This is a genomic window from Streptomyces sp. NPDC048751, assembly GCF_043198595.1.
GTDB lineage: Bacteria > Actinomycetota > Actinomycetes > Streptomycetales > Streptomycetaceae > Streptomyces.
This window is the reverse complement of sequence record NZ_JBICUX010000026.1, coordinates 1-55,927: the sequence shown is the minus strand read 5'-3', so window position 1 is coordinate 55,927 and position 55,927 is coordinate 1. Positions and strand designations below refer to the sequence as shown.

Genomic DNA, 55,927 nt, shown 5'->3' with positions numbered 1-55,927 from the left:
CACCATTCCACTCGGCGCCGTCAGTGTCAGAGATGAGGCATGCCGTGAGCGACGTCCCCTTCCAGTCCGCCATGCAGCAGTCACGCGCACTGGCCGCGGGTGAGATCTCAAGCCGGGAACTCGTCGAGATCTATCTCGAGCGGATCGCCGTCCACAACACCGCACTGAACGCGGTGGTGACCCTGGACCCTGAGCGTGCCCGCCGCGAGGCGGGGGAAGCCGACGCCGCGCGGGCGGCGGGGCAGGACCTCGGGCCGCTGCACGGCGTGCCGATCACGGTCAAGGACAGCTACGAGACCGCAGGCATGCGCACCGTCTGCGGGCGCATGGATCTGAAGGACTACGTGCCCGACCAGGACGCCGAAGCGGTCAAGCGGCTGCGCGCGGCCGGCGCAGTGATCATGGGCAAGAGCAACATGCCTCCGGGCAACCAGGACGTCCAGGCCGACAACCCGGTGTTCGGCCCCTCATCAAACCCGTGGGACCGAACCCGCACCTCGGGCGGATCCGCCGGAGGCGGCGCCGTCGCCACCGCCGCAGGCCTCACCACGTTCGACTTCGGCTCGGAAATCGGTGGATCGACCAGGATCCCGGCCCACTTCAACGGCCTGTACGGCCACAAGTCGACCTGGCGGTCGATCCCCCTCATCGGACATGTTCCCTACGGCCCGGGCGCTGGACGATGGACGGAAGCCGACATGGCCTGCGGTGGCGCCCAGGTCCGAGACGCCCGTGATCTCGTCCCGATCCTGCGGGCGACGGTCGGGCCGGCCGACTACGACGGTGGTTTCAGCTACACGCTCGCACCGCCGCGCGCGAGAAGGCTCGCCGACTTCCGGGTCGCCGTCTGGAGCGAGGATCCCTCGTGTCCGGTCGACAGCGACATCATGGAGGCCATGGACGACGCGGTCACCGTGCTACGCAGGGCCGGTGCAAAGATCACCGTCCAACCCGCGAGCCTCCCCGTCGACATCGCGACGAATCACCACAAGGCCTTTTCGCCCCTGCTCTTCGGCGCGGGCGACCGCACCGGCCTCGCCCCTGCCCCCAGTGCCGCGACCCTGGCCCGGTTCGTCCAGCACCCGCGGGGCGACGCCCGACCCGCCCTGCGCGGAACCTTCCAGTCCCACTTCCACTGGCTGCAGGCCCACATGGTGCGCAACGAGATCCGGCAGCGCTGGTTCGAGTTCTTCCAGGACTTCGACATCGTGCTCATGCCGGTCACGCCGACGGCTGCCCCCGCTCATCACAACAAACTGATCGACTGGTTCGGGCGGCCCTTCGAGGTCGACGGTGTACGACGCCCTTACTGGGACCAGGTCAAGTGGAGCGCCGTCGCCAACGTCTCCGGAGGGCCGGCAACGACCATCCCCGTGCGCAAGAGCAGAAGCGGACTGCCCATCGGGCTGCAGGCCATGGGCCCGAGCGGAGGCGATCTCACCATCATCGAATTCGCCGCGCTGCTCGGCCGGGAAGTAGACGGGTTCGTGCCGCCTTGGGCCCTCGTCCAGATCTGACCGCCCAACCCGGGGAACCAGGAAAACGACGCACACCACCCGACCCGCACGTGTCACGGCTGCCGCCGGATTCCGCCTGCCACTTCTCCAGAGCACACCGCGACCTCGTCAGCGACGACCGCATCGCACACGACGTCTTCGGCGCCGCAGCCAACCGGATCGCGACCCAGCCAAGGTCGTGGCCAGGTCGTAGATCTCGTACAGGGCGATCCTGCCGGGCCCTCCTGTTCGGGGAAGCCCGGATACCCGCCTGCTTGTGGTCACGCTGGGGGCGACACTGACGGCCCGCGTTCCTGTAGACGCCTGAACCAAGGACATCTCGGCGTTGAGCTTCTCGAAGGCCTCCGAGAACCCCGCCCCGGATCGCCCCGCACCAAAGGATCAGGGCCCTCGGAAGCTCGAGGGCGCGAAGCCGTCCGAGCACCCACGGGCCCTGTTGCCGCGTGACGAGCACATCCCGCTACATGTTGATCATGTGGCCGGCGAGGCCGTGGACGGCTTCCTTGACCGCTTCACCGAGGGTGGGGTGGGCATGGACGTTGCGGGCGACCTCGTGGACCGTGAGGTCCCACTGCTGGGCCAGGGTCAGCTCGGGCAGGAGTTCGGTGACGTCGGGTCCGATGAGGTGACCGCCGAGGAGCTCGCCGTACTTGGCGTCGCTGATCAGCTTCACGAACCCGCTCGCGTCGCCCAGGCCATGGGCCTTGGCGTTCGCGGTGAACGGGAACTTGGCGACCTGGACGTCGAAGCCCTTCTCCCGTGCCTGCGCCTCGGTGTAGCCGAAGCTGGCGATCTGCGGCTGGCAGAAGGTGGATCGCGGGATCATCACGTAGTCCAGCTCCATGGTCTCCGCGTCCGCGATCGTCTCGGCGGCGACCACTCCCATCGCCTCGGCGGCGTGCGCGAGCATCAGCTTCGCGGTGACGTCGCCGATGGCGTAGATGTGCGGAACCGAGGTGCGGCAACGGCCGTCGACATCGATCGCGCCGCGCTCGGTGAGGCGCACGCCGGTGTTCTCCAGGCCGTAGCCGGTGACGTTCGGCGCGAAGCCGATCGCCTGCAACACCTTGTCCGCCTCCAGGACCTGCTGCGCGCCGTCCTTGCCGGTGACCGTGACCCGGACCTGCGCGTCCGAGTCGTCGATCGACTCGACACGCGTCGAGGTCAGCACCTGGATCCCCAACTTCCGGTAGTGCTTGGCGAGTTCAGCGGAGACCTCGACGTCCTCCAGCGGGGCGATCCGGTCCAGGAACTCCACGATCGTGACCTGCACACCGTAGTTGTGCAGGACATACGCGAACTCGACGCCGATCGCGCCGGCACCGGCGATCACGATCGACTGTGGCAGGTCCTCGGCGAGGATCTGCTCCTCGAACGTCACCACGCGCGCCGTGCGGCGGGTGCCGGGCAGCAGCTTGGGGCTCGCCCCGGCGGCGATGATGCAGTGATCGAAGCCGATGGTGCGGGTGTTGCCGTCGAAGTCGGCCACCTGGAGCGTGTGCGGGTCGAGGAAGGTGCCGCGACCGCTGATCTCTGTGATCTTGTTCTTCTTCATCAGGTAGTGGACGCCCTTGACCCGGCCGTCCGCGACCTTCCGGCTGCGGCGGAATGCCTCCCCGTAGTCGAAGGAGACCTCACCCTCGACCTTGATGCCGAAGGTCTTCGCCTCGCGCGTGAAGAGGTGCGCGAGCTCGGCGTTGCGCAGCAGGGCCTTGGTGGGGATACAGCCCACGTTCAGGCAGACGCCGCCCCAGTACTTCTCCTCGACGACCGCGACGCTCTTGCCCAGTTGGGCGGCCCGGATGGCGGCTACGTATCCGCCGGGGCCCGCGCCGAGTACGACGACGTCGAAGCGCTCACCCTGCTCGTCCATGGACGGCTTCCTTTCCGCTGGGACGGCCCGCCCCCGCGAAGGGCGGACGCACTCCCGATCGAACGATCTGTTCATCAACACGCCGGCGGCGGCATCCGCCACCTCCCGCAGCGGGGAAACGGTGGAGGCGACCGTATGGTCCGCCATCTCGGCAGCGGCTTCCCGACGTCAGCTTCAGCGTCGCGGCGCGGTGATCTATGCCCGCTCAGTCCTCATCGACGGCGGGCCGACGCCCCGTCGGCTTCGTGTACTCCGGCCTCGGCGGCACCGAGCCTGAGAGTGTCGAGGCCGAAGGCGGCGACCGGGCCGTGCGCACCGGGCTTGAGGACGGCATCCGGTTGAGCCGCGCGGGCGGCGCCCCATGCCAGGAGGGATCCCGTCATCTCGTACGGGTCGGGTCCGGTGAGCGCCGTGGTGGCCAGGGGGCGGCCGTGGCCGTCACGAGCGACTGCGATCACCAGGGAACGGCCGTCGGGATCCGGCTCGCGCTGCGAGCCCGGGAGCCGCTCGGAGCACCGTTCCAGGGCGGCCCGCACCTTCGCCGAGCGCAGCAGGGGTGCCTGGAGTGTGGCGGCTATCTGCACCGGGCGCGTCCACCGTCCGAGCCACCCGAGGCCCACCTCGACGCTCTCCAACTGGGGGAAGGCCTCCGGCAGTCCGAGATGCTCCGTGCCCGGGACGGTCATGGCCGCACGTTTCACACCGCCGTAATGGAAGGTACGCACCCGCTTGCCGACGCGCTCGTCGACCACACGGGCGGTGGCCCAGGGACGCGGGCTGCGGTAGGCGAACCCGTCCTCGGCCGCCGCAGCGACCAGCGTCTGACGTGTGCCTCCCGTGGTCAGGGTGTACGCGTCCCGCAGGGTGCTCCGGTAGAGCAGCTCGTCGCCCTGCCCGCCACGGGTGATGAAGTAGCCGGCCTCCACGTGGCGTGCCCGCTCGCCCGCCCGCGTCAGGGCGAGCGCGCCGGCGAGGTTGCCCGGCACGTAGTCGTAGCCGAACGCGGGCACAAGGGTCGCTCCCCGGACGGACGCGACGGCGTCCAGCTCAAGGAGGACGCGGCGGGCGAAGGTCCCCTCCCCCGTCGAGTCGAAGTAGTGGGCCCCCGCCCGCGCGGCAGCCGTGACCGCGGCCATGCCGAGCCGCATGAACGGGCCGATCGTGGAGACGACGACATCGCTGGGCTCCAGGAGGCGCGTGAGGTCGGCCGTCGAGGTGACGTCGACCTCGGCCACCGGCAGGTCCGCCTCGAAGCGGTCGGCCAGGGCCAGCATCCTGGTCCGGCTCCGCCCGACCAAGGTCGGCTTCTCCCCTCGTGCGAGCAGTTCCTGGAGCACGCGCTGCCCGGTGTACCCCGTCGCACCCAGCAACACGATCCTGCGCTTTTCCACGGCTCCGCCTGCCTTCCGGAAGGGCACTGTCACGACTACTGACCCTTAGTCATCCGGCGGGTACGCGTCTGCGGCGCGGACGAATGCGCCCTGCGCTTCGTTGACCGCTCCCCCGCCCGCAACCGCCGCTGGTGCTCCATGTCCCGCTGCGGCAACCGCACAAAGGTCCGCCTCCACCAGGCCCGGGCCAGACGGAGTGAGCACACCCCGGCAGACTGAGCCCCAAGAGCTCCTGGCACCACCGCGGTCAGGTCACTCGGCGGACCTCAGACGAAAGGCGGGGCCGGGGACGCTCTCGATGTCTTCCGGCTGTACGGCGTGGCCCCGGTCGCAGCGGATCTGGGCGTCGACGTGCGCGCCGCATCCACGGTGTCTGGACAGCATGGCCGGGCCCTCCGGGTCGGCGCGGTAGCGGTCGCCCCACTGCAGGAGCCCCATCACGGCCGGGACCAGATCCACACCCTTGGGGGTGATCACGTACTTCGGCCGGCTCCGCGAGCCCGGCTCCTTGTAGGTCTCGGTGGCCAGGATCCCTTCCTCCACGAGCATCTTGAGCCGCGCCGCGAGGAGGTTGCGGGGACAGCCGAGGACGCGTTCGAACTCGCTGAAACGGGACGAGCCGTAATAGACCTCGCGCAGGATCAGGATCGTCCACTTCTCGCCCACTACCTCAAGGGTCCGGGCGATCGAGCAGTTCGACGCGTCCCGGTCGAGCCGGGGGTCCACGCCGGCGTCCTGCAGAGCTTCGGTCGTCGCATCCATGGACTGATTCTAACCTCATCTGAGTTTACTTTTCCATACTCAGCAAGTAGCGTCATGGTCGGCACATCAACCCGGCCGCACACGAGAAACGGGCGCGCAGGGGGACCTGCCGGAAGAATCGCATCAACCACCCGGACACCCACACAGGAAGGCCGCCGGCATGAAGGCGTTCGTCGTCGAGAAGTACGGCAAGGACGGCGTCCGCGCCGCAGAGGTACCCGAGCCCACAGTCGGAGACCGCGACGTCCTGGTCAAAGTGAGCGCCGCCGGCATCAACCCGCTGGACAGGATGGTCCGCAACGGGGAGTTCAAGCAGCTCCTGAAGTACAAGCGCCCGTTCGTGCTCGGCCACGACGTGGCCGGCGTGGTGACCCGGGTCGGCTCCGCCGTACGCGGCATCGAAGTCGGCGACGAGGTCTACGCCCGTCCGCGCGACCTGCGGGTAGGCGGCTTCGCGGAGTTCATCGCGATCGACGTGGACGATGTCGCGTCCAAGCCGGCCTCTCTCTCCCTGGAGGAGGCGGCCGCGGTGCCGCTGGTGGCCCTGACCGCCTGGCAGATCCTCGTCGAGCGCGCGCACGTGAAGCCGGGGCAGAAAGTGCTCGTCCACGCCGGAGCCGGCGGCCTCGGGTCGACGGTCATCCAGCTCGCCAAGCACCTCGGCGCCACGGTGGCGACGACCGCGAACACCAGGTCCGAGGAGTTGGTCAGGAGCCTCGGCGCCGACGTCGTCGTCGACTACACCAAGGAAGACTTCTCCAAGGTGCTCTCGGGCTACGACCTGGTGCTGGACTCCGTGGGCGGGGCGAACCTCGAGAAGTCGCTGACCGTACTGAAGCCCGGCGGCCTGGCCATCAGTGTCGTCGGCCCGCCCGACGCCGCCTTCGCCAAGCAGCTCGGCGCCCCCGCCTTCCTGGGCCTGGTCATGAGCACCCTCAGCCGCAAGATCCGCAAGCAGGCCAGGGCGCTGGGCGTGCGCTACGAGTTCCTCTTCATGCAGGCCAACGGCTCCCAGCTGCGCAAACTCGGCGCCCTCTACGACAGCGGGAAACTCCGCCCGGTCATCGACAGCACCTTCCCCTTCGACCAGACGCTCGAGGCGATGGCATATGTCGAGCAGGGCCGCACCAAGGCCGGCAAGGTCGTGGTCTCCATGGTTTCCGGCAACCGCTGAGACGCGGCCGGCAACAGCCCCTCCGTTCCGGCACGGTCATCAGAGGACGACCCCGTTGGCGGTCCACATCGCAACTATGTCGCGGAGAGCTGCAGTTGCAGGGGTTCGGGTCATTCGGCACGCCGTATGCCCGCGGCGCAGCGCGGCGCGCGGCTTGAGATGCCCGCGCGAAGTGTGCCCTGCCGCCCCAAATCCCGGTAGATCGTTCCTCGCCACTACTCGGTCCAGAACGCGCGCAACCGCGACAACGGTGGCACGCTGTCGCCGTGGTCGATGAGATCCGGCTCTGTACGGACGCGGTGAGACCGCTCCCATCAGCGGCAAACCGGCTGTCATGGACAGTATGGCTGCCGCATGGCTCCCGGCCCGGTCGAACATCTGCCGCGGCAGTCTGCGAGGCCATACGTTCCCGTTTCGTTGACGCGCGGCCCTTCTGCCCCTCCCCTCGCGCAAGGCGATGTCCTGCTCACGGCGGACGTGTTCAGGACGGCAGCGTCCGTCCGCCGAGCGACGTACGTTGCCAGGTGGGAGTGCGGTCCTTGTCGACCAGGGCGGCCCGGACGCCCTCCAGGAAGTCCGGCGTGCGGATGGTCGTGCGCGTGAGGGCGAGTTCGGCCTCCAGGCACTCGCGCAACGTGCGCTGTCTGCCTCGGGCCAGCAGGGCGTGGGTGATCTCCAGGCTCTGCGGCGAGGCGGACTCCAGGGCGCCCAACGCGGCTGCCGCCCAAGGGGTGTCGAGGTGACGCAGGCGTTTGTCGATCTCGCCGAGGGTCGACGCGCCGAAAGCCCAGTCCACGTCCCCGCGAACCTCCGCCAGCCTGCTCTCCGCCACCGGGGAACGGCCGGCGAGACGGTTCAGGACGGCGTCCACCGGCTCATCGGGGCTGTCGGCCAGGGCGTCCCCCGCCGTGTCCAGCAGGTCCGCGGGAACGAAATGCGTGGCCAGCCCCGTGTACAGGGCGTCGGCCGCGTCGATCCTCTGCCCGGTCAGTCCCAGGTACATGCCGATCGCGCCGGGCAGCCTCGGCAGGAAGTAGCTGGCCCCGATGTCCGGGAAGAACCCGATCCCGGTCTCGGGCATCGCCAGCACCGCGCGTTCGGTGACGACACGGAAGCCACCGTGGACCGACAGCCCCAGACCGCCGCCCATGCACAGGCCGTCGATGAGCGACACGACCGGCACGGAATACTCGGCGATCCGGGCGTTGAGCCGGTACTCGGAGGCGAAGAACCGCTCACTGGCCTCGGCATCGCCGGCGAGGCTGTGCTCGCGGATCGTGCGGATGTCCCCACCGGCGCAGAACGCCTTCGTGCTGGTACTGGCGAGCACCACGGCGGACAGCGGTGCGTGCTCCCATGAGGCGAGCGCACGGTCGATGGCGGAGACCATGTCTGTGGTCAGGGCGTTGAGCGCCCTGGGCCGGTTCAGCAGGATGCGGCCGACGCCCCGGTGGATGTCGGCGAGAATCTCGGCCGCAGCGGTATCAGGCATGGCTGGTCATCTCGTCCCCGCGGACCTGGCTGTCGTGGCCATCACGTTCCTTGACTCGCTGTCGGCGCCGCGGGCTTGAGGGGTAGGCACCAGGCACCTCAAGATCCTTGCACAAGGCGCGGAGCGGCTCGACGAGCTTACCGGCGGCCACGGCGGGGCTGCGGCACCGCCTTCACCCCCCGGCCCTGGGACGCGTTCGCCGCCGGTACCCCAGGCTCCAGGTCGAACTCATCACCGCGACACGGCAGCTCGCCCTGCGCCCGTCCGATTTCGATCCTGCTCTCGTCATCGGCGTTCCCTCCAGCAGCCGCCTTGTGACCGAGCACCTCACCGACTGCACGACCTCGCACTGGATCAGAGCGGACCACGTCTCACCCCCGGCCTCCAGGGCCCGGGGCGATGGTCTCCCCGGTCGAGATGGGGCCCATCTCCGATGCCCTGAAGGGCTTCCTCGCATCCATGAGGCTGATATCATCTGAGTTTACTTTTCTATACTCAGCCAGTAGCGTCATGACCGGCACATCGACCCGACTGCCGCAGGGGAACCCGGCACGGCACCCGTCCGAGAAGGAGCACCACCATGGGAGTAAGCCCACAGGCACACGAGTTCGCGGAGTTCCTCGCGAGCGTGAGCGCGAAGTCGGCGACACCCGGCCTCGATCTGGCCGTCATCCGCGACATCGTCGACTCGAACCACAAGGCGTCGAGCGAGCCGGAAGGCGTCACCTACGCCGAAGTGGACGCGGGCGGCGTCCCCGCCCTGTGGGCCATCCCCGAGGGCGCCGATCCCGACCGGGCGCTGCTCCACTTCCACTTCGGCGGATCCGTCACCGCCTCCATGCACTCCGACCGCAAGGCCGCCGGCCACATCGCGAAGGCGGCCGGCGCCCGCTCGCTGGTCGTGGACTTCCGCCTGGCGCCCGAACACCCCTACCCCGCTCAGCTCGACGACGCCGAGACCGCCTACCGGTGGCTGCTCTCGCAGGGCTACCAGCCCCAGAACATCGGCAGCACCGGCCACTCGATCGGCGGCACCCTGGCGGTGATGCTGCCGCTGCGCCTGCTCGCCAACGGCGAGACCACGCCCGGCGCGATCGTCAGCGTCTCCCCCTGGACCGACCTCACGCTCCAGAACCCGGCAGTGGACGCCAACGAGACGAACGACAAGATGCTCAGCCGGAGCACGCTGGAGCTCTTCCGGGGCGCCTGGCTGCAGGACCCCGCCGTGGACTTCACATCCCCCGAGATCAGCCTCGTGAATGCCGACCTGACCGGCCTGCCGCCCACGCTCGTCCACTACGGCGAGTACGAGACCCTCGCCGACGACGGTGCGCAGCTCGGCCGCCGCCTCGCGGACTTCAAGGTGACTTCCGAGGTCCACGCGATACCCGAGGGGCAGCACTCGTTCGTCCTGGGCGCGGGGCGCGTACCCGAGGTGGACCAGGCCATCGGGCAGATGGGCCAGTGGCTCCGCAAGCACCTCGGCGCGTGAGCGAAAGCCGCGCCTGACGTCAGGTCTGCCCGCCAGGCCGCCGCACCACCGCGATGCCGGTGACCGGCCCACCGGTCAGCGGCATCCTGCTCGACCACGCCGGGCGCCATGCGGTACGTGTGTCCGACACCGTTCCGCACGCAACCACACCACCGTCCCGATGCCACAAAGGAGTGCGCGATGGGAACGTACGAGGATGTCTTCCGCGCCAGTACCGAGGACCCGGAGAGCTTCTGGCTGAAGGCGGCGGAAGGCATCGACTGGGATGTCGCTCCGCACCGCGCCCTGGACTCCTCGGGCGCGCCCTTCTACCGCTGGTTTCCCGACGGACGGCTCAACGTCTGTTTCAACGCGCTCGACCGGCACGTCGAGGCCGGCCGGGGTGAACAGCCCGCGCTCGTCTACGACTCCCCCGTGACCGACATCCGGCGCACCTACACCTACGCGCAGTTGAGAGACGAGGTGGCGGCCTTCGCCGGAGCTCTGGCGGGGCTCGGCGTGGGGCACGGCGACCGGGTGGTGATCTACATGCCGATGGTCCCCGAGGCTGTCGTCGCGATGCTGGCCTGTGCACGGATCGGCGCAGTGCACTCGGTCGTCTTCGGCGGGTTCGCCCCGCGCGAACTCGCCCTGCGCATCGACGACGCGGCCCCCAAGGTCGTGGTCTCCGCCTCCTGCGGCATCGAGGGCAAGCGGGTCATCGCGTACAAGCCCCTGCTCGACCAGGCGATCGAACTCGCGGCCCACAAGCCAAAGAAGAGCGTGATCCTGCAACGCCCGCAGGAGCGGGCCGAGTTGGGGCCCGACGATCTCGACTGGGCCGACGCGGTCGCGGCCGCAACGCCGGCCGGCTGCCTTCCCGTCGCCGCCACCGATCCCCTCTACATCCTCTACACGTCCGGAACGACCGGAAAACCCAAGGGAGTCGTGCGTGACTGCGGCGGCTACGCGGTCGCGCTCCAGTGGTCGATGGGCGCCGTCTACGATGTGGGCCCCGGCGAGACCATGTTCACCGGCTCCGACGTCGGCTGGGTCGTCGGGCACTCCTACATCGTCTACGGGCCCCTGCTGGCCGGAGCCACCACGGTCCTTTACGAGGGCAAGCCGGTCGGCACCCCGGACGCGGGCCAGTTCTGGCGCGTGGCCGCCGACCACCGGGTCAAGACCATGTTCACGGCGCCCACCGCATTCCGGGCCATCCGCAAGGAGGACCCGAAGGGAACGCTCACTGCGGATCACGACCTGAGCGGCCTGCGCCACCTGTTCCTCGCCGGCGAGCGCCTAGACCCCGAGACCTACCACTGGGCGAGCGCGCTCCTGGGCATTCCGGTGATCGACCACTGGTGGCAGACCGAGACCGGCTGGCCCATCGTCGCCAACCCGGTCGGCATCGAAGCCGCTCCCCTCAAGCCCGGGTCCCCCACCCGCCCGCTGCCGGGCTGGGACGTCCGCGTCCTCGATGCCTCGGGCGAGCCGGTACCGGCGGGCGTCGACGGCGCGATCGTGGTGAAGCTCCCCCTGCCGCCCGGCGCGCTCCCCACCCTCTGGAACGACGACGACCGCTTCGTCGCCTCCTACCTCTCCGCCCACGACGGCTACTACCTCACCGGCGACAGCGGCCACATCGACGACGACGGCTACGTCTTCGTCATGGGCCGCACCGACGACGTCATCAACGTCGCCGGACACCGGCTGTCCACCGGCAGCATGGAAGAGGCCCTGGCCGCCCACCCCGACGTCGCCGAATGCGCCGTCATCGGCGTCGCCGACGAACTCAAGGGACAGATCCCGCGCGGCTTCGTCGTCCTCAAGACAGGCAGCGACCGAGAACCGGGCGAGGTCGAGGCCGAACTCGTCCAGCTCGTACGCGAGCGCATCGGCGCCGTCGCCTCCCTCAAGGACGTCACGGTCGTGGCCGCCCTGCCAAAGACCCGCTCGGGAAAGATCCTGCGCAAGACCATGCGCGGCATCGCCGACGGCCACGACGAACCCATCCCCTCCACCGTCGACGACCCCGGCGTCATCGAAACCCTGCGCCCTGTCCTCCGCCGCGCCGATCGCACCCCGTGAACGGCTGCCCCAGGACGTGAGCCACGGGGAGCACGTTCCACACCGACGGACGTCGGTGCCGATCACCTCGCACGCGCTGGACAGTTTGACGACTCTGGCTGACAACCGTGCCGATCGCCCGCACCGTGCCCGTGTCCACGGTGATCCGCCGCAGGAACTTCACCGTCACGTCCAGCGAGGTGTACGCCACGCGATGGCGGGTCTCGGCGTGTGGGACCGCACGGCCAACGAGACCGGGTGGACCGCGTTGCTCGGCGAGCGGCGGGGCGGCCCGGGACGTCTCCCCGTACGCCGCCCCGGCCCGCGCGGAGGATCTGTCCGGGCTGCCCCCGGCCTTCCTCGACGTCGGCTCGGCCGAGACGTTCCGCGACGAGGTCGTCACCTACGCCACCCGCCTGTGGCAGGCCGGCGGAGTCGCCGAGCTCCACGTATGGCCCGGCGGCTTCCACGGCTTTGACGGCCTCGTCCCCCAGGCAACCCTCTCCCAGGCCTGCCAGACGGCCCCGATGGAGTGGCTGCGCCGACTGCTCGCGGAGTAACGGGGCAGGCTGGAGCCCGAGGGGCACGCGGCCGACGGACTCGACGGTGCGGAGTGCCGACCCGGCTCGGCCGACTGCCGCTGTTGGTTGCTGGAATGACCGGTCGCGCTCGCCCGTGTTCGTTGCCGGTCGAGTCACCCCTACCCGCGCCTGTCATGGCAGGGATGACGTCTTGGCGTTGTGGCAGCGTGAACAAGTGGTCCGAGGGTCAGGATCCGGTGCCGTAGCGGCTGAGCATGAGGGCGACGGCTTCGTCCACGATCGCGGCGTCGGTGGGATTGGGCGGGACGAAGTCGGTCCGTACGAGTTGGGGCCACAGGAACTGGCTGCAGATCATGCCGAGGAACTGTTCGGCGACTTCGGCCGCCGACTGTGGCTGTCCGTCGGCCGAACGGAAGTCGAGTGTGCCGGCCTGCGCCTCGGCGTCCAGGTAGTCGCGGAGCCGGTCGAAGAAGGGTCCGCGATCGATGGCGAAGCCGGTGCCGACGATGTCGGCGAGTTCCGGCATCTGGGGCAGCTCGGTGATGATGAGGCGGCACAGCGCCGCCGTGCCCGGCCGCGCGACCAGGCAGGCGTAGTCACGTCCGATGTGGTCCAGACCGTACCGGGGATCACCGGGCGGGGGCGGTTCGGCATACTCCACATCCAGCTGCCACTGCTCGGCGGTGACGGCCGCGAACAGCGCAGCCTTGGAGGGGTACCGCTTGAAGAGGGTGCCGGTGGAGACGCGGGCCTCCTTGGCGATCTGAGCCAGGGAGGTCTTGTCGTATCCCCGGGCGAGGAAGAGGTCGCGGGCGGCGCGGATAATACGCGCACGGTTCTCCGCTTTGATCTGCGCGTGATACCCGGCCTGGCACGCATCGCCACCGCTTTCCGCTCGGTCACGGTCCGCCACCGACATACCCACGCCCCTCGCCCGTCTCCCGGCCGCGTCCCCGCTGTCAGAGGACGGTCTGGCCGCCGTCCAGGATAAGGTCCTGGCCCACCGCGAAGGCGGAGGCATCGGAGGCCAGGTACACGACGGCCTCCGCGACCTCCCCGGGCATACCCATGCGACCCAGCGGGATGCCGGCGCTGATCCCCTCCAGCACCGCCGCCTGCTGCGCGGGGTCCTCGATCCCGAGCTTGGAGTACAGCGGGGTGTCCACCGGGCCGGGGCTGACCGCGTTGAACCGGATGCCGTGCGACCTGAGCAGGTCCGCGTTCCACGACCGCATCAGGGAGCCAAGAGCCGCCTTCGTCGCGGCGTAGGCGTTCGAGTTCCCGTAGCCGCCGTGCGCGCTGCTGGAGGCGTTGAGGACGACCGAGGACGGGTTGGCCAGCACGGGCACCAGGGCTTGTGTGAGGAAGAAGACGCTCTTGACGTTGATGTCGAAGAGCCGGTCGTAGCTGTCCTCCGTGTGGTCCTCGAACGGCCGCCAGTCCGAGACCCCGGCGTTCAGGAACGCCACGTCCAGCTCCCCGAAGTGCTCACGCACCTGCTTGGCCAGGCCGCGCTGCGCGTCGAGATCGCGGGCATCGGCCTGAACGACCGGCACCTTGCCCCCGAGGATCTGCCGCGCCCTGTCGATGCTGGCCGGGGTGACGCCCGTGACCAGCACGTCGGCCCCCTCCGCGATAAAACGCTGCGCGGTCTCCAGACCGATCCCGCTCGTGCCGCCGGTGATGAGGGCGCGCTTGCCCGCAAGACGATTCATGTTCCCTGTTCCTCGCCGAGAAGTAAGGTAAGTCGATGGACTCACCATCGGAAGGTAGCCCCCGCACCACCCTTGAGGCAAGTCGATCCACTTACCATCGGTGGCCGGGGGTGGTTCTGCTGAGCCGGGAAGGTGGCGAGCGAGCGGGCCACTTCCGGCGACCGACGCTCCTGAGATCCACGCCGCGGGACGCTGTTTGAGCGCCCCGCCGGTATGCCCAGAGCCCTATGAGCGCCGCAGGATTTGTGCGGGGCCGCCCGGGTTGGGAAGACCACCATCTCCCGACTCCTCACCGACGGCCGCGACATGGCATTCGAGTTGCGCACGCCTTGCGCACCGGCGGCACGGATCGTCGCTGCGCGAGCGGGGTGGGGCCCGCCCCGCCTCGAAACCGAGCGGGATCAGGCAGCGTCGACGAATATGTCGAGCGCGAGATCACCCTCGAATCCGGCAGGGCTGTAGACGGACAGGTCGGTGACGCCTTCGTCGAGCAGGACCTCGTCGTCGATGAACAGGTTGGCGGTGCACTTGCGCGCGTCGCGCGCGAGGACGGCGTACGCGGCGTCAGCCATGATCTGCGGACTACGGGCCTGCCCGGCGCCGCCGACCACGTTGCGTACGGCGGCGGTGTCGATCAGGGTTCGCGGCCACAGCGAGTTGGCGGCGATGCCGTCGGCGGCGAGTTCCTCGGCGAGCCCGATGGTGCACAGACTCATCCCGTACTTCGAGAGCGTGTAACCGAGATGCCTGCCCACCCAGTGCGGCGCGAGGTTCAACGGCGGCGAGAGCGTGAGGATGTGCGGGTTGTCCGCCGCGCGCAGGTGCGGGATCGCGGCCCTGCTCAGCAGGAACGTGCCACGCGTGTTGATGTCCTGCATCAGGTCGTACCGCTTCATCTCCAGCTGCTCCGACGAAGACAGGTCGATCGCGCCGGCGTTGTTCACCACGATGTCGATGCCACCGAAGGCACTGACCGCAGCGTTGACGGCGGTGCGAACGTCGTCCTCGTTGCGGACGTCACCGACGACGGCCAGCCCCTTGCCCCCCGTGCGCTCGACCTCCTCGACCGCGGTGTGGACCGTGCCTTCGAGCTTCGGGTGCGGTACGGCGGTCTTGGCGAGCATCACCACGTTCGCGCCGTCGCGGGCCGCGCGCAGGGCGATGGCGAGTCCGATGCCGCGGCTGCCTCCCGACATCAGGACGGTCTTGCCGGCCAGCGTTCGTGTCATGGTCGAGCCTCCACAATCGATTGGTTAACTAATCATACGTGGCGCGAATGATACGGTCCGCGTATGACTTCCACTCCCGCACGCCAGAGCGACCGGCTCTACCACGAGCTCCTCGCCCCCGAAGAGACCCAGTCCGTACGCGCCGCCGTGCGCCGGATCGCGGAGCAAGAAGTGGCTCCGCGCGCCGCGGCGATCGCGAACGGCGACGAGCGCACCGACGGCTTCCCCCGGCAGGTGTTCGACGCGCTCGCATCGGCAGGGGTCTTCCGGATCCCCCTCCCCGGCGAGGTCGGCGGCGACGGTCTGACCCACCCGGCGACCGCCACCGCCGCGGCGATCGAAGAACTCGCCTACTACTCCAGCAGCGTCGCGGCCGTCTTCGACGTGCACTGCATCCTGGCGGGCAACGCCCTGCGGCAGGGCACCGAGGAGCAGCAGCAGCGCTGGCTGCCCAAGGTCGCAAAGGGCTCGGTGGTCGGCGCGTTCGCCACCACCGAGCCGGACGCCTCCAGCGACCTGTCTCCGCAGGCCGTTCGGACCGAGGCCGTACGCACCGAGACCGGGTGGGTGCTGAACGGCCACAAGCGGTGGATCTCCAACTCGCCCGTGGCCGCCTTCGTGGTGGTTCTCGCCCGCACCGGCGAGCGGCTGAGCATGTTCATCGTCAACACAACGCTTCCGGGCGTTCACGTCGGCCTCGCCGACCGCAAGATGGGCAACCGCGGCCAGCTCACCGCAGACATCCGCTTCACGGACGTACACCTGTCCGACGACGACCTCCTCGGCGGCGCCGAGGGACACGGACTGCGCCACGCACTGTCCACACTGACCTACGGCCGGATCGGCATCGCGGCCGCCGGGGTCGGCATGGCACAGGCCGCCTTCGACCACACCGTGGCCCACCTGTCGACGCGACACGCCTTCGGCAGGCCGGTGGCCGCCAACCAGCACTGGCAGTTCCTGCTCGCCGAGCGGGCCACCGAGATCGACAACGCCCGCACCCTCGTCACCAAGGCCGCCCTGCGCCTGGACGCCGGCAACCCGTCCCCGGAACCCGAGGCCGCGATGGCGAAGTACTACGCCACCAAGCTGTCGGTGGACATGGCGCGCGACGCCGTCCAGGCTTTCGGAGGCCTCGGCTTCGCCCGCGAACTGGGCGCCGACGGAAGCCCTGGCCCCGTCGAGGCGGTCTACCGGGACAGCAAGATAGGCGAGATATACGAGGGCACCAACGAGATCCAGAAGTGGGTCATCGCCCGGCAGATCTTCGGCCGGACCATCGTCGGCTGACGGCCGCGGCACAGCCGATGCCCTGCCCGGCGAGCCCCGCTTCCCGCGCACCGGGCTCGCTGCCCCGGTCCGGCCGCCCCAGGCCTTCTCGTACGATGGATCCAGACGATACGCAGGGCTAACCATAGGCGGGATAAACGATGTCCGAGGCTCCGCTGGTACCGGGGACAGTGGCCGAACACACCATCTGCCTGCTGGTCAAACTCGGACAGGTGGCCTTCAGGATCGCCGAAGACGGCATCAGCGGAACCGGCCTGCGCGTGCGCCACTACAGCGTCCTGCAGGCCCTGGCAGACAACGGCGCCATGCCGCAACTGGCGCTCGGCTCGTTCCTGCGCATCGACCCGGCGACGATGGTGACGAGTCTGGACGACCTGGAGCGGGCCGGATACGCCGAGCGGACACGCGATCCGCAGGACCGACGTCGGTACGCCGTCGACATCACCGACGCCGGGCGCAAGGTCCTGGCCGACCTCAACCGCACACTCGTCGGTCTCGACAGCGAAATCCTCGCCGACCTGGGCACCACTGAACGGCACTCGCTTCACGCCCTGTTGAGCAGCCTCGCCGAGAGTCCCGCTCTCACCGCCATGTTTGATGCCGTCCGCGAGCAGAGCGGCGCGAAGAGGGCTTAACCGCAGGAGGAGATTTCCACAGTCCGGGGCGACACGCCTCGGCCGCGATGGCCGGGCCGCAGGGGCAGTCAGCCGCCCCCGCCGCCGATTCGAGGCCGCTCGCCTTCGCGGTCGGCGGCGGCTGCGAGGTGGTCTGCCCGCTTACAGGTCGTCACGACGATGACGAGTTCACAGTCACGATGGTCGGCCTCATCTCCGGGATGCCTGGCCGGCGTCAGCAAGGGCATCGACCGACAACTCGGCGAAGGGAACGCCCACAGACCGGTGCCATATCCGCCGGGCCCGCGCCGAGCACGACGACGCCGTGCACTCACCGTGTACGTCCATGGACGGTTCCTATCAACCGCGTGATCGGCCACCTCGGCGGTGGCCTGGTACATCCCCGTCAGCGCCCCGTTGCCACGGCGTACGCCCAGGACGGTCATCGCCGATCGCGGACCCCGTCGACTTCGCGTACTCCGGCCTCGGCGGCACCGAGCCTGAGGGGCTCAAGGCGCGGGTCTGGCGGACGGCGTCGGCGTATGGCGCCCCGCCTCGGGCCGCGATGGCCTGTCGTCAGCGTGCCGCCTCGTCCTCGATGTCGCGGACCAGGTCGATGGCCCGGCCCAGGGTGGCGAGTCGGGCGTCGAGGGTCTGACCGGCGGGATAGAAACGGACGGTGTCGACACCGGCGTCGCGCCACACGCGCAGCCGCTCGCGCACCATGTCCTCGGTGCCGATCAGCGTGGTCGCCAGCACCATCTCGTCGGTGATCAGGCCGGCCGCGCCGTCCCGGTCCCCGGCCTGCCAGCGGGTCCGTACCTCGGCCGCGGCCTCGGCCCAACCCTGGCGGCTGTAGGCGTTGTTGTAGAAGTTCGTGGTCGCAGATCCCATGCCGCCGAGGCTGAAGGCGAGTTCCTTCTTGCGTCCGGCCACCATCGCGCGCAGCGCGTCCTCGTCGTCCGCGAAGGCGACCTCGGCGCCCTGGCAGATGTCGAGGTCGGCGCGTGTACGGCCGGCGTTGGCCAGGCCGCGGTCCAGGTGGTCGAAGTACGCCTCCTTGGCGCCTTCGGGTACGAAACTGGTGCCCAGCCAGCCGTCGGCGATCTCACCGGTCAGGTGCAGCATCTTCGGCGAGAGGGTGGCCAGGTAGACGGGGATGTCGTGCTCGGCACGCGTGGACAGGCGCATGGGCTTGCCCTCCCCGCCCGGCAGCGGGATCTGGAATTCACGCCCGGAGTGGGAGACTTTCTCCCCCGAGACGGCCTGTCGCACGATCTCGACGGTCTCGCGCATCCGGGACAGCGGCCGGTCGAACGGCACGCCGTGCAGCCCTTCGATCACCTGCGGTCCGGAGGGGCCCAGCCCGAGGAGGAAGCGCCCCTGGGAGATCTGCGACAGCGTGATCGCGGCTCGGGCGATGGCCATCGGCGTGCGGGTGCCGAGCTGGATGATTCCCGAGCCGAGAAGCATGCGCTCGGTCTTCGCGGCGAGATAGCCCAACGGCGAGGGCGCCTCGGAGCCCCACGCCTCCGCCACCCAGCAGATGTCGAGACCGAGCCTCTCCGCCTCGGTGACATAGTCGACGATCTCCCGCCAGTCGCCCCCGGAGGCTTCGATCGTGGTGGAGGTACGCATCAGACATCCGCCTCGTCCGCGGTCTGGGCGCTCTCGGCCAGCTTCTTGAACCCTTCGAGGGTGACGGTCATGTTGGCCTCGAACTCCCGCATGCGCACGAAGACGATCTTCTGCTCCTTCTCCGGCATGCGTTCGATGGCGAAGGAGAGACCCGAGGGGGCCGGCCCCATCTGCATCCATTCCCGCAGCAGCGTGCCCCCGTCCTGCGGCTCCAGGGTGAACCGCCAGATCGCCGTCGGGTGCTGCGGATCCTCGACCGCCCAGGCGAGCCTCCTCGGCGGCTCGTACTCGACGATGTGGGACGTGGTGGCCCACTCCCCGAACGCTTCATGCTTGCTCCGGCCGACGAACCGGGCTCCCAGAGCAGGGCCGCTCCCGCCGTCCAGCCATTCCACCGACTGCAGCTCGGAACTCATGCGCGGCATCAGCTCGATGTCGGACACCAGCGTCCACACCTGAGCCGGCGCTGCGGCGATCCAGGTGTGCACCTCGACCGTCGGCTTGTCCGCATAGCGTGCGCCCGTCCACTCCATGACCTCGCAGCCTCCCTGCCCGCCAAGAACTCCCGCATGAGCTCCTGACCGGTAAAGTTGCGTAGATAGACTCACTTGTCAAGGGTGACGCGGCTTCCAGAGCGCTGCCCGATCAGCCCGCGAATCGCTCCTGCACATCCGGCCGTTCGGCCAAGTGCGGTGGGTAGCCGGGGCCCATCCGGGGGTGGGTGTTGTCCGCCGTCATGGGCTCGCCGCAGGCGGCGCACACCACCTCGGCATGAGTGTCCTGCCCGCACTCCTCGTGGCGCATCGTCACCGGCGGGCCCGCTTCACCGGACAGCCAGCGATCCCCCCACCGGTTCATCACCAGCAGCACGCCGAAGAAGTCGCGCCCCTTCTCGGTGAGCACGTAGTCATAGCGGAACGGCTCCGTCTGATACGGCCGCTTCTCCAGCAGCCCCTCCTCCACCAACCGGTGCAGCCGGTCCGCCAGCGTGTTGCGGGCGATCCCCAGCGACTCCTGGAACGCGTCGAACCGCCGGATCCCGTAGAACGCCTCACGCAGCACCAGCGGCGTCCACCAGTCTCCGAGCAGGTCCATGGTCCGCGCGATCGAGCAGGGCCACTGTGCAAAGGATGTCCGCCTCATGACGGCCAGCATAGGTTCGTCCAGTCATGAGACCTAGCAGGTGGACCGAGCAGTGGCGGGTGTGCCGTCTCTTGTGCTCCATCAATAACGAAGTTATGTTGCCGCCATGAAACGTGACTTGCTGGGCAGAAAACTGGTTGTCACCGGTGCGGCACGCGGCATCGGGGAGAAGGTGGCCCGCCTGGCCGCCGCCCGAGGGGCCCGGGTGACCGTGATCGGCCTCGAAGCGGATCGGTTGCGGGCTCTTGCCGACGAGCTGGGTCCCGCCGCTTCGTGGCGCGAGGCCGATGTGCGTGACGGGGCTGCTCTGCGGTCGGCGATCGACGAGGCCGCCGAGGCCATGGGCGGCATCGACCTCGTGGTCGCCAACGCCGGCGTCGTGGCGTACGGGACGGTGCGGCAGACGGACGAGGCGTCGTTCGAGCGGGTCCTGGACATCAACCTGAACGGCGTGTTCCGCACCCTCAAGTACGCGACGCCGCACCTGGAGCGCAGCCGGGGCCACGTGCTGGTCGTGGCGTCCGCGCTGTCGTTCATGCCGCTGGCCGCGATGGCCTCCTACGGCGCGAGCAAGGCCGGGGCCGAGCTGCTCGCCCTGACCTACCGGCAGGAGGTGGCCCACCTCGGAGTCACGGTCGGCGTGGTGCACCCCTCCTGGATCGACACGGACCTCGTGCGAGGCGCCGAGGCGGACCTCCCCTCGTTCCAGGACCTGCGCGCGCGACTCCCCTATCCGGGCAATGTCACCACGAGCTCCGACCGGGCGGCCGCCGCGATCGTCGACGGACTCGTACGCCGGCGCGCCCGCGTGTACGTCCCGCGTGCGGTCGTCGTGGCCAACTGGGCCAAGGCGGCGCTGAATTCACCGCTGGCCTGGCCCTGGGCGAGGCGCTTCGCGGCCCGGGCGGTGCCGTCCCTCGAACGGGAGGTCGCGGCGCTGGGGAGGCAGGACCAACTCACGCCTGGCACAGATGCCCCTCCCGCGGAGACCAGGGCGTCCTAGCCGGCCGCGCACCGGGGCAGCACCCGACGACCAGGCCTCTCAGCGGCCTTGGGCGATCGAGTCGTACAGGCGCGCGCCGGTCTCGTGGGAGGCCTCGGCGCGTTCCCGCTCGTCTCCCAGGCCGACAGCGAAGTTCACGCCCATCGGCAGGAGGACCTGCGTCACGGCGTCGTCGAACTCGACGAAGTGTTCAGCCAGTTCGAGGGTGATGTAACCGTGCACGTAGCTCCACAGCTGGGCGGCGATGGCTTCGGGTTCCCGCCGCTCGACCCTGCCGGAGCGCAGGAGCCGTTCGCATGCCGCGGTGACATGGGCGTGGGCTTCCCGAAAGGCCGGGGAGTGCCCGCTCAGGCGGCGGTCCGTATCCGGCAGAGGCCGGTAGGTCGCCCGAGTGGACAGTCCGAACATCAGGTCGTAGAGGTGAGGGTTCTCGCGGGCCTGCCGACGGCAGGTCAGGGCCATGGCGAAGAGATCCGCGATCGGGTCCTCCGTCACCGGTACCCGGCCGAACGCTGCGCCGAGTTCCTTGAACCCGTGGTCGGCGACAGCGCTCATCAGCTCGGGGATCCCGCCGAAGTGGCTGTAGACCACCATCGTCGACAGTCCGCTCGCGGAGGCCACCGTGCGCGCCTTCACAGCCGACGGACCCTGCTCGGCCAGCAGGCCGATGGCCGCCTGCACAAGTCGTTCCGGTGCGTCTTCGAGCCTCGCCCGCCCTGCCATGTTCCGTACGCCTCCACCGTTGACACACCAGAAATAACTTGGTTATGTAATTCTTCACGGCAATAGTACACATCGCACGTGACGTGCCACCTTCGATACACGCGTCCGCCTTCGGACACGTCATCACGCGCTGGTCCAGTCTCCTGCCGCCCGTGCGGGCACAGCGTGTCGGGGCGAACCCGACCTCATCGCTGCGACACGCATCCGCGGCCGCCCCGACGCACTTTCCCACCCCCGCCATGAACTCAGCACGGGAGCAGAACTCATGCCATACAAAGACAAGGGCCGTCTGACGATCGAAGATCGCGGGGCCGTCCTGATCGTCCGGGTCGACGGCGGCCCGCTCCAGGAGTTCGGCCTCGACATCGCCCAGCAGCTGGACAAGCTGGTGGCCCGGGCCGACCGTGATCCGAACGTCCGTGCCGTCGTCTTCACCGGGGCGCATCCCGAACGGTTCGTCAGCCATGCCGCGGTGCGGTGGCTGCAGGAGGAGGGCGCCGCGAGCCCTACGGTCGGCCGGCGCGGTGCCGCGGCCATCGTACGCCTGGCGAAGCACGTGGACCGCTCCCGCGTCCTCGGGCCCGTGATGCGCAGGACCCCGATGCGGGGAGCCCTCCAGCTGGAACGTCTGCACACGACCTTCCTGCGGATGAACGCCAGCGGCGTGCTCTACGTCGCCGCCCTCAACGGTTCGGCTCTCGGCCTCGGCGCGGAGTTCGCCTGGGCGTGCGATCTGCGGGTCATGGCCGACGGGGACTTCTTCATCGGCCAGCCGGAGATCCTCCTCGGCATCATCCCGGGCGGTGGCGGCACCCAAAGGCTGACCCGTCTGATCGGCACCCACCGGTCCCTGGCCGCGATCCTCGAAGGCAAGCCGTTCACGCCCGCGGAAGCTCTCGCCAACGGGGCGGTGGACAAGGTCGTCGCGCAGGACAAGGTGCTCGCGCAAGCGGTCGACCTCGCCGAGCACTTCGGGAAGCGGTCCAAGGCGTCGGTCGCGGCCGCCAAGAGGTCGGTGTACTTCGGCGGCTCGATGTCACTGGAGGACGGCCTGCACGTCGAACGCGCCGAGTTCTTCACCCAGGTCATGTCGAAGGAAGGCCAGAGGCTGATGCTCGACTACCAGGCCACGACCGCCGCCACCGGCGAACTCCCGCTCTACACACCGGGCACCTACGCCCGGGCCCCCGCGTCGGGCAGCGTGCCGGGCCGTCGCTCGACGAGCGGGCGGTGAACCGACGATGACCACTCAGCAGTCCTTCATCCGCCACGACATCACGTTCCCTTCCGGCGACAGCACCTGCGCCGGTTGGCTCTACCTCCCCACGGGCGTCACGTCTGCGCCCGTCGTCATCCTCGGGCACGGCCTCGGCGCCGTCCGCGAGATGCGCCTGGACGCCTTCGCCGAGCGCTTCGCACAGGCCGGCATCGCCGCGGTGGCCTTCACCTACCGGCACTTCGGCGACAGCGGCGGCCACCCTCGCCAACTCCTGTCGATCAAGCGTCAGCTCACCGACTGGGACGCCGCCATCACCTACGTCAAGGCCCGCACGGACGTCGACCGCACCCGCATCGCCGTCTGGGGCAGCTCGTTCGGCGGCGGCCATGCCATCACCGTCGCCTCACGCCACCCCGAACTGCGCGCGGCAGTGTCCCAGTGCCCCTTCACCGACGGTCTCGCCTCCGCGCTCGCGCTCGGCCCTGCCGCCTCGCTCAAGGTCCTCCCCGTGGTAGCCCGCGATCTGGCAGCCAGAGGCCGCGGGAAGCCGCCCGTGATGGTTCCCATCGCCGCCACCCCCGGCACACCGGCCCTCATGAACGCCCCCGACGCCCTGCCCGGATACCAGGCGCTCCAGCCCGCGGGAACGACATTCCACAACGAGGTGGCGGCGAGGGTCATCCCGACCATCCTCGCCTACCGGCCCGGGCGCGCGGCCAAGAAGATCACCATCCCGATCCTCTTCTGCGTCAGCGACACCGACTCCGTCACGCCTCCCGCCCAGACCCTCCGCTACGCGCGCACCGCACCCAAGGGAGAGATCAAGAGGTACGACGCCGGCCACTTCGACTTCTACACCGGCGAGACCTTCGACGTACTGGTGCGCGACCAGATCGAGTTCCTCACCCGCCAGCTGACCCCGGCAGCCGCCACGTCAGCTCCGTGACCGGATCGCATCACACCCAGACAGGTACGCCCTCGCCATGAATTTCGCATCTCTGCCCGACCGCCGCGCGGCCCTCGACCCCGATGGGGCCGCGGTCTCGGACGGACGTCAGGCCCTCACCAACGTCCAGTTGCTGCGTCGCGTCCAGGCGGCGGCACGTCGCCTGAAGGACCTCGGGGTCGGCCCCGGCGACGTCGTGGCCCTCAGGCTGACCAACCGCGTCGAGTTCGTGCTCCTGCTGTTCGCCGCCTGGCGGCTCGGCGCCACCATCACGCCGGTCAATCCGAGCATGACCGACGTCGAAGTCGCCCGGCAGCTCACAGACTCCGGCGCACGCCTCCTGGTGAGCGAGGACGGTGAGACCGCCGTGGCGCACGGGACTGCCGTCCTCGCCGCCGGCGAACTGCGCGACGACGCAGCGGCGGAGCCGGATGAGGCCCCCCTTCCTGCGCATCCACCATCAATCCTGTTGCGGGCCCCCGACGCGCCGGAACCGTGGGACTGCCCTTCCCCGGCCAGGAGATCCGGATCGTCGACGCCGACGGCAGCGAGGTGCCGCCGGGCGTGGAGGGAGAGGTCGTCGTGCGGGGACCCAACGTCATGCGGGGCTATCTCGGCCGCCCGGAAGAAGCAGCCAAAGTCCTCGTCGACGGCTGGCTGCACACCGGCGACGTGGGCCGGCTCGACGCCGACGGATACCTGACCCTGGTCGGACGTTCGAAAGACATGATCATCCGTGGCGGGGAGAACATCTACCCCAAGGAGATCGAGGACGTCCTCGTCGGTGACCCATCGGTGCTCGAGGCCGCCGTGATCGGCGTCCCCGACGAGAAATGGGGAGAAGTCGTCGTCGCCTACGTCCACCCCCGACCGGGTTCGACCGTCGATCCCTCGGCTCTGCAGTCCCTCTGCGCACGCAGCCTCACGGGCTTCAAGCGCCCGACCGCGTTCTTCGTGGTGGAAGCCATCGCGAAGAACGCGGTCGGCAAGATCGACAAGGTCTCGCTGCGCGCTGCCCACACTGAGGTCTCTGCGCGGACCTGACCTCCATGGATGGCGCTGTGGGCTGTCTGCGGTGGCGGCCCTCAGCTCCGTGGCAGGGGCCGAGTGGCAGTTCCGGGCTCCCCCGGAACTGCGCGAGCTTCGCCACACGCCCCGCCTGCCTGGGACATCCGCGGAGTTGCTCGCAACGGCGGCGCAGGCCCTTGGCTGACTGGGCGGCGACGGTGAGGGCCGTCGCCGCCCAGCCTGACCGGTGCGCTCGCTCCCAGGCCGCAGACCGTGAGGAACCTCAGCGACGATGCGGTTCAAGCAGGACGGCATGGACGGCTCGGGCATCTCCACGCTGATGTCGGACGCCGGGCTCACCAACGGAGCCTTCTACGCGCACTTCGCCTCCACGGACGACCTCGTCGCCCACGTCATGGCCGACCAAGTGCGCACGCAGGTCGCGAGCTACGGCACGCTGCGGCCCGGCCGCGCTGGACTCGAGGACCTCGTCCGCGAGCACCTGTCGCCTGCACACCGGGACCACCCGGGCACCGGACGGCCCTCCGCCGCGCTGTTCGACGAGATCGACCGCTGCGCGGGCCAGACCAAGCAGGCCTACACCGGCGCGCGGGACATTTTGGACGAGATCGCCGCCCGCCCGTCACCTGAGGACTCCCCGTCCGCTCGTGGGAAGGCCACCGGGCCCTACACCATGTTGGTGCAGACGTTGCAGCTGTCCCGCGCCCTCTCCGGCCGGAAGTTCGCCGACGAGGTCCTCAAGGAGGGGCATTGAGAACACCCTCACCTTCCCAAGCTGAGAGCGCGAGTTCGATTCTCGTCACCCGCGCCGTGATTAAGGCCCAGGTCAGCGACCTGGGTCCTTTGTTGTCCGAGCCAGTCGTCAGCGTCTGCTGTGATGGCGAAGGTCTCCGGGGCAGGGCGCATGCCGCCGCCCGGCCCCGGACAGCGCGCCTGGTAGCGGCCGGACGGGAGCCGCCTGATCGCGCCGAAACGGCGGCGCCTGCCCTTGCCGTTGGCCATCAGGCAGCCCTCCCGCAGCTCGGGCAAGGCACCTCAGTGGCTGGGCCGGCACTCGACGCGCTCGACGCGCTCAAGCAGGCCCTTGCGGCCGACTGGGGAGAGCCGCTCCTCGTCCCCGCCCCCTGAACCACGATCCCCTCAACGATCTCGGCCAACCCGCGGGTAACGGGCCGGCCGCCCGAGACCGCTCGAACATCCGTCTATTCGTCATGCCCAGACGTGGGCCTGTGCCCGGAACGTGTCGGGGTCGCTCTCCACAGGTAGTACGCACAGCAGATGACCGCCGGGCACTCGTAGCACGCAGCACTCCTGCCACTGTGAAATCTGCTCGGCGCCCAGGGCGATCAGGCGCGCGGTTTCCGATTCGACGTCGTCGGTCTCGATGTCGAGGTGGATACGGGGGTGCGTCGTCGACCGCCTGGACTGCGGTGATCAGGCCTGGCAGGGCCTGGTGGAGCGTGGTGAACTGCGGTGCCGGTGGGAACGGTTGGGCCGTCACACCGAGAGCTGCCGACCAGAAGTCCGCTGCCCGGGCGGCCTCGGCTTCGGGTGTGTCGATCAGTACGGCGTATACGCGGCTTCTGTGCATCGCCGTCACCGGATCGCCGGGGTCGTCGGATTGCCGTAGTAGGCGTCGGGGCCGTGTTTGCGGGTGTAGTGGCGCTCCAGGAGGTGACGGGGTGGCGGTGTCGTCGGTGAGAGGGACATGGTGTGGAGGGCGATGTCGGCGACCGCCTCGCAGATGATCGCGTGTTCCAGGGACTTGCGGGCGGTGGCGCCCCAGGTGAAGGGGCCGTGGCCCGCGACGAGGGCGGCGGGGACCTCGACGGCCCGCTGGTCGTCGCCGTCGAGGAGGTCCACGATGACGTGGCCGGTGTTGTACTCGTAGTCCTTCGCGCACTCCTCCTCGGTGAGGTCGCGGGTGACCGGCACGGGGCCGTTGAAGGTGTCGGCGTGGGTGGTGCCGAGGACGGGGATGTCGCGGCGGGCCTGGGCGAAGGCGACGGCGTGGGTGGAGTGGGTGTGGGTCACGCCGCCGACGGACGGGAACGCCAGGTACAGGCAGCGGTGGGTCTCGGTGTCGGTGGAGGGGCGCAGGTCGCCCTCGACCACCGCGCCATCGGACAGGCGGACCGTCACCAGGTCGTCGATGGTCAGGGCCTCGTAGGGGACCCCGGAAGGCTTGATGACGAACGCGCCCGCCTCGCGGTCGACCCCGCTGACGTTTCCCCAGGTCAGGGTAGCCAGGCCGACCTGGGGGATGGCAAGGTTCGCCTCCAGTACCTCTCGGCGCAGGCCCTCCCGGACAACTGCGGTCATCGTGGCCTCCTTCGTCACAGGGCCTGGGCGAGGCGGTGGTAGGCGGCGTTCCAGCGGATTTCCTTGCCGAACTGCTCGGTGGTGGTGTTCTCGTCGATGGTGAGCAGTTCGACGCCGGTCATGGCGGCGTAGTCGGTCAGGGTCTCGACGTCGACCGCCGAGCTGAGCACGGTGTGGTGCGGGGCGCCGGCGAGCAGCCAGCTCTCCGCCGATTCCGCCAGGGACGGACGTGGCTTCCATACGGCGCGGGCGACCGGCAGGCGGCGCAGGGGTTCGCTCGGGGCGACGACGTCGACGGCGTTGGCCGTGAGGCGGAAGCGGTCGCCGAGGTCGGAGAGGCCGACGACCACGGCGGGCCCTTCGGAGGCGTTGAAGACCAGGCGGACCGGGTCCTCGCGGCCGCCGATGGACAGAGGGTGGACCTCGCAGCGGGGGCGGTCGGCGGCCACGGAGGGGCAGACCTCCAGCATGTGGGCGCCCAGGACGCGCGGGGTGCCGGGACCGAGGTGGTAGGTGTAGTCCTCCATGAAGGTGGTGCCGCCGGGCAGTCCGGCGCCCATGACCTTCATCGTGCGCAGCAGCGCGGAGGTCTTCCAGTCGCCCTCGCCGCCGAAGCCGTAGCCGTCGGCCATCAGGCGCTGGACGGCGATGCCGGGCAGCTGGCGCAGTCCGCCCAGGTCCTCAAAGTTGGTGGTGAAGGCGGTGAAGCCGCCGCCGGTGAGGAAGGCGCGCAGGCCGAGTTCGAGACGGGCGGCGTAGAGCAGCGAGTCGTGGCGGATGCCGCCGGGGCGCAGGGCCGGGACGACCTCGTACGACTCCACGTACTCGTCGGCGAGTACGGCCACCGCCTTGTCCTCGATGTCGTCGACCACGGCGACCAGGTCGTTGACGGCGTAGGTGTTGACGGAGAAGCCGAACCGCAGCTGGGCCTCGACCTTGTCGCCCTCGGTCACGGCGACGTCGCGCATGTTGTCGCCGAAGCGGGCCAGCCGCAGGGTCCGCGAGGCGTGGCGGCCGACGGCGGCGCGGGCCCAGGCGGCGACGCGTCTGACGGCCCTCGGGTCGGTCGCGTGCCCGGCGACGATCTTCCGGTCGACGCCGACGCGGGACTCGATGTGGCCGAACTCCCGGTCGCCGTGGGCGGCCTGGTTGAGGTTCATGAAGTCCATGTCGATGCTCGGCCAGGGCAGCGACAGGTTGTACTGGGTGTGCAGATGCAGCAACGGCCGGTCCAGGGCGCTGAGTCCGGCGATCCACATCTTCGCCGGGGAGAAGGTGTGCATCCACACGATCACGCCGACGCAGGCGTCGGAGGCGCTCGCCTCCTGGCACATCCGGCGGATCGACTCGGCGTCGGTGAGGACCGGCTTCCACACGATCCTGACCGGGATTTTCCCGGGGCGGCCGAGGGTCTCGGAGATGCTCCTGGACTGGTCGGCCACTTGTCGCAGCACGTCGTCGCCGTACAGGCCCTGGCTTCCGGTGAGGAACCAGATCTCCTGGCTGTCGTAGGGTCTTTCGGAAGTGGTCATGAGGGGGTTCCCTTCACAGCGGCTCAGGCGGAGGCTTCCGCGCGGATGCGACGCAGGCGGTGCATGACGTCGTTGGTGCCGCGGCCGAAGTAGTCGTGCAGCACGCGGTACTCGGAGTAGAGGCGCTCGTAGGCCACCGCTCGCTGCGGGTCCGGCAGGTAGACCCGGCGGTGCACCTTGCCCATGGCGTGGGCCGCGGCACGGATGTCGGGGTACGCCCCGGCGGCGACGGCGGCGTGCATCGCGGCGCCGAGGGCCGGGCCCTGGGTGGAGCCGATGATGCTCAGCGGGCGGCGGGTGACGTCGGCGTAGATCTGCATGAGGAGGGCGTTCTTCGTCAGGCCGCCCGCGATGATCAGTTCCGTCACCGGTACGGCGGCGGACTCGAAGGCGTCGATGATGGTGCGGGTACCGAAGGCGGTGGCCTCCAGCAGGGCGCGGTAGATGTCCTCGGGGCGGGTGGAGAGCGTCTGGCCGATCAGCAGGCCGCTGAGGTCGTGGTCGACCAGGACGGAGCGGTTGCCGCTGTGCCAGTCCAGGGCCACGAGGCCGTGTTCGCCGACCTTCTGTCCGGCCGCGAGGGCGGTCAGGTACTCGTGCGGGGTCTGGCCGGCCGCGGCGGCGCGCTCCGCGTACTCGGCGGGCAGGCTCGTGCGTACGAACCAGCCGAAGATGTCGCCGACACCGCTCTGCCCGGCCTCGTAGCCCCACAGCCCGGGGAGGATGCCGCCGTCCACGACCCCGCACATGCCGGGCACGACACCTTGCTGGTCGGAGCTCATCACATGGCAGGTGGAGGTGCCCATGATGGCGACCATCTGGCCGGGTTCCACGGCGACCGCCGCCGGGGCGGTGACATGGGCGTCGACGTTGCCGACACAGACCGTGATGCCCTCCCGCAGCCCGGTCCAGGCGGCGGCCTCGGCCGTCAACACCCCGGCCGGATCGCCGAGTTGACCGATGGGATGGTCCAGCTTGTCGGTCACGAAGTCGGCGAAGTCCGTGTTCAGGGCGGCGAGATAGTCCCGGGAGGGGTAAGTGCCGTCCTGGTACTGGCCCTTGTAACCGGCCGTGCAGGCGTTGCGGACGTACGTGCCGCACAGCCGCCACACGATCCAGTCGGCCGCCTCCAGCCACCGCTCGGTGCGCCGGTAGATCTCGGGGTCCTCCTCCAGGACCTGGAGCGCCTTGGCGAACTCCCACTCCGAGGAGATCTTCCCGCCGTACCGCTCAAGCCACGGCTCCTTCATCTCGGCGGCCAGCGCGTTGATCCGGTCGGCCTGGCCCTGGGCGGCGTGGTGGCGCCACAGCTTGACGTAGGCGTGCGGGCGGTTCTCCAGGCCGGGGAGTTCGCACAGCGGTGTGCCGTCGGCGAGGACCGGCAGGACCGTGCAGGCGGTGAAGTCGGTGCCGATGCCGATGACTTGCTCCGGCCGCACTCCGGCGCGGGCGAGAGCCTCGGGTACGGCGTTGCGGAGCACGTCGATGTAGTCCGAGGGCACCTGCAGGGCCCAGTCGGGGGGCAGCCGGGTGCCGTCGGGCAGGCTCCGGTCGAGGACGGCGTGGGCGTAGACGTGCTCCGCCGACGCCAGTTCCGCGCCGTCGCTGACCCGTACCACCACGGCACGGCCGGACAGGGTTCCGAAGTCGACGCCCACGACACAGGGTTCTTCAGACACGGGACGACCCACCTCTCTCGTTCGCTATGACAGTCATCGTTCGGGATGTCGGACAGATAAGCGGGGGCCCGGCCGCGACCGGGCCCCCTGGCGGGTCAGTTGACCCGCACGACCTGCCACAGTTCGTCATCGGCGCCGTTGTCCGCCGACTGGACGATCAGTGCGCCGTTGGCGGTGGAGGCGGAGGCGACGTCCGCCACCAGGCCGCTGGCTGAGTTGACGAGCTTGAAGTAGCCGCCTCCCGCGTCTGTGAGCGTCCACTTCTGGGAGCTCGCGGTGGAGGAGGCGTTCTGGACGACGGCCGCGCCGGCCGAGGTCGAGCCGTTGTTGTCGAGGAACAGACCGCTGTTGACGTTCTTCACGGTCCACGCCCCGCCACTCTGGGACTGGAACGTCCACAGCTGGCAGTTGTTGGCGGTGTTCACCCACTGGCCCGCCTGCTTGCCCGTGGCGGTGGAGGCGCCGGGGATCTCCAGGAACTTGCCGCTGTTCTTGTTGACCAGCCGGTACTGGCCGGTGGACAGGGTGGGAAGGGCGGTCTGGGTGAGGTTCCACCGCTGGCAGGCGCAGCCGGTGTCGGACCACTGCCCGGCGGCGGTGCCGACGGTGGTGGAGGCGCTGGGGATCTCCAGGTACTTGCCGCTGATCCGGTTGGTGGCGGTGAAGCCGCCCGCCGGGTTCGGGGCGATCGCCCACTCGTGGTCGAGGGTGCCGTTGTCGTCCCACTGCAGGACCTTGGCACCGTTGGCGGTGGACTGGTTCTGCACGCCCAGCACCTTGCCACTGGCCACGTTGAAGATCTTGAAGTAGCCGGAGGTCTGCTGGACGAACTTCCACTGCTGGTCGGTGGCGTTGTCGGCGTTCTGCTGGGTGGCGTTGACTCCGTTGGTGGTGGAGCCGCCCACGATGGTCAGCATCAGGTGGCTGTTGGCGTTGGACATGGTGTAGGTGGCGCCGTCGGAGATGCCGCCGCCCAGGTCGATCGTGCCGTAGCTGATCGGGTTGAGGCCGGTGCTGGTCAGGTGGCCGCCGCTGAGGACCAGCAGGCTGTGGCCGTCGGCGAGCGGGAGCAGACCGCGGCTGTAGCCGCCGGGGACGGTGGAGGCGATGCGCGTCCAGGTGTTCGCGGCGCCGTTCTGCGTGTTGAGGAACAGGTCGTCGCTGCTGTTGGCGCTGACGACGAGGGTTCCGTTGGCGCCGCCGGTCGGCAGCCAGGTGATGTACGGGGAGCTCTTGGGCTGGGTGCCGTCGGTCGCCTTGAGGGCGATGCCGGTCGCCGAGCCGAAGGCCTCCGGGTCGGAGGAGATCTTGTAGTAGACGGCGAAGCCGCCCTCGGGAGCGCCCCAGAACTCGTACGTCATCACGTAGTTGCCGTTGGGCAGCTTGGCGATCACCGGCATGCCCGGACGGTCACCGTAGGTCGAGGTGGCGACGTCGTTCACCACGGAGCCCCAGGTCAGGCCGTCCGTGGAGGTCTGGTGGACTATCTTCTGGCCGTAGCTGGGGTCACGCTGGTCGGAGTAGTACACGATCAGCTTCGAGCCGGACACCATCAGGAACGGCTCCCACACCGGGGTCTTGCCGTTGGTGGGGTCGGCCTCGCCGCCGGTCGCGATGGTGCTGACGAACGACCAGCTGACGCCGTGGTCGGTGCTCGCGTACAGGTCCAGCTCGGTCGAGGAGAGGTCGTTCGGGATGGAGTTGCCGGCGGCGAGGATCGTGCCGGCCGGGAAGGTGCCGATCTGCGTGGGCAGTTCGTACAGGAACGGCTGGTAGCGGTTGCCGAAGCCGTTGTGGGTGTCGCTGATGCTGGAGATCTGGCTCCAGCTGTTGCCGTTGTCCGTGCTGCGGTAGATCGGGAAGACGGGGGTGCCCGAGCTGTACTGCTCGAACGTGGCGAGCAGGGTGCCGTTGGACGATCCGCTGTTCTGCAGGCGGATGGCGCGCGGGTAGAGCGAGCCGGGGGACGGGGCGTTCGACGGCGGGGTGTACATGGTCTGCGAGGCGCGCGAGATCGCGTGCGCCGGGCCGGCGGCGGGCAGGACGAGGGCGACGGCGGCTGCGAGCAGGGCCAGTAGCAGGGTGATCGCCTGAGTGCGGGGCAGGGCGCCGTGTCTGGCGCCTTCCCTGGTGGTGGACATGGGCGGCTCCCAAGGGACGTCCGGGAAGGGGGGGTGGTGCGGGGCCCGCCGCTCTCCGGGAGAACAAGGAACGGCGGGTGTCCGAGGGGGTGGGTCAGCCGGCGCGGCGCAGCCGGATGACGTTCCAGGAGACCGGCGGCAGGCTCGCGGTGAGACGGCCGTCGGCGACGGGACCGGTGTCCGCGGTGTACGGGCGGACCCGGTCGGGGTCGTCCTGGGTGTTGGCGGCGCGGATGTCGGGGTCGCTCAGCACCGAGTGCTCGACCGGCGTGTAGCCGGGGAACGCCCGCAGGTCGAGGGCGAGTTCGACGTTCTCGCTCTGGTGCCGGTTGACGGCGAAGACGGTGAGCTCGTCGGCGCCGTCCGCCTCCGCGAGGTGCGTGGCCACGGCGTCGACGACGGAGACTTCGCCGAAACGTTTCGTCTCATACGTCGGAGCCACCGGCTCCACGCGCAGGACCGTGCCTCGGGCGTGCCGGGCGGCCTGGGCGAAGGGGTGGAAGGTGGTCTGCCGCCAGCTGGGACCGCCGGCCTCGCTGCGGATGGGGGCGATGACGTTGACGAGCTGGGCGAGGCAGGCGGCGGTGACCCGGTCGCTGTGCCGCAGCAGGCTGATCAGCAGCCCGCCGACGACGACGGCGTCGGCGACGTTGTACTCGTCCTCGATCACGCGGGGGGCGACGGCCCACTCGGTGGGCTTCTCCCGCGCCTCGAAACGGGTGTTGTACCAGACGTTCCACTCGTCGAAGGAGAGGTTGATCCGCTTCTTGCGGCGCAGCTTGGCCCGGACGTGGTCGGCGGTGGCCACCACCGAGTCGACGAAGTGGTCCATGTCGACGCCGGAGGCCAGGAAGCTGCCGAGGTCGCCGTCGAGCTCCTCGTAGTAGGCGTGGCAGGAGATGTAGTCGACCTGGTCGTACGCCTCCTCCAGAACGGTGGCTTCCCAGGCGCCGAAGGTCGGCATCGCGGAGCTGGAGCTGCCGCAGGCGACCAGTTCCAGCTTCGGATCGATCATGCGCATCGCGCGAGCGGTCTCTGCGGCGATACGGCCGTACTCCTGGGCGGTCTTGTGGCCGGTCTGCCAGGGGCCGTCCATCTCGTTGCCCAGGCACCACATACGGATGCCGAACGGGTCCGGGGCGCCGTTCTTGATCCGCTGGTCGGACCAGGCGGTGCCGCCCGGGTGGTTGCTGTACTCCAGCAGGTCCAGGGCCTCAGCGACGCCCCGCGTGCCAAGGTTGAGGGCCATCATCGGCTCGACGCCGGCCTTCTCGGCCCAGCGGTGGAACTCGTGCAGGCCAAACGCGTTGGTCTCGGTGCTGTGCCAGGCGAGGTCGAGACGGGTGGGCCGTTCGGCCGCCGGGCCGACGCTGTCCTCCCAGCGGAAGCCGGAGACGAAGTTGCCGCCGGGATAGCGCACGGCGGTCACGCCCAGCTCACGCACCAGGTCCAGGACGTCACGGCGCAGGCCGTCCTCGTCGGCGAGCGGATGGCCGGGCTCGTAGATGCCGGTGTAGACACAGCGGCCCATGTGCTCGACGAAGGAACCGAAGGTACGGGGACTCACGTCGGCGACGCGGAAGGCGGGGTCGACGGTCAGGGAGGCGTGCAGCATGAAGGTCGCTCCGGGAGGTGCGCAAGAAGAAGAGGAAGAACGGGCGGGCCCGTCAGGTCACTTGAGGCTTCCGACGGTCAACCCGCCGCGCCAGTACCGCTGGAGGAGCAGGAAGGTGACGATCAGTGGCAGGATCGCCACCAGGGAGCCCGCGATGACCAGGGTGAACAGCGCGTTGGCGCCCGACTGGATCATCGCTCCCTCGTACCAGGACTGCAGGCCGACGGTGAGCGGGAACAACTTGTCGTTGTTGAGCATGACCAGCGGCAGGAAGAAGTTGTTCCAGGTGCCGACCATGGAGAACAGCAGCACGGTGACGAGCGCCGGCTTCAGGGTCGGCAGCGCCACCGACCACAGCACGCGCAGCTCGCCGGCCCCGTCCATGCGGGCCGCCTCCAGCAGCTCGTCCGGCAGGGACTCCTGCACGTAGACCCGCACCAGGTAGACGCCGAAGGGGTTGAGCAGCTGGGGCAGGATGACCGCCCACATGGTGTTGGTCAGCGCCACCTTGCTCAGCAACAGATAGGTGGGGATGGCCAGCGCGGTGGCGGGCACCATGATGGCGCCGAGGAGGCTGGAGAAGAGCAGGTTCCGGCCGGGGAAGCGGTACTTGGCGAAGGCGTAGCCCGCGAGAGTCGCCACTGCGGTGGCGCCCACCCCGCTGACACCGGCGTAGATCGCGGTGTTGCCCATCCAGCGCAGGTACTCGCCGTCGTTGTAGGTGAACAGCTGCTGGAGGTTGGTGAAGAAGGAGCCCGGCGAGTGGAACCAGAGGGCGGCGGTGGAGAACAGCGCGTCGTTGCCCTTGGTGGCGGCGACGACCAGCCACCAGAACGGCAGCAGGAAGTACAGGATCATCGCCACCATCACCACGTTGACGGTGACGCGTCCGCGCACGGCGGACGGGCGACGGCCGGTGGCCGGGGCGGCGGTTACGGCGGGTGCGGCGACGGTGGTCACTTCAGTCCGCTCCTCTTACGCGTGGCGAACAGGAAGAAGTAGGAGCCGATGAAGACCACCGCTCCGAGGGAGAACGAGATGGCGGCGGAGTAGTTGAACTCCGAGTACTGGAACGCCAGGTTGTAGGCGTACAGGTTCGGCGTGTAGTCCGGGGTGATCACCGAGGAGGCGGTCTTCTCCAGGACCCGCGGCTCGGTGAAGAACTGCAGGGTGCCGATGAGGGTGAACATCAGAGTGAGCACCAGCGCCGAGGAGATCATCGGGATCTTGATGCGCAGGGCCGTCTGGAGCTGGCCGGCGCCGTCGAGCTTCGCCGCCTCGTAGACCTCGCGGGGCAGGCCCTGGAGGGCGGCATACAGGACGATCATGTTGTAGCCGGTCCATTGCCAGGTCACGATGTTGCCGAGCGAGGTCAGCATCAGACCGTGCGACAGCAGGTCGACCTTGCCGAGGCCGAGCGAGTGGCTGATCGAGTTCACCGGGCCGAAGGTCGGGCTGTACAGGAAGCCCCACATCAGCGCGCCGATCACCGCGGGCACGGCGTACGGCATGAACAGGGTCATCCGGAAGACCTTGGCGAGCCTGCTGGTCACCTCGTCGATGATCAGCGCGCCCAGCAGGGCGAAGCCGAGCATCAGCGGGATCTGGACCACACCGAAGACGACGACTCTGCGCACGCCGGACAGGAACTGCGGGTCGGTGAAGGTCTGCCGGTAGTTGGCGAACCAGCTGAAGTGGTCGCCGCCGACCAGGGTGGAGGTGCGCAGGCTCAGCCAGAAGGCGTAGCACAGCGGGGCCACCAGGAAGGCCAGGAAGAGCAGGAGGAACGGGCTGACCAGCAGCAGGCCCATGCCCTTGTGCCGGGTGCGGGCGGACAGCCCGCCGGGGCGCCGGCCCGTCACGGGAGTGCGAAGCCCCCTCGCGGGGACGGCACTTGGCGGTGCCGTCGCGGTGGATCCCTGCTGTCGGAGCAGGCTCATCACTTCTCCTTGCGCGTGGTGCGGGCCCCCGCCGGCGGCGGAGCTGTCAGGCGCGGGCGCGCCGGCGGAGGCGGTGGGGAGTCGGGGACTCGGGCCGGTTACTTGCTGACCTTGAATCCCTGCTTGGCCGCGTAGGAGGTCACCTGCTGCTGGACCTTGTCGTTGACGGACGACCAGGCGGTCTGGCCCTGGAGGGCCTTGCCCACCTCACTGGTGTCGGTGTTGTAGGCGTAGTCCTGGAACGGGCTCCAGTCGAAGGAGCTAATGCCGTTCGCGGCGGGCACGAACACCGAGTTGATCTGCTGGCCGCCGAAGAAGTCGTACTTCTTGGACTTGAAGTACGCCCCGTTGAGGATCGGGTTGGACAGCGGGAAGAGGTACGCCTGGTCGATGCCGATCTTCCAGGCCGCCTGGGAGGTGCCGAAGAGCTCCCGTGCGACCTCGGTGGCCTCCTTGGGGTGCTTGGTCTGCGAGGTCACCGAGAAGCTCGAACCGCCCCAGTCGCCCTGGGCGCCCGCGCCCGCGGTCCACTGCGGCAGCGGGGCCACGCGCCACTTGCCGGAGGTCTTCGCGGCGACGCTGGAGAGGTAGCCCGGGCCCCAGCCGGCCGCGAGGTAGGTGGCGTACTTGCCGCTGCTGAGGCCGCTGTAGAAGTCCGTGGTGGCGTACGACTGGGTGTCGACCAGCTTGTTCTTGACCAGGTCGCCCCAGTACCCGTACACCTTCTTGGCGTTGTCGTCGTTCAGCTTCACGCCGATGTCCGGCAGCTTGCTCGCCGAGTACGTGTAGGGGCGGGAACCGGCCTGCCACATCAGGCCCTGGCGCCAGCCGGCGGCCGTCTCGTCGCTGCCGAAGTCGGTCATGTAGGCGCTGGGGTCGGCCTTGTGCAGCTTGGCCGCCTCCTCCTTGTACTCCGCCCAGGTGGTCGGCACCTTGAGGTTGTACTTCTTGAAGAGGTCGGCCCGGTACATCATCGCCATCGGGCCGCCGTCGACCGGGATGGCGTAGACATGGTCGCCGTCGGAGGACTGCTTCCAGGCCCAGGACACGTACTTGTCCTTGTCCGCGGCCGCCCCGTACTTGCCCATGTCGAGCAGGCCCTTGGTGAGCTGGATGGTCGGCAGCTCCTGGAACTCCAGCATGACGACGTCGGGGGCGCCCTGGCCGGCCTTCAGCGTGGTCTTCAGCTTGGTGTACTCGTCCTGGCCCACACCGGCCTGCACCCAGTCGACCTGGACGTCCTTGTGGGTCTTGTTGAACTCGGCCACGACCTGCTTGAACTGCGGGTACCAGGCCCACACCTTGATGTGCACGGGGCCGCTCTGCGTGCCGCCGGCGCTGCCGCCTCCGCCGCCGCAGGCCGCGAGGAGCACGCCGGCGAGGGCGGCGGAGGTCGCCGCGACCGTGGTCCGGCGGACGGAACGGAGCTGGGGCTTTCTGCTGGACGACATGAGCGATCTCCTGGGTGTGGTGCCCGAGGGCAGGACGGAGTACGGGAGGTGAGGGGAGGTGCGCCGGGCAACGGAGGACCGGCGTGAAGGCGGTGAACGGGGCGAGGGCGTGCGGGCATGCCGGCTCGGGTGAAGGGCGGGCGCGGACGCGAGGCGCTCGGGTGTGCTGCCCGCCTACGGATGCCGGCGGGCGGACGTCGATCGACGCGGGAGGGTGGGCGTGCGTGACGTCGGTGAGGGTGAGACGAGAGACGGCTCGGTGATCAGCGCGGCGGGCGCGCCGGGCAACGGCTCAGACCGCGGTGAGTAAAGGGGTGATGCCTGTCAGGACGGGTGCGGCTCCCGGCCCGTGAGAGGTTGCTGGTCCCACTGCGGCTCCTACTGTTCATCCCCGCGATCGCTCTCGGGGATTTGGTCCATGGCGCGGTGACGTCACGGTCCCTGGGAACTTGATCCGCCGGATCAAGCCCTTCTGCTACGCTCTGCAGCGCTGCAAAAGTGTTAACCGAGAAGTTGCCGCGCTGCAAGAGCAGAGGCACTCTCTTGGGGGAAAAACTTTCAGCGCTGAAACCGACATACGGGATGAAGGTGGCATATGGCAAAGGGCGTCACACTCCGCGACGTCGCGGAGCTCGCCGGCGTCTCCAGCCGGACCGTGTCCAACGTGGTCAACGGCTACGCCCCCGTTGCCGAGGCCACCCGGGTCCGGGTTCAGCAGGCCGTGGACAAGCTCGGCTACCGGCCCAACGTGCTGGCCCGCAACCTCGCCGCCGGGCGCTCGGGCCAGATCGCGGTGGTGGTGCCCTACCTGGACACCCCCTACTTCGCCGAACTGCTGCAGGGCATCATCCGCGCGGCCCGCGTCCAGGGCTACAACGTCCTGATCGACCAGACGGACGGCGACGCCGAGCACGAGAAGCTGTTCCTCAGCCGCGGCGCCCAGCACCTGCTGTTCGACGGCGTCATCTTCAGCCCCCTCGGCCTCGCCCAGTCCGACCTGACCGAACGCGACCCGAGCCTGCCGCTCGTCGTACTCGGCGAGCGGGTCAGCGACGGCAGTTTCGACCATGTAGGCATCGACGACGTCGCCGCCTCCCTGGAGGCCACCGAGCATCTGCTCGGCCTCGGCCGGCGCCGCGTCGCCGCGATCGGCGACCAGCCCTACCGCACCGGCGAGGCGGCCCAACTGCGCACCCGGGGCTACCGGTTGGCCCACGAGCGGGCCGGCCTGCCCGTCAGCGAGGAACTCGTCGTCTCCACCCCGCGCTTCAACCGCTCCGACGGCGCGACCGCGATGGCCCACCTGCTCGACGACCTGGAGGAACCGCCCGACGCGGTCTTCTGCTACAGCGACCTGGTGGCCCTGGGCGCCCTGCACACCCTGGCCTCCCGCGGACTGCGCGTCCCCGAGGACATCGCCGTCGTCGGCTACGACGACATCGAGGACGGCCGCTACTCCAATCCACCCGTCACCACGGTCTCCCCGGACAAGAAGGTGATCGCGGAGACGGCGGTGGAACGGCTGCTGAAGCGGATCGGCAGCTCAACTCCGGTGCCGGGCAGGGAGATCCGGGCGCCGCACCGGCTGATTCCACGAGCCAGCACCATCGGGCGACAGGCGGCGGCTGACCGATCGTGAGCATGCGAGCGGGTGTGGAGGCCGGTACTTACGGACTGTGAGCATCCGGGCGGCCGAGCTGCAGGGGCTGACTCTTCTGCACCGGGACCGGGACTTCGAGTGCATCGCCGCGGTCACCGGACAAGCACTCCAGTGGTACGGCCCAGACGCCGGGAAATGAGCCGGGCCGCCTTTGCTGTTCCGAGGAGCTGTGCCGGAAGGCGTGTGCTCGCGCCAAGGCGCCCCGAGCCGGACATCCCCACCAACCGAGCCAAGCGCAGAGCCCGTTCACGCAAGGGCCCTGCTGGCCGTTCCTTGAAGCCGTGCCCACAGCGTGCCCGTCAGAGCGGACAACAGCGGTCAACAGCGGTGCAATACGACCGACACAACCACCCCGGCGCTCAGCCATCTGCGCAGGTCAGAGCCGTAAGGCACATACAAGCGCCGTCGCTTCATGCGCTGAGGTGCACCAAGGAGGACGGCTCACGGCCCTCGCACAGTCGCCGGGGGCTTCGCCAGCCGGAAACACACATCGCGTATGGCGGCCCCGGACACCGGCCTGGCCATCGCCCGACTTTCAGGAAGCAAGCGGGTCAGCAACCCCGACCGGGCCGCCCGAGCCGCTCGCCCAGAGGCATCACGGCTCTTAGGCATCCTCCTCGGCCCGGGCGTCAACGGCACTCCATGCTCACTGTCGTTCGAGGAACTCGAGCGCTGTCTCCACCTGCGCCGGTCAGCTGCGGTCCTTCGGCCTGAACGTGGATCACCAACTCCTCGATCAGCCGGGTCATCCACCGCTTTCACGGACTGCGGGACAGTTACCCCAAAGAGGTCTCTACGCGGATTCACAGGCAGCCCAGTCCGCTTTGAGAATCTCTGACATCAAGTCATCTTGTTCCGAGGTGAGTTGACCGGCGTTCCTTTTGGCACGCGTCTTGCAGAGCCAGGGTCCGATCATGACGCGTTCTCCGTCGACCTCAACCCATTCCCGGGCACCGGGCGGGCGGTTCCAGTGCTCGACGAAGACCCGGAGGATCTGCGCGGTCTCCTCGAAGGAACGGCGGGGCCGCTTCGCCGCGGGGGGGGGGCTCATCCGCCTCGCAGGGGGCAGGGCGGTGGCGGTCGGAGTCAGCCGCAGGCGGGCCAGGAGGTCGCGTTGCCCGGGGGCGAGCTGGTTCCAGGTGGAGAACTGGCGCTGCAGCCAGCTTCCCACCTTCACCTCGTCGATCACCGTGTCGCGGCGCAGCGTGGTGGGGCTGTGGCCGGCTTCGATGTGGCGTCGCAGGAGGTGGTATTTGCGGTGCCAGTCGGGGCCGTGCGGGAGGGTCCAGTGGGGGTCGAGGGCGGCGAGCTGGGCGTGGCGGTCGGGGTGGAGGCGGTGGTTGCGGGCAAGGGCTCGCTGGCTGACGAGGAACTGGCCGCCGGGCTGGTGGAGGGGGATGGCGAGGTGGCCGTGCTCGGTGTGGAAGGCGGTGGCGGTGGTGAGGTGGCCCTGCCAGGTTGCTTCGTGGTCGTCCCAGATCATGCCGAGCGCGTCGAGTTCGGCGGTCCAGTCCTCGGTGAGGATGCCTTGCCTGTGGGCGGTGCGCTGGCCGGCGATGAAGGTGCCGAGCCGGTAGCCGTAGGCGTCCTCGTAGTCGGTGGGGACGCGCAGGTGGTGGTGTTCGGCGTGGAAGCGGGTCGCGGCCGCCAGCCCTGCCCGGCGCGGGGCGGAGAGGGCTGCGTTGTCGGCGGGCCAGGCGATCAGGTCCATGGCCTGGGCGATGGCGTCGGGGTCGAGGGTGAAGTCGAAGCGGTAGCGGCGGGCGAGGAGTGTGCGGGTGCCTTGTTCGAGGCGGTGTTTGGCGGTGGTGCGGGGGGCGCGGGCGGCGATGGTCTGGTCGTGGTGGCGCAGGGCTGCTGTGACGAGCCAGAGGGCTTCGTAGGGGGTGCCGACGAGGTCGGTGGGGTCGGCGCCGTGGGGGATGTAGGCGGGGATGACGAGGCTGGCGGTCTTGGTGGCCTGGGTGGGGGGTTTACGCAGGGCGCGGCCGAGGGCCTGGACGATGCGGCGGACGCTGGCGGTGCGGTCGGCGAAGACGACGGCGTCGGCGGCGGGCAGGTCGACGCCCTCCCCCAGTACTTGGGCGTTGGTCAGCACGGCGCGGTCGGCGGTAGCGAAGTCGGTGAGGATGTCGTGGCGTTGGCCGGGGTTGTGGGTGCCGTTGATCGACTGAACTACCAGGTCGCTGGTCCAGGCGGGACGTTGGTCTTCGGTGAGGGTGCGCAGGGTGTGGGGGAACTGGCGGGCGAAGTCGGTGGCGTCGGCGACCTGCTGGAAGTACACGATCACGTGGTGGAGGTCGTGTTCGGTCATCGCTTTGAGGATCGCCAGGTGCAGGGCGGTGGTGCGGCGTGCGGTCGGGCCGAAGCCGGAGTAGGTGTCGGGGGTGGTGAGGACGGTGCGCAGGTGGGTGTCGGTGATCGTGGGGACGACCAGTTGGTAGTCGGCGAGGACTCCGTCCTCGATGGCATCGGCGTGGCTGTAGGTGTGCAGGCGGGAGCCGAAGGTTTTCGTGTCCGCCATGGAGGCGACGAGGGCGGGGGTGTCCCAGGCGGGGGCGGTGGCTGCGGTGCGCTTGGGCTGGGGGCGGGTGGTGGGTGCTTCGGTCAGGCGTGGTGGATCCCATTCGTAGGGGGTGGCGGTCAGGTAGAGGCGGCGGTCGGCGCGGGGGTGGCGGTGTACTGGTGGACGCGGATGCCGGACACCGTGTGCTGGGTGCGGCGGGCCTGGACGGCTGGGCTGGACGCGCGGGAGATGCGGGCGGCCCCGCTGGTGATCTACCCGGAGGCCGCGGAACTCGCGGGCGCCATGCTGGACTTCGAATGCGCGGGGCGGCGGGATACGGCGGACCGGTCCCGATGGCTTGCGGGCGTGGAGCAGTTGATGGCCGGGTGGGGGGTGGACGTGGCTGAAGGGCGTCAGGCGCTGCTGATGTGGCTGGGGCGCCACCGTAGGGGGCTGCCCGCGCCGTCCGGTCCGGCGGACGGAAACGGGCTGCTACTTGGGGCGGGGCACAGCCGGATCGCGTCCCGGACCGGTCCGGTGAGCCAACGCTCGTGCCTGACCTGGCAGTTGGGCATGGCGGCCGCCGACATGTAGGCGTCATAAGAGTGGAGGGCTCACAACCGTATGGTTGTGAGCCCTCCACCTTGCAGTAGCGGGGACAGGATTTGAACCTGCGACCTCTGGGTTATGAGCCCAGCGAGCTACCGAGCTGCTCCACCCCGCGTCGGTGAACACCACCGTACGTCATAGCGGCGGGCGCTGGAGACCATTTTCCTGCCGGTCACCGGCTGCTACGCGGCGAAGCCGATGTTTTTGACGTACTCGTACTGGCCCCACTGGGAGCCCAGATCGGGCAGGACATCGGCGGTCCAGGCGTCGTCCAGGCCCTGGTGGTCACCGGCCGCCCAGGATCCGACGATCTTGTCCCAGCGGCGCACGTTCATCGTCCGGTGGGCCACCACCCGCTGGAGCTGGCGCGCCACGCCGGACTGGTCGAGGGGGTGGATCTCCACGCGGGTGCCGCGGCCTTCGCGGTTGAGGCGGGCGGTGAGGTGGCGGGCGACGTTGCGGCGCCGCACCGACTTGTAGGCGGCGTCGATGCGTTCCAGGTTGGCCTTCGAGGGACGGCGTGTGCCCTGCAGCCATGCCTTCAGCGTCCGGTCGCTCACGGTCAGTCCGGCGTCCTTGGCTGCCTGCCAGGCCCTGTCCGACGTCGTCAGGTAGTGCAGTCGTGCCATCAGGCCGCGCTTGGCGGTCACCGGGGTGGCGATGTGAGCGGCGAGCCGGTCGAGCTGGCGGGCGACGGCTTCGCTGCCCTTGATCCCGCTCGCGCCGAACTTCCCGAAGTCGATGTTTTTCTCCGGCATCTACTGCTCCTGCCCCGTGCCGGCTTCGGTGCCGGTCCCTGCGGTGTACGTGTCCTTGACCTTGACCTCGGTAACCGAGCGGCCTTCGGGGAAGACACGGCGCCAGTCTCCGATGACGTGGAGTTCGTCGGTTCCCATCGCCCGTACGACCGTCAGTCCCGCGTCGTGGGCCTTGAGCGCCTTCATCCAGAGGTTGGCGAATGCCTGGGAGCGGATGATGTGCATCCAGTCCGGGCGGTAGAGCTCCCGGTTGTAGTTCGACTCCCCCATCGTAGACACGAACTTGGAGTACATCGCCTTCACGTACTCCAGCGTCAGCCCGTCGCCGTCAGCGATCGCGGTGTCGCGGGCGTCCTTGAGGGCGATCCGGAACTTCTCCAGGAGGTTCTCGGTGGCGCCCGAGGTGTACGACTCGTGGATCTCGGGCGGCTCGCACAGGCGGTGCTTCGGTCCGGACAGGCGCAGCAGCAGGCGCAGGGTCGGTTCGGTGACCCACAGGGGGCCTGGTTCGTCGCGCTGGCCGATCGGGTTGGGCAGCACCGCGTCGTGTTCCCAGGCAGGCGGGGTGATCAGGTGGACTCCGGCGCGGCGCCGGTCGTGCGCGAAGCCCGTGGTGTGTTCCAGCTGGCCGAGCGGGAGGTGGGTCTTGAGAGCGCTCAAATAGGCGCCGTTGATGTCGAGTGCGGTGACCTCGTGCTTCCCGGGCGGCAGCTCGGGCCGCGTCCACTTGGGGCGGGCCTCCCAGATCTGGTCGGCGCCCCTGGAGGTCTGCTTCTTGAGGATGTCGGGGATCCAGGGGTGGGCGATCACGTCGTAGCGGGCGCCCTTGCGGGTCTCGTCCAGCAGGCGCATCGCGTCCGGGATGGCCCGCTTCAGCAGTACGGCGCTCGCGGCTTCGACGTCGCCCCGGTGCTCGGCGAGCACGGCGTGCACCGCTTCGTGGATCAAATCGGTGGGTCCGGACGGCTCCTGGAACGCCCGCCCGCGCGGGGCCGTGCTCCCGCCGGCCGGACGAGGCGGGCGGGCCGTACGCGGCACTTGAGCCCGGGCAGATGGCGCGGTGGGCGAGGACTTCGGGGTTTGTGCAGGGGGTGCCTGACAGCCGGAGGGGTCCAGATGCTGAGCGAACCCCGCCACGCGCTGTTTGGCCGGACGACCGCACAGCACACACGGCTCGGGCACGGCGAGCAGCTCCACCTCGTCCTCGTCCTGGCCGGCTCTCTACACCATCGTCCTTGCCAGACTCCGCCGGGAGACACGCAGCCGCAGCTACGCCGGGCGGCGCATCGCCGAAGGCAAGACCAGACGCGAAGCCAGCCGCTGCCTCAAACGCTACGTCGCCCGAGAGCTCTACACGATCATCATCCGAACCCATGCCTTGCCTCGAGGCCAGGCTCTGGCCGCATGGCATCCATAGGGGTATCAAGACCGCCGCCTCCTACGAAGCAGCGGTCAGTCTCGCGTCCTTCCTGCTCTGCGCAAGATCCGTTTGAAGACGGACCCTGGCGCCCTACGACCGCGTGCTCTGCGGCATGCCGTCCACGCTGTGGGCTCGTCGTGTGCGGATGGGCTGGCGGACGACGGCCGGTATCGGAGCGTCAGCCCAGCCCTGGTACCAACAGCACCTTGCAGGCGTCGCCGGTGAGCAGATCGATCGCCTCGTCGACCTGGCTGAGTTGCAGTCGGTGCGTGATCAGCCAGTCCAGGTCCAGGCGCCCGGAGTTCAGCAGGAGCAGCGTCTGCTCCCAGGTTTCCCACAGGCGGCGGCCGAAGATGCCCCGCAGTGTGATGCCCCGCTTGTTGATCTGGGCAGCGACGTCGATCGGCACTGGTCGGCCCGGATGTCCCACGGTCACGACCGTTCCTTCTCGGCGCACGGCGTCGAAGAGGGACGGGAGTGCGGCGGCCGCTCCCGAGCATTCGAAGGCGACATCGGCCCCGCCGCGGTGGCCGCTGAGTTCGCGGCTGCGCTCGGCGACACCCTCTCCGGGCTCCATCGTGATCACTCCGAGCTGTTCGGCTTCGGCGCGGCGGAACGGATTCGGCTCGATCACGATCACGTAGGCGGCGCCCATGAGGGATGCCAGTCGCGCGACGACCATGCCCACCGGGCCGGCGCCGCTGACCAGAACGCCTCGGCCGGCTACCGAGTAGCCGGCTCGCTGAATGGCGTGTACCGCGACGCCGGCCGATTCCAGCAGTGCGCCGGTCTCCAAGGGCACGCTGTCGGGAAGGGGGACACAGATGCGGTGGGGCACGGCGACGCGGTCGGCGAAGACCCCGTCGAAGTGCATGCCCAGGATCTGCGTGCGCTCGCAGGTGTGTGCGTCCCCGGTCCGGCATGCGAAGCACTGACCGCACGCCAAGTGGCTTTCCAGAGCGACGCGGTCACCGACGCGCAGGTTCTCCACACCGGTGCCCACCTCGACGACAGTGCCCGCCGCTTCATGACCGAGTACGACGGGCAGCCCCAGGTTGAACGCCCGGGCCGCCGGCGACCACTCGTAGCATTCGCGGTCTGTGCCGCACAACGACGCCGCCGCGATCTCCACTACGACCGCGCCGTCGCCGGCCTTCGGCTCGGGCGCATCGGCGACGTACTCGACTCCCCTGTCCGCGACTGCTTTGACGACTGCCCTCATGAATTGCACACTCCTTCGTGTCTCGTACGTGGCGGGATGACTGGTGGCCCGGACGGACGGTGGTCAGTGGGCGGGATGCGGCTGCGCGAAGCGTTCGAGGACATCGACCGGACCGACCTGTCCGCCCTTGAGCAGCAGCCGGCAGCCGGCCACGGCCGCTTCGCTGTCGGTGCGGCAGACGGGGGCGGCCATGACGAACTGGGTGGCGACGCGCAGCTCGCTCACCCCCATGGTCAGCAGTGCGTGGCTGGAGGTGTCACCGCCGAGCACGGCGACGTCCCTGGTGAGGCCCTTGACGGCCATGTTCCCGGCCAGGGTGCCCAGGAGTTTGCCCACATGGGCGGCGTCGAGGGGACCGGCCGCGGCGTAGCGGGGGTCCTGGGTACCGCGCGTGGTGTGCACGATGACGTTCCGTCCGGCCGCGAGCATGGCGGCCGAGTGGTTTTCCAGGTCGTCCAGCAGGGACGGGTCCTGTCCGTTGAGCAACTGCGTGGGCACGGCCAGCTCGGCCCAGCCGTGCCCGATGGCGTCGGCGATCTGTGCGTCCGTCGTGCTGGAGGCCGACGCGCTGACGGCCAGCACCGGCCCGGAGGCGGGCTGGGCGCCGTCGGCCACGTCGGACCCCTTGGTGGCGGTGCGGGCGAGGGCGGCCATGACACCGCCGGAGCCGACCACGATCGACGGGCCCTGCCGGGCGTCGTCCTCTCGCAGTGCCAGCGCGAGGGTGTCGAGGTGACCGTCCTCGACAGCGTCCACGACGAAGGCGGCCCGGCTGGACCGGCGGAGCGTCGCCCACTGCTCGCCGAAGGAACCATCGGTGTAGGCGGGGAGGTGGATGGCCGCGGGGACCTCACCGGTACGCAGCTGCTCGGCGATCACCTGCCGCAGGTCGGCCTCGTGCATCGGGGTCGAGGGATGCTGCGCCATGACGGGATGCCGGTCAAGACGGTAGGCGTCCCCGGAATAGCCGGCGAAGTGGTTGCTGAAGGCGGTGTACCGGCCGAAGCCCGGCTGTGCCGGTGCGACCGCGACCGGGCCGTGGTGGGGGAAGCGCTCGTGCAGCAGCTCGATGCCTCTGCCGATGCTGCCGCGTGCGGGGGCGCTGTCGAAGGTCGAGCAGACCTTGTAGATCAGCACCTGGGCATCGGCGGTGGCGATGCGTTCCAGCTGTGCGTGCACCAGCTCGTCGAAGGCTGCCCCGCCGAGCGAACGAGCCGGTCCGGCGATCCCGACGACATCGCAGTCGGTGGGCAGCGGCCGGCTTCCGTCCCCGATGACGAGCACGGCGTCGAGACCGTGCCGGTGGGCCTGTGCGAGGACATCGCTGGCACCGGTCAGGTCGTCGGCCACGAAACTGACGTACGTCATGTCAGGCCACACCTCCGAACGTGCGCCCGGCGTGCAGCAGCGCCGGGTCGCCTGCCTCGGCCGCCGCGTGTGCCGCCACCTCCAGGGGAACACCGTCGACGGCAGCCGCCCAGGCGGCCCGGAGACTGCGCACGCCGGCCGCCGGTCCGTCGGGATGCGCGGCCACGCCTCCGCCCGCGAGCATCAGAAGGTCGGTCGAGCCGACCGCGGTGAAGGTCGGTGCCGGGGTGGTGACGTTCTGGCCGGACGACAGGGTCGGTACCGGACTCAGCGTCTTGCCCAAGGGGTCGAGCAGGCTGCGTACGTGGGCCGCGACCTCTTCATCGGTCTCGTAGAACTTGCTGCCGAGGCCGCTGACATGCAGATGGTCGGCTCCCGCCAGGCGGGCCAGCTGCTGCCACACCCGGTACGACACCCCCAGCGCCGGCGAGCGCATCGATGCGGCCAGTCCGGCGCGGTGTCCGTGCACGGGGACTTCGGAGAACCCCCGCAACCAGGCCAGTGCGGCCAGTCCCATGACGGGGACGTTGAGCATCACGCACCGGCCGCCCGCCCCGACCACCAGGTCGTGGCGCCGGCGGAGTCCGGCGAGGTCCCCCGTGATGTTGAAGGCATACATGACCGGGTGGCCGGTGATCTGCTCGGCCTCCCGGATCTCTTCGGTGGCCACGGCGACCCGGCGCTCCAGCGGTAGGTACACCGGATCGGTCATCAGCTCGTCGTCCTTGATCAGATCGACCGACGCCCGGGCCAACTCCCGTACGGCCAGGCGGAACTCGCTCTCGTCCAGACCGACGTTCGGTTTGATGATGGTGCCGATCATGACGCCCTCGGCACCTCCCATCAGCCTGCGGGTGCCGGGGATGCCGAACGCGGGGCCCGGGTGAGCGGCAACGAACTCCTCCGGCAGCTCGATGTCCTGCAGGCGGCAGGCGAACAGCTCACCCAGTTCGAAGAGGTTGCCTGCGATCGTGGTCTGCAGGGTCGCCAGGTCGGTCCCGATGTTCTCCATCGGGAACTCGACCACCACAACAGCGGCCCGCACCGTCTCGGGGCGGGACCGCGACGGCAGCGACGGGCTGCGCGTGCCCAGGTCCCGCACGCTGACGACCTGTGCTGCATGCCGTTCTCGGATGCGCGGGGACTCGCCGGGCACAGCGACGAAGGTGCCACTGGACTGCTCCCCGGCCATGGCCGCGGCAGCCTGCTCCGGATCGCTCTCCGATTCCAGGTAGTAGGTGCAGCGCACGACCCGCTGATCACGCATGTGCTCTCCGTTTCTCGACGACTGCGGTGTGAGGGGCGTTCGTCTCAGATGCCGTCGTGCTGTGCGGCAGCTTCCCTGTTACCGCCGAGCATGTGGTGCGGGGCGGAGGACGGCCCGTCCCCGTCGGCTGTCGCATCGCCGAGGCCGTCGGCTGCGGCAGGCTGCTTCAGGATCCGGCGTGCCCAGAAGACGGTGATCAGCGGACAAAGGATCGACGTCACCACCACCGACGAGGCCACGAGCACGGTCGCGTACTCGGCGGCCGGCGCGTAGACGGGATTGGCGGCCGCCACGATCGAGGGGACCACAGCCGCGTTGCCGGCGGTGGTCGCCGCAGCCAGGCCCGCGATGCCGTCGCCACCGCTCACCTTGTCGGCCAGCAGCAGAACCGCCCCACCGACCAGCACCACGAACAGCCCCAGCCCGACCCCCAGCAGACCGGCCTCCCAGACAGCGGTCAGGTTGAGCGTCAGCCCCAGCGACAGCCCGAGGAACGGCACGATCGCCGGTACGGCGGGGGCCAAGAAGCGCCGCATCTCGGGATCGAGATTTCCCAGGAGCATCCCGAGCACCAAGGGAAGGATCGCCCCCACCAGGGTCTGCCAGGGAAAGGCGGACAGACCGGCGACGCCGAGCGTCACCATCGTGAGGAAGGGCCCGGACTCCAGGCTCATGACACTGTAGGCGCCGACGTCGCGCTTGCGCCCGAACTGGGCCATCAGTGACATGTAGAGGCCACCGTTGGTGTCGTTTAGCGCCGCCACGACCGCCAGCGTCGACAACCCCGCGAAGACCCCACCGCTGACCGGCGATTCGCCGAGCAACCTCCCCAGGACGATACCGACGACCAACGCGAACACGACCTTGGTCCCCAGCAGCACACCACCCTTCTTCGCGATGTAGGGCGTCGCCTTCACGTCCAGGGTCGAGCCCAGACACACATAGAAGACGGCCAGGATCGCGGGCAGGCCCGTGTACAGGGCCCCGGTGAAGGAACCGAAGAACTCTCCGGAGCCCGGCGCCGCCGTGTGCACCACGGCTCCGAAGAGCATCGGGACGAGCATCAGCCCGCCAGGCACCTTCTCGATGCCGGCTTTGATGGGCACAGCCATGGGGACCTCCGAACGGCGATGTTCGAATGAACATTTAGTGACTCGGAACGTAGCCGCAGGAAGCGGGCGGGTCAATGGGTTCTCGCCACTGCATCGTCTGTATCGAGCCGAACCCACCCGCGCGAGCTGGCGTCGCAACAGGTCGAGGTAGTCGGCTGTAATGTTCACATGAACACCGCTTGGACGGGGTGGCAGCAATGGGTCACCCCGGGTGGAAGCCCAGGGCAGGAGGCCGGATAGCGTGATGAGCGTGGCTCAAGACGAGATGGAACCCGTGCGCAACTCCCGACAACGAGCCATCCTCAGTGCCTTGCAGGAATTCCGGCAGGTCGACGTCAACACGCTCGCGGAGCGCTTCGGAGTGTCCGGCATGACGATCCGCCGCGACCTGGCCGAGCTCGATCAGGCAGGGCTGCTGGACCGGGTCCATGGCGGCGCGGTGCCACGCCGGGCACCCGCCTACGGGTCCCGGTCCTCGACGATGACGTCCGAGAAGTCGAGAATCGCGCGGGCCGTGGCGGACCTGGTCAAGCCGGGTGCCTCGGTGGGCGTCGACACCGGCACCACCTGTACCGCTGTCGCCGCGGAACTCGCCGTCCGGGACGATCTGACCGTGATCACCAACTCGCTCCACGCAGCGTTTGAACTGCGCGACACGAGGAGCCGGGTCCTCGTCCTGGGCGGGCTCATGACACCCGAACTGAGCCTGGTCGCCTCCACGGCAGCACAGGAAAGGCCGCAGATCCATCTGGACCTGATGATCCTCGGTTGCGGAGGACTGTCCGTCGACCGCGGGGTCACCTACTTCGACCCCGCCGAGGTCGAGGTGCGCCGCACACTTCTCGATCTCGCGGACCGGGTCGTAGTCGCCGCCGATCACACCAAGTTCGACCGCAAGAAGGCGATGGCCCTCGGTGACCTGTCGATCGTCGATGTCCTTGTCACCGACCAGATGCCTCCCCCTGAGCTGCGATCCGCGTTGGCGGAGGTCGTGGTCGCTCCGTAGCGCTCAAACCGAGGCCAGAGCGCAGGCCACACCGCGCGGGGGCAGCGAACCTCGGGAACAACCGTCACCGCACTCAGGAGAAGCCTCCGACAGCGGCCCAGCGGGCGGAGAGTATCTCTTCGCACTTCAGCAGCTTACGGGCAGGTTCCTGGCGGCAGAACACCTCATTGTGGCCCCGCCTGGTCATCATCAGGACGGGCCTGGCTCGGCGGTCTGCCGTCCGGGTGGTCGTAGATCCAGGAGAGGCCTCCCAGGTCGAGGCGCCGGCGAGTGCGGGTGACGGCGACGTAGGCGAGACGGGCCTCTGCATCGTCGACGGGCTCGGGGACGGGTGCCGGCGTGCTTCCCGTCTGGCCGGTGGTGTCGTTGAGGGAACGGGCGAAGTCCTCGGCGATGAGGACGCTGGGCCATTCGCGTCCCTTGGCCTTGTGGGCAGTGGAGACGGTGACATGCGCGTGCGGTTCGGGGACGAGCTGGGCGATGGCGGCGAGGACGGCGTCAGTGCCGTGGGTGTCGACAAGGTTGACCAGGGGCTGCAGGTCCCGGCCCGCGGGATCGTGGGCGGCGTAGTCCTGCAGGTCGCCCCAGCAGGGAAAGAGGAGCAGTTCGGGATGGTGGGTGCGGCGGCCTTCTTTGAGGTCGCGGGCGGCCAGGGCCAGGGCGTGCAGGCTGTCTCCTCCCCCGGCCAGGGCGACGTGGCGTCCCGCGGCCATGTGGGCCATGACCTGGGCCATGGCGCCGACGTTGGTGCGGCACACGACGGCGTCCGGCTGTGTGACGAGGCCGAGTTCGGTGGGCACGGCGGGGGTGCCGGTGAGGCGGATCGGCGCGTCGGCCAGGTGCAGCCAGCGGTTGGCTTCGGCGGCGAGGTCGGGGCCGAAACGGAAGGACTGGGACAAGGCCAGCTGGGTGCCGTCGAAGCCGGTCATGACGTCCTTGGCGCCGCGCCATTGGTAGATGGCCTGGGCGGAGTCGCCGACCATGACCAGCTGGGCGTGGTCGCGCTGGGCGAGGAAGATCTGTTCGACGACGGGGTTGGTGTCCTGGGCCTCGTCCAGCAGCAGGAAGTCGGCCTGGATGCGCGGCCGGGTGAGGGCCCAGATCTTCAGGTAGTGGTCGTGGTCGAAGCGGACGGCGCCATCGTCGGGGTGCTGCAGGTCGGCCCACGCCTTGTGGGCGAACGGCACGATGTGGGCGGCGAGCTGGGCATGGAGGTCGGTGTCTTCCAGGCCGCGAAGGCGGGGCACGTGATGGGGGGTGATGGCCTCGTCGGCGGTTTGGCAGAAGCGGGCGACGGTGCGCAGGGTGGCGTTGGAGAGGGCTCGTTGTGTCACCTCGCGGTCGCCGATGCGGATCGGCTTGGTGATGCCGAGGGCCTGTCCGGTCTGCCAGGCCGGGCGGCGGGGGGCGTTGAGGCGGCGGGTGTAGCGGTGGCCGACGGCGGCGTAGGCCAGGGCGTGGGCGGTCGATGCGCTCGGTTACAAGGTCAGCCTCGCATCCGACCCCGCTACCGCCCGGCCGCTGCCGCCTGCCCACTGACGCATCGATTCTCGGATTAGCAGCTCCCCTCAAGATGTGTGAAGCTGATCTGATTAGCCTATTGTCACGCAGATTCGAGCAGTAGGCTCACATGGTGTGATTCTTCCTAAGCCTCAGCGCCTCGACCGTCACGAGCATGACGATGCCTTCCGCCTGACCGGCACCACATCGATCCGGTCCGACGCCGCTTCGGCCCCCGCAGCCGACGCTCTCCGCCGTGCGTTGCGACCCGCGACCGGGTTTGCCCTGCCGGATGCCGATGGCGGGCAGGCCGCGATCACTCTGTCCGTCGCCCCGAGGGCCCTCGACGCCGAGGCGTACGAATTGACCGTCACGTCCGACCACATCACCATCACCGGCGGCGACCCGGCAGGTGTGTTTTACGGCGTCCAGTCGCTACGGCAGCTCCTTCCGGCCGAGGTCTTCTCGGCGACGGCCGTCGAACGCGACTGGACGGTGCCGGCCGTCAGCGTCACCGACGGGCCCCAGCTCGGCTGGCGCGGCATGATGCTCGATGCCGCGCGGCACTTCATGCCAAAGGAGTTCATTCTCCGGCTGATCGACCTCCTTGCCCTCCACAAGCTCAACGTCCTCCACCTTCACCTCACGGAGGATCAGGGCTGGCGGCTCGCGATCGAGAAGTACCCACGCCTCACCGAAGTCGGCGCTTGGCGACACGAGACGCTCATCGGCCATGCCGACCGGCCGGAGGATGAGTACACCTTCGACGGCACGCCGCACGGCGGTTTCTACACCCAGGACGACATCCGCGAGATCGTGGCGTACGCAGCGGAACGTTTCATCACTGTCATCCCCGAGATCGACATGCCTGGCCACATGCTCGCCGCCATCTCGGCCTATCCCGAACTGGGCAACGGCCTGAGACCGCCCCAGGTCTGGACCGTATGGGGGATCAGTGAGCAGGTGCTGAACGTCGACGACCTTGCGCTCGACTTCTGCCGCGACGTTCTCACCGAGGTGATGAGCCTGTTCCCGAGTCGGCTCATCCACTGCGGCGGCGATGAATGTCCCAAGGAGGAGTGGAGGGCCAGCCCAGCCGCACAGGCGCGGATGCGATCGCTCGGCCTCACCGACGAGGACGCCCTGCAGGCGTGGTTCACCGGCCAGATGGCGACGTTCCTCTCGGACAACGGCCGACGCTTCATCGGTTGGGACGAGGTACTCGAAGGCGGCGGGCCGGCCAACCTCCACAAGGACATCGTGGTCATGTCATGGCGCGGCGAGGAGGCCGGCGTCGAGGCGGCACGCGGTGGACTCGACGTGGTGATGGCGCCGTGCGCGTACCTCTACTTCGACCGCTACCAGAGTGAGGACCACGACAGGGAACCGCTCGCGATCAGTGGCTTCGTCCCGCTGTCCAAGGTGTACGACTACCGCCCCGTGCCCGCAGCGCTCGCCGACGAGCCCGAAGCGGCGCGGCATGTCCTGGGCGCGCAGTGCCAGCTGTGGACGGAGTACGTTCCGACGCCCAAGCACGCGGAGTACATGCTGTTCCCGCGTCTGTGCGCGTTCGCCGAGGCGGTGTGGCGGAACGACGGCAACGGCGTCGACGACTTCGCGGACTTCGTCACCGACCGCCTGCGTCCGCACCTGGAGCGTCTCAATGCCCTCGGCGTCAGCCATCGCGCCCTCGACTGAGAGCGTGACACCTCCACCGATCCCCGGCCGCTTCAACCGCGTTCCCGCACGAGATCCGGCGGTAGATCTGCCCCTGTCGGTAAATGCGACAAGGAGCCTACCCGCTAGGGAGTTGATGGGAGGCTGGCGCTTTCCGGGATGGGTGTGGCTGCGTGTCCTGAACGCGAAGCCCCGACCAGCACAACCACGAACTCACGGCCTGATCAGGAACGTCCCCTCAAGAGAGCTACACCCATACGCGACTGCGCACCGCTGTTCGCCGAGCACGGCGTGAACCAGGTGAGCCCATTCCTGGACAACGAGGTCGTCACAGCCTGCCTGCGGATCGGTGCCGGAGAGCGGCGCCGTCCAGGTGTCTACAAACCCCTGCTGGCCATGGCCCGCCCCGACCTGCCGGGCTGGCTGACCGGCAGGCAGAGCAAGGCCACTTCACGCCGCTGCAGTACGCGGGCCTGCGCGCCCACCACCAAGAGTTGCACGAGCTGATCGACGCGAGCACGCTGGTGGGGCACGGGCTGATCGACGCCACAGCGGTGCACACGGCGCTCGATGCCGCCGCGGCGGGGATCGGCACGCCGCCGCTGCCGGCGCTGGAGAACTTCCTCATCACGTCGTGGTGGCTGTCGCACACCATGGTCCTGGCCCCGACTGGGGGTGCCCGGTGAACTTGCGGGTGCCGCCCTGTCATAGGCGTCAGCTGTGGCCGAACGCCGCCGCGGTGGCAGCGCACGAGAGCGATGCGCTCGACGAGGTCACCGAACGCAGGCTGCCGGCCAGGAACCGGCGGACCGTCAACGCCCTGACGGACCCGGCGGTCCTCGGGCCGGTGATCGCCGGTGTGAGCGCGGGCTCACAGGGGCGGGCACGGTGTCGCCGGTCGGGCGCCTGTCCATGGGTGAGTGGGGCTGGCGCATGGACAGGCGTGACCGTGGGCCTCAGGCCGCTTCGAGGAAGGGGTAGTCGGTGTAGCCCTCGGCGCCCGGCCCGTAGAACAGTTCCGGCCGCGGCTCGTTCTCCGGGTGGCCGCCCTGCCAGCGCTCGACCAGGTCGGGGTTGGCGATGAGGGCCCGGCCCACGACCACGGCGTCGGCGTGGCCGGCCTCGATGTGCTGGAGCGCCTGCTCGCGGGTGGTGGGCCCCCCGAAGGGGCCGCTGTTGACGATCAGCTTGCCGTCGAAGCGCCGCCGCAGCTCCTGCACCAGGTCGCCGCCCGGCTCGGCGTGCAGTACGGAGAGGTAGGCCAGGCCCAGCGGGCGCAGTTGGTCGAGCAGGGTGCCGTAGGTGGCCAGGACGTCGTCCCGGTCGGTCTCGAAGACGTCCCCGAGGTCGACCTCCGGCGAGATCCGCAGCCCGACCCGCTCGGCACCGACGGCCTGGGCGACCGCCGTGACGACCTCGACGACGAAGCGGGCGCGGTTGTGCGGTGAGCCGCCGTATTCATCGGTGCGCTGGTTGGCCGCCGGGGAGAGGAACTCCTGGAGAAGGTAGCCGTTGGCGCCGTGGATCTCCACGCCGTCCGCTCCCGCGTCGATGGCCCGGCGGGCCGCGGTGACGAAGTCCTCCACGGCTGCCCGGATTTCCGCGGTGGTCATCGCTTCCGGTACGGGGTAGGGCTGTTCGCCCTTCTCGGTGAACGTCTTGTTGTCGATGGCGATCGCGCTGGGGGCGAGGATGCGGCAGCCGCCGTTGATGTCGGGGTGGGTGCCGCGGCCGGCGTGCATGATCTGCAGGACGATGCGGCCGCCCTCGGCGTGCACCGCCTCGAAGACCCGCTGCCAGCCGGCCGCCTGCTCGTCGGTGGCGATGCCCGGCTCACCGACATAACCCTGCGAGGCGTGGTCGGGGTAGGTGCCCTCGGTGATGATCATTCCGACGCTCGCCCGCTGCCGGTAGTACTCGACCATCAGGTCCCCGGGGATGCCGGAGGAACCGGCCCGGACCCGGGTCAGCGGTGCCATGACGATGCGGTTGGCGAGCTCGATCTTCCCGAGAGAGACGGGGGAGAAAAGTGACGGGGCGGGCGAAGCTTCTGAAGTGTTGACAGGCATGGGTTTCTTTCTTTCTGCAATACGGAGGGAAACGGGATGAAGGTCTGCGACGTCGGCAGAAGGCGCGGGGCTAGCTGAGCGGGACGTCCGCGACACCCTTGAGGTGGCTGAACGTCTCCAGGGAGTACCGGCCGTGGTAGCGGCCCATGCCGCTTTCGCCGACGCCACCGAACGGCAGGCCGGGCATGAGCAGTTGCATCACCGGCTGGCCCCAGGCGACGCCGCCGGAGGA

General features: G+C 69.3%; 46 protein-coding genes, 1 tRNA gene and 7 pseudogenes. 22 read left to right on the top strand and 32 right to left on the bottom strand.

What is annotated here, in order from left to right:
• Positions 1-44 precede the first annotated feature (44 nt).
• Positions 45-1,517 (top strand): amidase, encoded by a 1,473-nt coding sequence (locus ACGFNV_RS44115; RefSeq protein WP_393631034.1) that lies wholly within the window; start codon positions 45-47, stop codon positions 1,515-1,517.
• Between the two features lie 460 nt (positions 1,518-1,977).
• Here the strand turns inward: ACGFNV_RS44115 and lpdA are convergent, their stop codons facing one another.
• Complete coding sequence (lpdA, locus tag ACGFNV_RS44110; RefSeq protein WP_393631033.1) at positions 1,978-3,390, bottom strand: dihydrolipoyl dehydrogenase; 1,413 nt, start codon at positions 3,388-3,390, stop codon at positions 1,978-1,980.
• 212 nt (positions 3,391-3,602) lie between these two features.
• On the bottom strand, positions 3,603-4,781 hold the full coding sequence (locus tag ACGFNV_RS44105) for a saccharopine dehydrogenase NADP-binding domain-containing protein (RefSeq protein WP_393631031.1): 1,179 nt from the start codon (positions 4,779-4,781) through the stop codon (positions 3,603-3,605).
• A 51-nt stretch (positions 4,782-4,832) separates the two neighbouring features.
• On the opposite strand from ACGFNV_RS44105, the gene ACGFNV_RS44100 reads away from it, so the two are divergent.
• Complete coding sequence (locus tag ACGFNV_RS44100; RefSeq protein ID WP_393631063.1) at positions 4,833-5,000, top strand: CGNR zinc finger domain-containing protein; 168 nt, start codon at positions 4,833-4,835, stop codon at positions 4,998-5,000.
• 33 nt (positions 5,001-5,033) lie between these two features.
• On the opposite strand, the gene ACGFNV_RS44095 is transcribed toward ACGFNV_RS44100, so the two are convergent.
• Positions 5,034-5,543 carry a winged helix-turn-helix transcriptional regulator gene (locus ACGFNV_RS44095; RefSeq protein WP_393631029.1) on the bottom strand — a complete coding sequence of 170 codons (510 nt, stop codon included), beginning with the start codon at positions 5,541-5,543 and terminating at the stop codon, positions 5,034-5,036.
• A 160-nt stretch (positions 5,544-5,703) separates the two neighbouring features.
• On the opposite strand from ACGFNV_RS44095, the gene ACGFNV_RS44090 reads away from it, so the two are divergent.
• Positions 5,704-6,717 (top strand): NADP-dependent oxidoreductase, encoded by a 1,014-nt coding sequence (locus tag ACGFNV_RS44090; RefSeq protein WP_393631027.1) that lies wholly within the window; start codon positions 5,704-5,706, stop codon positions 6,715-6,717.
• 481 nt (positions 6,718-7,198) lie between these two features.
• Here ACGFNV_RS44090 and ACGFNV_RS44085 read toward each other — a convergent pair whose 3' ends face one another.
• Entirely contained in the window at positions 7,199-8,209 is a 1,011-nt protein-coding gene (locus tag ACGFNV_RS44085; protein WP_393631025.1) for an enoyl-CoA hydratase/isomerase family protein, read from the bottom strand.
• A 107-nt stretch (positions 8,210-8,316) separates the two neighbouring features.
• Between ACGFNV_RS44085 and ACGFNV_RS44080 the strand changes: the two genes are divergently transcribed.
• From ACGFNV_RS44080 to ACGFNV_RS44070, 3 genes are all read left to right on the top strand, one after another.
• Positions 8,317-8,688, top strand: coding sequence for a LysR substrate-binding domain-containing protein (locus ACGFNV_RS44080; protein WP_393631023.1), 372 nt, complete (start codon positions 8,317-8,319; stop codon positions 8,686-8,688).
• Between the two features lie 101 nt (positions 8,689-8,789).
• Positions 8,790-9,701 (top strand): alpha/beta hydrolase, encoded by a 912-nt coding sequence (locus ACGFNV_RS44075; protein WP_393631022.1) that lies wholly within the window; start codon positions 8,790-8,792, stop codon positions 9,699-9,701.
• Between the two features lie 180 nt (positions 9,702-9,881).
• A complete protein-coding gene (locus ACGFNV_RS44070; protein WP_393631021.1) occupies positions 9,882-11,771 on the top strand; it encodes an AMP-binding protein in 1,890 nt (629 codons plus the stop codon).
• An 82-nt stretch (positions 11,772-11,853) separates the two neighbouring features.
• On the opposite strand, the pseudogene ACGFNV_RS44065 reads toward ACGFNV_RS44070, so the two are convergent.
• Positions 11,854-11,961 (bottom strand): annotated as a pseudogene (locus tag ACGFNV_RS44065) (aromatic compound degradation protein PaaI); the annotation flags it as partial.
• On the opposite strand from ACGFNV_RS44065, the pseudogene ACGFNV_RS44060 reads away from it, so the two are divergent.
• Positions 11,959-12,310: pseudogene (locus ACGFNV_RS44060) on the top strand (alpha/beta hydrolase); the annotation flags it as partial. The pseudogenes ACGFNV_RS44065 and ACGFNV_RS44060 sit on opposite strands and share 3 nt — an antisense overlap.
• A 208-nt stretch (positions 12,311-12,518) precedes the next feature.
• On the opposite strand, the gene ACGFNV_RS44055 reads toward ACGFNV_RS44060, so the two are convergent.
• The 3 genes from ACGFNV_RS44055 to ACGFNV_RS44045 form a co-directional block, all read right to left on the bottom strand.
• Positions 12,519-13,211 carry a TetR/AcrR family transcriptional regulator gene (locus tag ACGFNV_RS44055; protein ID WP_393631019.1) on the bottom strand — a complete coding sequence of 231 codons (693 nt, stop codon included), beginning with the start codon at positions 13,209-13,211 and terminating at the stop codon, positions 12,519-12,521.
• A 40-nt stretch (positions 13,212-13,251) separates the two neighbouring features.
• A complete protein-coding gene (locus ACGFNV_RS44050; RefSeq protein ID WP_393631017.1) occupies positions 13,252-14,007 on the bottom strand; it encodes an SDR family oxidoreductase in 756 nt (251 codons plus the stop codon).
• 401 nt (positions 14,008-14,408) lie between these two features.
• Positions 14,409-15,236, bottom strand: coding sequence for an SDR family oxidoreductase (locus tag ACGFNV_RS44045; RefSeq protein WP_393631016.1), 828 nt, complete (start codon positions 15,234-15,236; stop codon positions 14,409-14,411).
• Between the two features lie 63 nt (positions 15,237-15,299).
• On the opposite strand from ACGFNV_RS44045, the gene ACGFNV_RS44040 reads away from it, so the two are divergent.
• Entirely contained in the window at positions 15,300-16,526 is a 1,227-nt protein-coding gene (locus ACGFNV_RS44040) for an acyl-CoA dehydrogenase family protein (RefSeq protein WP_393631014.1), read from the top strand.
• Positions 16,527-16,666: 140 nt separating this feature from the next.
• Positions 16,667-17,161 carry a MarR family winged helix-turn-helix transcriptional regulator gene (locus ACGFNV_RS44035; RefSeq protein ID WP_393631012.1) on the top strand — a complete coding sequence of 165 codons (495 nt, stop codon included), beginning with the start codon at positions 16,667-16,669 and terminating at the stop codon, positions 17,159-17,161.
• 555 nt (positions 17,162-17,716) lie between these two features.
• Here ACGFNV_RS44035 and ACGFNV_RS44030 read toward each other — a convergent pair.
• From ACGFNV_RS44030 to ACGFNV_RS44020, 3 genes are all read right to left on the bottom strand, one after another.
• Positions 17,717-18,778 carry an LLM class flavin-dependent oxidoreductase gene (locus ACGFNV_RS44030; RefSeq protein ID WP_393631010.1) on the bottom strand — a complete coding sequence of 354 codons (1,062 nt, stop codon included), beginning with the start codon at positions 18,776-18,778 and terminating at the stop codon, positions 17,717-17,719.
• Positions 18,778-19,311: an SRPBCC family protein gene (locus ACGFNV_RS44025; protein ID WP_319675984.1), complete on the bottom strand. Its 534-nt coding sequence runs from the start codon at positions 19,309-19,311 to the stop codon at positions 18,778-18,780. The genes ACGFNV_RS44030 and ACGFNV_RS44025 overlap by 1 nt, the downstream gene beginning before the upstream one ends.
• A 112-nt stretch (positions 19,312-19,423) precedes the next feature.
• Positions 19,424-19,921, bottom strand: a complete 498-nt coding sequence (locus ACGFNV_RS44020; RefSeq protein ID WP_393631008.1) for a winged helix-turn-helix transcriptional regulator — start codon at positions 19,919-19,921, stop codon at positions 19,424-19,426.
• Between the two features lie 106 nt (positions 19,922-20,027).
• Here ACGFNV_RS44020 and ACGFNV_RS44015 point away from each other — a divergent pair, with 106 nt between their 5' ends.
• The gene (locus ACGFNV_RS44015) at positions 20,028-20,924 is read left to right on the top strand and encodes a short-chain dehydrogenase/reductase (RefSeq protein WP_393631006.1); all 897 of its coding nucleotides are present in this window, start codon (positions 20,028-20,030) and stop codon (positions 20,922-20,924) included.
• 39 nt (positions 20,925-20,963) lie between these two features.
• Here the strand turns inward: ACGFNV_RS44015 and ACGFNV_RS44010 are convergent, their stop codons facing one another.
• On the bottom strand, positions 20,964-21,647 hold the full coding sequence (locus tag ACGFNV_RS44010; RefSeq protein WP_393631004.1) for a TetR/AcrR family transcriptional regulator: 684 nt from the start codon (positions 21,645-21,647) through the stop codon (positions 20,964-20,966).
• 265 nt (positions 21,648-21,912) lie between these two features.
• Here ACGFNV_RS44010 and ACGFNV_RS44005 point away from each other — a divergent pair, with 265 nt between their 5' ends.
• From ACGFNV_RS44005 to ACGFNV_RS43985, 5 genes and pseudogenes are all read left to right on the top strand, one after another.
• The gene (locus ACGFNV_RS44005; RefSeq protein ID WP_393631002.1) at positions 21,913-22,881 is read left to right on the top strand and encodes an enoyl-CoA hydratase/isomerase family protein; all 969 of its coding nucleotides are present in this window, start codon (positions 21,913-21,915) and stop codon (positions 22,879-22,881) included.
• Between the two features lie 7 nt (positions 22,882-22,888).
• Positions 22,889-23,812, top strand: a complete 924-nt coding sequence (locus tag ACGFNV_RS44000) for an alpha/beta hydrolase (protein ID WP_393631000.1) — start codon at positions 22,889-22,891, stop codon at positions 23,810-23,812.
• A 37-nt stretch (positions 23,813-23,849) separates the two neighbouring features.
• A pseudogene (locus ACGFNV_RS43995) lies at positions 23,850-24,125 on the top strand (AMP-binding protein); the annotation flags it as partial.
• Positions 24,126-24,307: 182 nt separating this feature from the next.
• A complete protein-coding gene (locus ACGFNV_RS43990) occupies positions 24,308-24,856 on the top strand; it encodes a class I adenylate-forming enzyme family protein (RefSeq protein WP_393630998.1) in 549 nt (182 codons plus the stop codon).
• A gap of 256 nt (positions 24,857-25,112) precedes the next feature.
• Entirely contained in the window at positions 25,113-25,595 is a 483-nt protein-coding gene (locus tag ACGFNV_RS43985) for a TetR/AcrR family transcriptional regulator (RefSeq protein ID WP_393630996.1), read from the top strand.
• Between the two features lie 455 nt (positions 25,596-26,050).
• Here ACGFNV_RS43985 and ACGFNV_RS43980 read toward each other — a convergent pair whose 3' ends face one another.
• From ACGFNV_RS43980 to ACGFNV_RS43940, 9 genes are all read right to left on the bottom strand, one after another.
• Positions 26,051-26,227, bottom strand: a complete 177-nt coding sequence (locus tag ACGFNV_RS43980; RefSeq protein WP_393631061.1) for a VOC family protein — start codon at positions 26,225-26,227, stop codon at positions 26,051-26,053.
• A gap of 210 nt (positions 26,228-26,437) precedes the next feature.
• A complete protein-coding gene (gene araD / locus ACGFNV_RS43975) occupies positions 26,438-27,163 on the bottom strand; it encodes an L-ribulose-5-phosphate 4-epimerase AraD (RefSeq protein ID WP_393630994.1) in 726 nt (241 codons plus the stop codon).
• A gap of 14 nt (positions 27,164-27,177) precedes the next feature.
• Complete coding sequence (gene araA, locus ACGFNV_RS43970) at positions 27,178-28,695, bottom strand: L-arabinose isomerase (RefSeq protein ID WP_393630992.1); 1,518 nt, start codon at positions 28,693-28,695, stop codon at positions 27,178-27,180.
• A 23-nt stretch (positions 28,696-28,718) separates the two neighbouring features.
• The gene (gene araB / locus ACGFNV_RS43965; RefSeq protein ID WP_393630990.1) at positions 28,719-30,374 is read right to left on the bottom strand and encodes a ribulokinase; all 1,656 of its coding nucleotides are present in this window, start codon (positions 30,372-30,374) and stop codon (positions 28,719-28,721) included.
• Positions 30,375-30,469: 95 nt separating this feature from the next.
• Complete coding sequence (locus ACGFNV_RS43960) at positions 30,470-32,515, bottom strand: RICIN domain-containing protein (protein WP_393630988.1); 2,046 nt, start codon at positions 32,513-32,515, stop codon at positions 30,470-30,472.
• A gap of 94 nt (positions 32,516-32,609) precedes the next feature.
• Positions 32,610-34,130 carry an alpha-N-arabinofuranosidase gene (locus ACGFNV_RS43955; protein ID WP_393630986.1) on the bottom strand — a complete coding sequence of 507 codons (1,521 nt, stop codon included), beginning with the start codon at positions 34,128-34,130 and terminating at the stop codon, positions 32,610-32,612.
• Between the two features lie 57 nt (positions 34,131-34,187).
• Complete coding sequence (locus ACGFNV_RS43950; RefSeq protein ID WP_393630984.1) at positions 34,188-35,090, bottom strand: carbohydrate ABC transporter permease; 903 nt, start codon at positions 35,088-35,090, stop codon at positions 34,188-34,190.
• Positions 35,087-36,070, bottom strand: coding sequence for a carbohydrate ABC transporter permease (locus tag ACGFNV_RS43945; protein WP_393630982.1), 984 nt, complete (start codon positions 36,068-36,070; stop codon positions 35,087-35,089). The genes ACGFNV_RS43950 and ACGFNV_RS43945 overlap by 4 nt, the downstream gene beginning before the upstream one ends.
• Positions 36,071-36,168: 98 nt before the next feature.
• On the bottom strand, positions 36,169-37,521 hold the full coding sequence (locus ACGFNV_RS43940; RefSeq protein WP_393630980.1) for an ABC transporter substrate-binding protein: 1,353 nt from the start codon (positions 37,519-37,521) through the stop codon (positions 36,169-36,171).
• Positions 37,522-38,116: 595 nt separating this feature from the next.
• On the opposite strand from ACGFNV_RS43940, the gene ACGFNV_RS43935 reads away from it, so the two are divergent.
• Positions 38,117-39,160, top strand: a complete 1,044-nt coding sequence (locus tag ACGFNV_RS43935) for a LacI family DNA-binding transcriptional regulator (protein ID WP_393630978.1) — start codon at positions 38,117-38,119, stop codon at positions 39,158-39,160.
• A 52-nt stretch (positions 39,161-39,212) separates the two neighbouring features.
• Positions 39,213-39,320: pseudogene (locus ACGFNV_RS43930) on the top strand (VapC toxin family PIN domain ribonuclease); the annotation flags it as partial.
• A 654-nt stretch (positions 39,321-39,974) separates the two neighbouring features.
• Here the strand turns inward: ACGFNV_RS43930 and ACGFNV_RS43925 are convergent.
• Positions 39,975-41,705 carry a Helicase associated domain protein gene (locus ACGFNV_RS43925; protein ID WP_393630976.1) on the bottom strand — a complete coding sequence of 577 codons (1,731 nt, stop codon included), beginning with the start codon at positions 41,703-41,705 and terminating at the stop codon, positions 39,975-39,977.
• Positions 41,706-41,876: 171 nt separating this feature from the next.
• On the opposite strand from ACGFNV_RS43925, the gene ACGFNV_RS43920 reads away from it, so the two are divergent.
• Positions 41,877-42,281 (top strand): hypothetical protein, encoded by a 405-nt coding sequence (locus ACGFNV_RS43920; RefSeq protein ID WP_393630974.1) that lies wholly within the window; start codon positions 41,877-41,879, stop codon positions 42,279-42,281.
• A gap of 56 nt (positions 42,282-42,337) precedes the next feature.
• On the opposite strand, the gene ACGFNV_RS43915 is transcribed toward ACGFNV_RS43920, so the two are convergent.
• The 7 genes and pseudogenes from ACGFNV_RS43915 to ACGFNV_RS43885 form a co-directional block, all read right to left on the bottom strand.
• A tRNA-Met gene (locus tag ACGFNV_RS43915) sits at positions 42,338-42,411 on the bottom strand.
• A 67-nt stretch (positions 42,412-42,478) separates the two neighbouring features.
• Positions 42,479-43,054 (bottom strand): transcriptional regulator, encoded by a 576-nt coding sequence (locus ACGFNV_RS43910; protein ID WP_393630972.1) that lies wholly within the window; start codon positions 43,052-43,054, stop codon positions 42,479-42,481.
• Positions 43,055-44,269, bottom strand: a pseudogene (locus ACGFNV_RS43905) (transcriptional regulator); the annotation flags it as partial.
• Between the two features lie 383 nt (positions 44,270-44,652).
• On the bottom strand, positions 44,653-45,696 hold the full coding sequence (locus tag ACGFNV_RS43900; RefSeq protein WP_393630971.1) for a zinc-binding dehydrogenase: 1,044 nt from the start codon (positions 45,694-45,696) through the stop codon (positions 44,653-44,655).
• A gap of 63 nt (positions 45,697-45,759) precedes the next feature.
• Complete coding sequence (locus tag ACGFNV_RS43895) at positions 45,760-47,064, bottom strand: four-carbon acid sugar kinase family protein (protein ID WP_393630969.1); 1,305 nt, start codon at positions 47,062-47,064, stop codon at positions 45,760-45,762.
• Position 47,065: 1 nt separating this feature from the next.
• Positions 47,066-48,331, bottom strand: a complete 1,266-nt coding sequence (locus tag ACGFNV_RS43890) for a RuBisCO large subunit C-terminal-like domain-containing protein (protein WP_393630967.1) — start codon at positions 48,329-48,331, stop codon at positions 47,066-47,068.
• A 44-nt stretch (positions 48,332-48,375) separates the two neighbouring features.
• Entirely contained in the window at positions 48,376-49,443 is a 1,068-nt protein-coding gene (locus tag ACGFNV_RS43885) for a 2-keto-3-deoxygluconate permease (protein ID WP_393630966.1), read from the bottom strand.
• Positions 49,444-49,693: 250 nt separating this feature from the next.
• On the opposite strand from ACGFNV_RS43885, the gene ACGFNV_RS43880 reads away from it, so the two are divergent.
• Entirely contained in the window at positions 49,694-50,449 is a 756-nt protein-coding gene (locus ACGFNV_RS43880; RefSeq protein WP_393630965.1) for a DeoR/GlpR family DNA-binding transcription regulator, read from the top strand.
• A 164-nt stretch (positions 50,450-50,613) separates the two neighbouring features.
• Here the strand turns inward: ACGFNV_RS43880 and ACGFNV_RS43875 are convergent.
• A pseudogene (locus tag ACGFNV_RS43875) lies at positions 50,614-51,915 on the bottom strand (UvrD-helicase domain-containing protein); the annotation flags it as partial.
• Between the two features lie 169 nt (positions 51,916-52,084).
• Between ACGFNV_RS43875 and ACGFNV_RS43870 the strand changes: the two are divergent.
• From ACGFNV_RS43870 to ACGFNV_RS43860, 3 genes are all read left to right on the top strand, one after another.
• A complete protein-coding gene (locus ACGFNV_RS43870; RefSeq protein ID WP_393630964.1) occupies positions 52,085-53,647 on the top strand; it encodes a beta-N-acetylhexosaminidase in 1,563 nt (520 codons plus the stop codon).
• A 279-nt stretch (positions 53,648-53,926) separates the two neighbouring features.
• Positions 53,927-54,133 carry a hypothetical protein gene (locus ACGFNV_RS43865; protein WP_393630962.1) on the top strand — a complete coding sequence of 69 codons (207 nt, stop codon included), beginning with the start codon at positions 53,927-53,929 and terminating at the stop codon, positions 54,131-54,133.
• On the top strand, positions 54,121-54,312 hold the full coding sequence (locus tag ACGFNV_RS43860) for a hypothetical protein (RefSeq protein WP_393630960.1): 192 nt from the start codon (positions 54,121-54,123) through the stop codon (positions 54,310-54,312). Before ACGFNV_RS43865 ends, ACGFNV_RS43860 begins: the two co-directional genes overlap by 13 nt.
• A 270-nt stretch (positions 54,313-54,582) precedes the next feature.
• On the opposite strand, the gene ACGFNV_RS43855 is transcribed toward ACGFNV_RS43860, so the two are convergent.
• Both ACGFNV_RS43855 and ACGFNV_RS43850 read right to left on the bottom strand, forming a co-directional pair.
• The gene (locus ACGFNV_RS43855) at positions 54,583-55,695 is read right to left on the bottom strand and encodes an alkene reductase (RefSeq protein ID WP_393630958.1); all 1,113 of its coding nucleotides are present in this window, start codon (positions 55,693-55,695) and stop codon (positions 54,583-54,585) included.
• A gap of 70 nt (positions 55,696-55,765) precedes the next feature.
• Positions 55,766-55,927 (bottom strand): annotated as a pseudogene (locus ACGFNV_RS43850) (aldehyde dehydrogenase family protein); the annotation flags it as partial.

What these genes read in the sequence shown, in the direction of transcription:
- ACGFNV_RS43900 (WP_393630971.1), bottom strand. Translation starts at nt 45,696, where the DNA reads ATGAGGGCAGTCGTCAAAGCAGTCGCGGACAGGGGAGTCGAGTACGTC.
- ACGFNV_RS43855 (WP_393630958.1), bottom strand. Translation starts at nt 55,695, where the DNA reads ATGCCTGTCAACACTTCAGAAGCTTCGCCCGCCCCGTCACTTTTCTCC.
- ACGFNV_RS43890 (WP_393630967.1), bottom strand. Translation starts at nt 48,331, where the DNA reads ATGCGTGATCAGCGGGTCGTGCGCTGCACCTACTACCTGGAATCGGAG.
- ACGFNV_RS44095 (WP_393631029.1), bottom strand. Translation starts at nt 5,543, where the DNA reads ATGGATGCGACGACCGAAGCTCTGCAGGACGCCGGCGTGGACCCCCGG.
- ACGFNV_RS43885 (WP_393630966.1), bottom strand. Translation starts at nt 49,443, where the DNA reads ATGGCTGTGCCCATCAAAGCCGGCATCGAGAAGGTGCCTGGCGGGCTG.
- araD (WP_393630994.1), bottom strand. Translation starts at nt 27,163, where the DNA reads ATGACCGCAGTTGTCCGGGAGGGCCTGCGCCGAGAGGTACTGGAGGCG.
- ACGFNV_RS44070 (WP_393631021.1), top strand. Translation starts at nt 9,882, where the DNA reads ATGGGAACGTACGAGGATGTCTTCCGCGCCAGTACCGAGGACCCGGAG.
- ACGFNV_RS44040 (WP_393631014.1), top strand. Translation starts at nt 15,300, where the DNA reads ATGACTTCCACTCCCGCACGCCAGAGCGACCGGCTCTACCACGAGCTC.
- ACGFNV_RS44010 (WP_393631004.1), bottom strand. Translation starts at nt 21,647, where the DNA reads ATGGCAGGGCGGGCGAGGCTCGAAGACGCACCGGAACGACTTGTGCAG.
- ACGFNV_RS43910 (WP_393630972.1), bottom strand. Translation starts at nt 43,054, where the DNA reads ATGCCGGAGAAAAACATCGACTTCGGGAAGTTCGGCGCGAGCGGGATC.
- ACGFNV_RS43955 (WP_393630986.1), bottom strand. Translation starts at nt 34,130, where the DNA reads ATGCTGCACGCCTCCCTGACCGTCGACCCCGCCTTCCGCGTCGCCGAC.
- ACGFNV_RS43935 (WP_393630978.1), top strand. Translation starts at nt 38,117, where the DNA reads ATGGCAAAGGGCGTCACACTCCGCGACGTCGCGGAGCTCGCCGGCGTC.
- ACGFNV_RS43985 (WP_393630996.1), top strand. Translation starts at nt 25,113, where the DNA reads ATGCGGTTCAAGCAGGACGGCATGGACGGCTCGGGCATCTCCACGCTG.
- ACGFNV_RS43945 (WP_393630982.1), bottom strand. Translation starts at nt 36,070, where the DNA reads ATGAGCCTGCTCCGACAGCAGGGATCCACCGCGACGGCACCGCCAAGT.
- ACGFNV_RS44005 (WP_393631002.1), top strand. Translation starts at nt 21,913, where the DNA reads ATGCCATACAAAGACAAGGGCCGTCTGACGATCGAAGATCGCGGGGCC.
- ACGFNV_RS43895 (WP_393630969.1), bottom strand. Translation starts at nt 47,064, where the DNA reads ATGACGTACGTCAGTTTCGTGGCCGACGACCTGACCGGTGCCAGCGAT.
- ACGFNV_RS44000 (WP_393631000.1), top strand. Translation starts at nt 22,889, where the DNA reads ATGACCACTCAGCAGTCCTTCATCCGCCACGACATCACGTTCCCTTCC.
- ACGFNV_RS44090 (WP_393631027.1), top strand. Translation starts at nt 5,704, where the DNA reads ATGAAGGCGTTCGTCGTCGAGAAGTACGGCAAGGACGGCGTCCGCGCC.
- ACGFNV_RS43960 (WP_393630988.1), bottom strand. Translation starts at nt 32,515, where the DNA reads ATGTCCACCACCAGGGAAGGCGCCAGACACGGCGCCCTGCCCCGCACT.
- ACGFNV_RS44025 (WP_319675984.1), bottom strand. Translation starts at nt 19,311, where the DNA reads ATGGAGTGGACGGGCGCACGCTATGCGGACAAGCCGACGGTCGAGGTG.
- ACGFNV_RS43925 (WP_393630976.1), bottom strand. Translation starts at nt 41,705, where the DNA reads ATGGCGGACACGAAAACCTTCGGCTCCCGCCTGCACACCTACAGCCAC.
- ACGFNV_RS44015 (WP_393631006.1), top strand. Translation starts at nt 20,028, where the DNA reads ATGAAACGTGACTTGCTGGGCAGAAAACTGGTTGTCACCGGTGCGGCA.
- ACGFNV_RS44035 (WP_393631012.1), top strand. Translation starts at nt 16,667, where the DNA reads ATGTCCGAGGCTCCGCTGGTACCGGGGACAGTGGCCGAACACACCATC.
- ACGFNV_RS44055 (WP_393631019.1), bottom strand. Translation starts at nt 13,211, where the DNA reads ATGTCGGTGGCGGACCGTGACCGAGCGGAAAGCGGTGGCGATGCGTGC.
- ACGFNV_RS43920 (WP_393630974.1), top strand. Translation starts at nt 41,877, where the DNA reads ATGCCGGACACCGTGTGCTGGGTGCGGCGGGCCTGGACGGCTGGGCTG.
- araA (WP_393630992.1), bottom strand. Translation starts at nt 28,695, where the DNA reads ATGACCACTTCCGAAAGACCCTACGACAGCCAGGAGATCTGGTTCCTC.
- lpdA (WP_393631033.1), bottom strand. Translation starts at nt 3,390, where the DNA reads ATGGACGAGCAGGGTGAGCGCTTCGACGTCGTCGTACTCGGCGCGGGC.
- ACGFNV_RS44075 (WP_393631022.1), top strand. Translation starts at nt 8,790, where the DNA reads ATGGGAGTAAGCCCACAGGCACACGAGTTCGCGGAGTTCCTCGCGAGC.
- ACGFNV_RS43940 (WP_393630980.1), bottom strand. Translation starts at nt 37,521, where the DNA reads ATGTCGTCCAGCAGAAAGCCCCAGCTCCGTTCCGTCCGCCGGACCACG.
- ACGFNV_RS44030 (WP_393631010.1), bottom strand. Translation starts at nt 18,778, where the DNA reads ATGCGTACCTCCACCACGATCGAAGCCTCCGGGGGCGACTGGCGGGAG.
- ACGFNV_RS44085 (WP_393631025.1), bottom strand. Translation starts at nt 8,209, where the DNA reads ATGCCTGATACCGCTGCGGCCGAGATTCTCGCCGACATCCACCGGGGC.
- ACGFNV_RS44020 (WP_393631008.1), bottom strand. Translation starts at nt 19,921, where the DNA reads ATGAGGCGGACATCCTTTGCACAGTGGCCCTGCTCGATCGCGCGGACC.
- ACGFNV_RS44050 (WP_393631017.1), bottom strand. Translation starts at nt 14,007, where the DNA reads ATGAATCGTCTTGCGGGCAAGCGCGCCCTCATCACCGGCGGCACGAGC.
- ACGFNV_RS44045 (WP_393631016.1), bottom strand. Translation starts at nt 15,236, where the DNA reads ATGACACGAACGCTGGCCGGCAAGACCGTCCTGATGTCGGGAGGCAGC.